We start from the raw sequence: 54,304 nt of genomic DNA, 5'->3' as shown, positions 1-54,304 counted from the left end.
TACCGCCCCGGCACCAGGGCGCGGCACTCGATCAGGGTGTGTTGCGGGTTCATCAGGGTGTAGCGGAAATCGTGTTCGACCATGGGTCCTCCAAGTAGGCGGCTATGCTAGCACGCGACTTTGCAGCGAGCCGACCTTCACGCCACCGTCGGTCCGTCGATTCAGTTCTGTACCAGGTTCTGCGGGGTGCCGGCGGCCCAGGCGGCGATGTTGTGCAGGGTGGTGGCGGCAATCGCGCCCAATGCCTCGCGGGTCAGAAACGCCTGGTGGGCGGTGATGATCACGTTGGGAAAGGTCAGCAGCCGTGCCAGCACATCATCCTGCAGCGGCAGGTCGGAACGGTCCTCGAAAAACAGCTGGGCCTCCTCTTCATAGACATCCAGCCCCAGGTAGCCCAACTGGCCGTTTTTCAGGGCGTCGATCAGCGCCGGGGTATCCACCAGGCCACCACGGCCGGTGTTGATCAGCATGGCGCCGGGTTGCATGTGCGCCAGGCTGCGGCTGTTGATCAGGTACTTGCTGTCGGCCGTGAGCGGGCAGTGCAGGCTGATGATCTGCGATTCGGCCAGCAACTGCGGCAGCTCCATATAGCGGGCGCCGAGGGCTTCGACCTGCGGGTTGGGGTAGGGATCATAGGCCAGCAGTTGGCACCCGAACCCGGCCATGATCCTGGCGAACGTCGCGCCGATCTGCCCGGTGCCGACCACGCCGACAGTCTTGCCCACCAGGTCGAACCCGGTCAGGCCGTGCAGGCTGAAGTCGCCCTCGCGGGTGCGGTTGTAGGCGCGGTGCAGGCGCCGGTTCAGGGCCAGGATCAGCGCCACCGCGTGTTCGGCCACGGCATGGGGCGAGTAGGCCGGTACCCGCACCACCGCCAGCCCCAGGCGCTTGGCTGCCACCAGGTCGACGTGGTTGTAACCGGCCGAGCGCAGGGCGATCAGGCGTGTGCCGCCAGCCGCCAGTTGTTCCAGCACCGGTGCGCTCAGGTCATCGTTGATAAAGGGACAGACCACTTCATGCTGTTCGGCCAGGGCCACGGTATCCAGACTTAGCCTGGCGGGCTGGAATTGCAGCTCGATGCCCGGTGGCAGGTCGGCGCCCAGGAAGCTGTCGCGATCGTAGGTCTGGCTGCTGAAGAGAATCGTGCGCATGGAGTGATCCTGATTAAAGGGGTGGCACAGCATGGCGGCTCGGGGCGAGCCGGGCATTGCCTTGGGTCAGGTGTTGAAACGCGCCTCGCTGGCCAGACGGGTTATCGCCCGATCCAGTTCGTCGAGTGCGGCGAAGGCCTTGACATCTTCCTGCTTGAGCAAGGTTTCGCTGCGTTGGCAGGTGGCGCGCAATTGCGGCACGCCGCAGTAACGGGTGGCGCCGTGCAGGCGGTGGACCCGCTCGATCAGCGCGTTGCGGTCATTGGCTTCGCGCGCGGCACGGATCGCTTCGCGGTCGGCCTCCAGGGATGCGAGCAGCATGGCCAGCATGTCGGCTGCCAGATCAGCTTTGCCAGCGGCCAGGCGCAGGCCTTCATCGTGGTCCAGCACCTGCAGTTCGATGCTCTTGCCATGAAACTCGCTGGAGCGTTCGGGACCCTGGTTACGCAGGGCCAGGCCGGTCCACTTCAACACCACCTGGGCCAATTGGCGTTCGCTGATGGGTTTGGTCAGGTAATCATCCATGCCGCTTTGCAGCAGCGCGCGTTTTTCGTTGGCCATGGCGTGGGCGGTGAGGGCGACGATGGGCAGCGGCGAACCATGACGCTCGCTTTCCCACAGGCGGATCGCCTCGGTGCTTTGTCGCCCGTCCATGCCGGGCATCTGCACGTCCATCATCACCAGGTCGAACGATTCGTTCTGGATCGCCTTGAGCGCGGCATAACCACTTTCGACCGCCAGCACCTTGGCACCCATGTCTTCGAGCAGGGTCTGCACCAGCAGCAGGTTGGCCGGGTTGTCATCGACACACAGCACCCGCGGTGCGCGACTCGACAAGGGTTCGCCGGGCTCGTTGCGCACCTGGCGCGGGTTGACCAGGTCGGACAGGGCGCGGCGCAGTTTGCGGGTACAGGCCGGCTTGGCCTGCAACTGGCTGTGGGGATTGGGCACCGATAGCTGGAACAGCGTCTGCTCGGTGGTCGGGCACAGCACCAGGACCTTGCAGCCGAGGTGCTCCAGGTCCCAGATATATTGGTTGAGCCGCTCGGGCGGCATGTCGTTGCTGGTGATGCCCAGCACCGCGAGGTCGATCGCCTGATCGGTCTGGTGCACTCCGGTAATGCCGTTGGTCAGGGCTTCCAGGGTGTTGAACGGGGTCACCTCCAGGCCGCAGTCTTCCAGTTGGTGCTGCAACGCCTGGCGCGCCAGTTCGTGATTTTCCACGATCGCCACCCGGCGCCCGAGCAAAGGCGGGCCCGGCAGGTCCTCGGCGTCGTCGCGGGTCTTGGGCAGGCTGAGGCTGATCCAGAACTCCGAGCCTTCGCCCGGCGTGCTGTCGACCCCGATCTCGCCGCCCATCTGCTCGATCAGGCGCTTGGAAATCACCAGCCCCAGGCCAGTGCCGCCGGGTTGCCGCGACAGCGAGTTGTCGGCCTGGCTGAAGGCCTGGAACAACGCCCGCACGTCCTGGTTCGACAAACCAATGCCGGTGTCCTGGATGCTGATCCGCAACTGCACGCTGTCTTCGTGTTCCTCTTCAAGCATGGCGCGGGCGACGATGGTGCCTTCGCGGGTGAACTTGATCGCGTTGCTCACCAGGTTGGTGAGGATCTGCTTGAGCCGCAGCGGGTCGCCGAGCAGCGCCAGTGGGGTATCGCGATAGACCAGGCTGACCAGCTCCAGCTGTTTGGCGTGGGCCGCCGGGGCGAGGATGGTCAGGGTGTCTTGCAGCAAGTCCCGCAGGTTGAATGGAATGCTGTCGAGCACCAGCTTGCCGGCCTCGATTTTCGAGAAATCGAGAATTTCGTTGATGATGCCCAGCAGGCTGTCGGCGGACTTTTCGATGGTCCCCAGGTAATCCAGCTGACGTGGGGTCAGCTCGCTTTTCTGCAGCAAATGGGTGAAGCCGAGAATGCCGTTGAGCGGGGTACGGATCTCGTGACTCATGTTGGCCAGGAACTCGGACTTGATCCGGCTGGCCTCCAGGGCCTCCTTGCGGGCCAGGTCCAGCTCGATGTTCTGGATCTCGATGGTTTCCAGGTTCTGGCGCACGTCTTCGGTGGCCTGGTCGATGCTGTGCTGCAATTCTTCCTGGGCGTTCTGCAGGGTGCCGGCCATGCGGTTGATGCCCGAGGCCAGTTCGTCCAGTTCCTGGCTGCCCAGTGGTGGTAGGCGGGTTTCCAGGTTGCCGTCCTTGAGCTGGGCCACGGCCTGCTTGATCTGGCTCAGCGGGGTGTTGATGGTGCGGCTCATGCGCAGGGCCAGCAACGTGGTGCCGGCCAGGCCTGCGGCGATCAACAGCAGGCTGGCGAACAGGCTGCGGTAACCGCGCAGCAGCATGCCGCTGTGGGACAGCTCCAGTTCGACCCAGCCCAGCAGGCGGTCGGCTTCATCGGGTATCAGGTCGCCGGCCAGGTTGCGGTGGCGCCCGAAGACGGGCAGCAGGTAGCGGGTCGCATCGTTGCCGGTGCGTTGCAGCATATGGTTGCTGTTACCGATCGGCGGCTGGTTGAGCATGCTCGGGCCGGCGTGGGCCAGGAGGGTACGATCCGGGGCGAGAAACGACACTGCGCGTACATCCGACTGCTCCAGGGACTGGGTGGCGATGCGCTCCAGCAGGTCGTTGTCCTTGTGTCCCATGGCCGGGGCCACCAGGGGTGCCAATTGCTCGGCGATCATTTCGCCACGTTGCAGAAGTTGGGTTTGCAGGTCCGCTTGCTGCATCCAGGTGAAATACCCACCCAGCACCAGGGCCATCAGGCTCGTCGGTAACAAGGTCAGCAGCAGTACGCGACCTTTGATTCCCAGTTTCTTAAGCACCTGACTCTCCTGCCAACCTGTTGTTTTGAATGAACGACGCGCACTTCCGTGAGGCGCCACTCGCGCAGTGTAGCGATTTGCGAGTCAGCGATCTTGGCAAATTGCGCAGGGCCCGAAACAACCGTTGGGCGTTTATCGGGCCCGAATCCAGGCATTGGTTGCTCGTGGTCGGGCAATCTTGAATAATTGCATGATTGAGAATTACTTGCAGAAGCTAATGACTCCCGTATCTGTTGGCCATCCGCGCATCCTGGCGATTGAAGATGATCTTGTGCTCGGCGCTTATGTGCACGAGCAATTGGGCCGTTCCGGTTTCGAGGTGACCTGGTGCCAGAATGGCTGGGAAGGTCTGGAGATGGCGCGCGAGCGTTCATTTGACGTGGTGTTGATGGATATTCTGCTGCCCGGCATGGACGGCTTGTCGGTGCTGACCCATCTGCGCCAGAGCCACTCGACACCCGTGGTGCTGATGTCGGCCCTGGGCGCCGAGGCCGATCGCATCAGTGGCTTTCGCCTGGGGGCTGACGACTACCTGCCCAAGCCGTTCAGCATGGCCGAGTTGCGGGTGCGCATCGAAGCCATCCTGCGACGCGTGGCCCTCGACCGGCGTCCGGTGGCTATTCCTTTGCACCGCGACAGTCACAGCCTGCGTTTCGACGATGAACTGTGCGATGTGTATTTTGGCCAGCAATGGGCCGGGTTTACCCGCAGCGAGTACCGGCTGCTGGAGACCTTGAACCGCAGCGCCGATGAAGTTCTCAGCAAAGCCTTCCTTTATCAGCATGTCCTGCAGCGCGGCTATGCCCCCCATGACCGCAGCCTGGACATGCATGTCAGCCAGATCCGCCGCAAGCTCAAGGCCATCAGCTACGCCGAGCGCGAGGTGCGCACGGTCTGGGGCAAGGGCTATGTACTGAGTGCCGTCGATGAGGTGGTCTGACGTGCCGGGTCGGCACTCACTGTTCTGGAAATTGGCGTTGTTGTTGGTTGCCTTCTGCCTGCTGATGATCTGGCTCAGTTGGTCCTGGGGCCGCTACATGGAACAGAAGAACCTGTTCCTCTCCCATGAGGCGCGCAGCACCTTGCTAGAGTACGCCGCCCAGGCCGAACAGGCCTGGGCCCAGGGGCAGAACGAAGGGGTCGATGCCTGGCTGCAGGACATGGGCACGCGTGAATCGACCTGGATCGGGGTCATAGGCGAGGACTTGCAGTCACTGAGCAGCAAGCCCCTGAGCACCCGGGAAAACCAGCGCCTGACCTTTCTGCGCGGCCTTGATTGGCCGGTGAGCCTGCACACCCGTGGCTTGCCCTGGTTGCGGATTCCCTTTCCTGGCGACACGGATGCCGGCAGCCTGGTGATCGAGTTGCCGCAGCGTTTCATGCCCGGGCAGTACCGGTTGCTGTGGCGGGTGCTGACCAATGGCGTGATCCCCGGTTTGTTCACCCTGTTGCTGTGCGTCGGTCTGTACCGGTTGCTGGTGGTGCCCCTGAACCAGTTGCGGGAACAGGCCAACGCCTGGAGCGCCGATCAATTGAATGCACGTGTCTCCAGCCAGACCACCAGCCGCCAGGATGAATTGGGCGAACTGGGCCGGGCCTTCGATCAAATGTCCGAGCGCCTGCAAGGCACCGTGTCCCTCCAGCAACAACTGCTGCGCGACCTTTCCCATGAACTGCGCACGCCGCTGAGTCGCCTGCGCGTGGCGTGCGACAGCGAACACAGCCTGGCCGCTCTGCGCGAACGTTTGTCTCGGGAAGTCGACGGCATGCAGCGCTTGGTGGAAGACAGCCTGCAACTGGCCTGGCTCGACACCGAGCGCGCGCCCCTGGCGGCGGAGGAAATCCAGGTGCAGGCGCTGTGGGAAATGCTCACGGAAAATGCCTGCTTTGAAAGTGGCTGGTCGGCGCAGCAGTTGCAATGCGAGCTGACGGCGGCGTGCTGGGTGCGCGGTAACCTCAATACCCTGGCCCAGGCCCTGGAAAATGTCCTGCGCAATGCCATCCGCCATTCGCCGTTCGGTGCGGTGGTCAGCCTTGATGGCTGCCGCGAGGGGGAGTACTGGCACTTGTGGCTGGAAGATCAGGGAGGTGGGGTGGACGAAGCGGACCTGGAGCGGATTTTCGCGCCCTTTACCCGCCTCGACGGTTCGCGGCCTGGCAACGGTGGCTTCGGCCTGGGCCTGAGCATCGCGCGCAATGCGGTGCAGCGCCAGGGCGGCCAGATCTGGGCGGAAAACACCGAGCGCGGCTTGCGCCTGCACATGCGCCTGCTAGCTGCCAGCGTATAAGCCCTAAGGTCGCGATGGGTCTGAGTGGGGCTTATGCCTTTAAGCCATAAGCCCCGCACTTTGCGTGATATGGCCCGCGCACGTTTGCCGGTATGATAGGCGCCCCCGCAGTCTGGATTGCGAATACGTCATGACCTTGCAGTACCCAACCATCGCCGATTGCGTCGGCAACACCCCGCTGGTGCGCCTGCAGCGCCTGCCCGGAGCCACCAGCAACACCCTGCTGCTCAAGCTTGAGGGTAATAACCCGGCCGGCTCGGTCAAGGACCGGCCGGCGCTGTCGATGATCACTCGCGCCGAGTTGCGCGGGCAGATCCATTCGGGCGACACCCTGATCGAGGCGACCTCCGGCAACACCGGGATTGCCCTGGCCATGGCAGCGGCGATCAAGGGTTACAAAATGATCCTGATCATGCCCGACAACTCCAGTGCCGAGCGCAAGGCCGCGATGACAGCCTACGGTGCCGAGTTGATCCTGGTCAGCCAGGAAGAGGGCATGGAAGGCGCGCGCGATCTCGCTGAGCGGATGCAGGCCGAAGGCCGTGGCAAGGTGCTCGACCAGTTCGCCAACGGCGACAACCCCGAGGCGCATTACACCGGCACCGGCCCGGAAATCTGGCGTCAGACCGAGGGCGGGATCACCCACTTCATCAGCTCCATGGGGACCACCGGTACCATCATGGGCACCTCGCGCTACCTGAAAGAACAGAACCCCAATGTGCAGATCATCGGCCTGCAGCCGATGGAAGGCTCGGCCATCCCCGGCATTCGCCGCTGGCCCGAGGAATACCTGCCTAAGATCTACCAGGCCAGCCGCGTCGACCGCATCGTCGACATGGCCCAGAGCGAAGCCGAAGACGTAACCCGGCGCCTGGCCCGTGAAGAGGGCATTTTCTGTGGCGTCTCTTCAGGCGGTGCGGTGGCGGCGATGCTGCGCCTGTCCCGGGAAGTGGAAAACGCGGTGATGGTCGCGATCATTTGTGACCGTGGCGATCGTTACCTGTCGACCGGCATCTTCGATGCGCCCAACTGATGGCCAAGCACGAGAGAGGCCTGCGCTTCCAGCCCACGGGCGGTAGCCGGGCCCCACAGATACCGACCGGTAAAAAGCAGCGCCTGAGCATCGAGCGCCTGGCCAATGACGGCCGGGGGATTGCCTTTCTCGACGGACGCACCTGGTTTGTCACCGGGGCGCTGGCGGGGGAGGAGGTCGAGGCGCGGGTACTGGGTGCCCACGGCAAGGTCGTAGAAGCGCGCACCGAGCGTGTGTTCCAGGCCAGCGAGCTGCGTCGGCCGATGCCGTGCGCCCATGCCGGCCGCTGCGGCGGTTGCAGTGTCCAGCATCTGCCCCACGACGAACAACTGGCCCTGAAACAGCGCATGCTCGCCGAACAATTGTCGCGGGTTGCCAGCGTGCAGCCCGATGAATGGGCGGCGCCGCTGAGCGGTCCCGAGTTTGGCTATCGGCGTCGCGCGCGGATCGCCGTGCGCTGGGATGCCAAGGCGAAAAAGCTTGAAGTGGGTTTCCGCGCCGCCGGCAGCCAGGACATCGTTGCCATCAGCGAGTGCCCAGTGCTGGTACAGCCCTTGCAGCCGATCATGAGCCGCTTGCCGGCCATGTTGCAGCGCTTGAGCAAGCCTCAGGCCCTGGGGCACGTGGAGCTGTTCAGCGGCTCGGCGATTGCCGTGCTGCTGCGGCACATGGCGCCGTTGTCCGAGGCTGACCTGAGCATTCTCAAGGAATTCTGCACCTTCCATGACGCCCAGTTGTGGCTGCATGGCGAAGGCGATCCACAGCCCCTGGAGCCGAACCAGGTCCTGGGCTTTCGCCTGGAATCCTGGAATTTGCATCTGGCGTATCGACCAGGGGACTTCGTCCAGGTCAATGCCGGCGTCAACGAGGCGATGGTGGCCCAGGCTCTGGAGTGGCTGGCACCGAAGGCTGATGAGCGGGTCCTGGACCTGTTCTGCGGCCTGGGCAATTTTGCCTTGCCCCTGGCGCAGCAGGTTCGCCAGGTGGTGGCGGTTGAAGGCGTGGCGAGCATGGTGGCTCGCGCGGCTGAAAACGCAGCCAGCAACAATTTGCATAACACGCAGTTTTTTCAGGCCGATTTATCGCAGCCTCTGGGTGCTGTCGAGTGGGCGGAAGAGGGCTTTTCTGCGGTACTCTTGGACCCACCCCGTGACGGTGCTTTCGAGGTGGTCCGCAAGCTTGCGAGCCTCGGCGCCCAACGGTTGGTCTATGTGTCATGCAACCCTGCAACTTTGGCGCGTGACACGGTCGAATTGGTCAAACAGGGCTATCGGTTAAAACGTGCCGGGATCCTCGATATGTTTCCTCAGACGGCGCATGTCGAAGCCATGGCGTTATTTGAAGCGAGCTAGGATGGCTCGTCTAATCCGACTGGCCGCCAGGCACCGCTCGCTGGCCCTGCGAGCAGGCCCTGGCACCTAAGGTCAGCGATTTGACGCATTGAATGTGCGTCGTAGGGAAGGTAAAGCAAGATGGTACAGGTGAGAGCGCACCAGCCGATCAACACCGACGGCAGTATCAATCTCGAGGCATGGCTCGATCATGCGGTCAGCGTCGATCTGGCACTTGACCGTGAAGCCTTGAAAGAAGCCTGCGAGTACGCTCGCGAGGCCGAGCAACAACACAATGCGGCGAAGAACCTGTGGGCCGAAGGCACCTCGAGTTTTCGCACCGGCCTTGAGATCGCCGAGATCCTCGCCGACCTCAAGCTGGACCAGGATTCGCTGGTGGCGGCGATACTTTATCGTGGCGTCCGCGAAGGCCAGATCCAGTTGCCTGCGGTCAGCCAGCGCTTCGGCACGGTCGTGGCCAAGCTGATTGACGGCGTGCTGCGCATGGCGGCGATCAGCGCCAGCCTGAGCCCGCGCCAGTCCCTGGTGCTGGGCACCCAGGCGCAGGTCGAGAACCTGCGCAAGATGCTGGTGGCCATGGTCGACGACGTGCGCGTGGCCCTGATCAAGCTGGCCGAACGCACCTGCGCGATTCGTGCGGTAAAAACCGCCGACGATGAAAAACGCAACCGGGTTGCCCGCGAAGTCTTCGATATCTACGCCCCCCTGGCTCACCGACTCGGTATTGGCCATATCAAGTGGGAGCTCGAAGACCTGTCGTTCCGTTACCTGGAGCCCGAGCAATACAAGCAGATCGCGACCCTGCTCCACGAGCGGCGCCTGGATCGCGAGCGGTTTATCTCTGATGTGATGAATCAGTTGCAGATTGAGTTGCAGGCCACCGGCGTCGATGCCGACATCAGCGGCCGGGCCAAGCACATCTATTCGATCTGGCGGAAAATGCAGCGCAAGGGTCTGGAGTTCAGCCAGATCTACGACGTGCGTGCGGTGCGGGTGCTGGTCCCGGAAATGCGCGACTGCTACACCGCGCTGGGGATCGTCCACACCCTGTGGCGGCACATTCCCAAAGAGTTCGACGACTACATCGCCAACCCCAAGGAAAACGGCTACCGCTCCCTGCACACCGCAGTGATCGGGCCCGAGGGCAAGGTGCTGGAAGTGCAGATCCGCACCCACTCGATGCATGAGGAGGCGGAACTGGGCGTCTGCGCCCACTGGCGCTACAAGGGCACTGACGTCAAATCCGGCTCGAACCATTACGAAGAGAAGATTTCCTGGCTGCGCCAGGTGCTCGAATGGCATGAAGAACTGGGTGATATCGGCGGCCTGGCCGAGCAGCTGCGGGTCGATATCGAGCCGGACCGGGTGTACATCTTCACCCCGGACGGTCACGCCATCGACCTGCCCAAAGGCGCGACGCCACTGGACTTCGCCTACCGGGTGCACACCGAAATCGGCCATAACTGCCGCGGTGCGAAGATCAACGGGCGTATCGTTCCGCTCAACTACAGCCTGCAGACCGGCGAGCAGGTGGAGATCATCACCAGCAAGCACGGTACGCCGAGCCGCGACTGGCTGAACCCGAACCTGGGCTACGTGACCACGTCCCGGGCGCGGGCGAAGATCGTGCACTGGTTCAAGTTGCAGGCTCGCGATCAGAACGTCGCCGCCGGCAAGACCTTGCTCGAGCGTGAGCTCAATCGCCTCGACCTGCCCCAGGTGGATTTCGACAAGCTGGCCGAAAAGGCCAACATGAAAATCGCCGAGGACATGTTTGCTGCTCTCGGGGCTGGCGACCTGCGCCTGGCGCAACTGGTCAACCTGGCCCAGCAGCTGGTGGAGCCGGAGCGCGGCAACGAGCAACTGGAGCTGATTCCACGCAAGGCCACTGGCTACAAGCCGGGCAAGCGCGGCGATATCCAGATCCAGGGCGTGGGCAACCTGATGACCCAGATGGCCGGCTGCTGCCAGCCGCTGCCCGGGGATGCGATCGTCGGTTACATCACCCAGGGCCGGGGGGTGAGCATTCACCGCCAGGATTGCGCCTCGGTGCTGCAACTGTCCGGGCGCGAGCCGGAGCGGATCATCCAGGTCAGCTGGGGCCCGGTACCGGTGTTGACCTACCCGGTCGACATCATCATCCGCGCCTACGACCGCTCCGGTTTGCTGCGCGATGTTTCCCAGGTGCTGCTCAACGAGCGGATCAACGTGCTGGCGGTCAACACCCGCTCGAACAAAGAGGACAACACGGCGTTGATGTCCCTGACCATCGAGATCCCGGGGTTGGACGCGCTGGGGCGGTTGCTGGGGCGGATTTCCCAGTTGCCGAACATCATCGAAACCCGCCGCAACCGGACCCCATGACCTGTCGTCGCCGCCGGTTTCGACCGGCGGCGGCCATGGCCTGTGTGAAATGGATGAATTGATGTACAGCCTTGAAGATTTGTTGCACCTGATGGCCCGGCTGCGTGACCCGCAATACGGTTGCCCCTGGGATATCAAGCAGACCTACGCCAGCATCGTCCCGCATACCCTCGAAGAAGCCTATGAAGTGGCCGACGCCATCGAGCGCGGCGACTTCGATCACTTGCAGGGTGAATTGGGCGACCTGTTGTTCCAGGTGGTGTATTACAGCCAGCTGGCGCGGGAGGAGGGTCGTTTTGAATTCGACGGGGTGGTCGACAGCATCACCCGCAAGTTGATCCGGCGTCATCCCCACGTATTCCCTACCGGTGACCTGTACGCACCGCTGGACACGCCACGGCTCGATGAAGAGCAGGTCAAACGCCGCTGGGAAGAGATCAAGGCCCAGGAGCGCGCCGAGCAGTCGGCGACCCCGTTGCAGTTGTCCCTGCTCGATGATGTACCGGCAGTCCTGCCGGCGTTGTCGCGCTCCGCCAAGTTGCAAAAACGCGCAGCCCAGGTTGGGTTCGATTGGCCGGACGCGCTGCCGGTGGTGGACAAGGTCCGTGAAGAGCTCGATGAGGTGCTCGAAGCCATGGTCGACAACGACCCGGCGGCGATCACCGATGAAATCGGCGACCTGCTATTTGCCGCGGTCAACCTGGCCCGGCATCTGAAGGTCGACCCCGAAACCGCCTTGCGCGGGGCCAATGCCAAGTTCGAGCGACGCTTCCGATTTATCGAGCAGGCATTGCGCGAGACCCACCGTCCCATGGAAGATTGCACCCTCGAAGAGTTGGACGCCTTGTGGGGCGAAGCCAAACGTCAGGAAAAGAATTTGCCCAGCTGTGGCTGAGGCTGTTGCCTAAGTGAGTAAGCACCATGAGCCTTTCCCTTCGCGACCAGTTGCTCAAAGCAGGGCTGGTCAACCAAAAGCAGGCCAAACAGGTCGGCAAAGACAAGCAGAAGCAGCAACGCCTGGCCCATAAAGGCCAGATTGAACTGGACGATTCGCAGCAACGTGCGGCTCAGGAAGCGATGGCCGAAAAGGTCAAGCGTGACCAGGAGCTGAACCGTCAGCAGCAGGAGAAGGCCGAGCAGAAGGCCCGTGCGGCTCAGGTCAAGCAGTTGATCGAGGTGTCACGCCTGCCCAAGCTGACCACCGAGGACTACTACAACTTCGTCGACGACAAGAAGGTCAAGCGCTTGTCGGTGAACGCGCTGATGCGCAACAAGTTGAGCAGTGGTTCGTTGGCCATCGTGCACCACGGCGGCGGCTACGAGGTGATCCCTCGTGAGGCGGCGCTGAAGATCCAGGAACGCGATCCGCAGCGCATCGTCCAGCTCAATACGCCGACCGAGGCGCCGGATGAGGATGATCCGTACGCCGCCTACCAGATCCCTGACGATCTGATGTGGTAAGGCCGCAGTAAACGACAAGCCCCGCTCATGGCGGGGTTTGTCGTTTTTCAAGTCGGTCAGGAGGCCTGAGTCGTTCGGCCCTGCTCTTGCTTTTCAAGTTCAGCTTTATAGCTGTGGGCGTCGGTTTCGGAATGAAACATCCCCACCAGCATGTCTTGTTGATGCACGTCCCAGATCCGTATACCTGCGGCTACGCCTTCATGGGACATATGTGAATCGTCGCGTTCAGTTACTTTTACAGTCATCTGCTAGCTCCAATCTCTGTTGATCTGCAGCAAGGCGTGTGCAGGCCTTCGTTATATATTTTGTTAGCTTGCTAAGTAAACGCTCTTGAGCTGCAACAGATATTTGCAGAATCGGCAAAAGTCCTGCAGGCCGCGGAAACCGTGACATTTCGCCGCAGGCCGCTGAGTTTTATGACAAAAGTTTCATCTTCGCCGGCTTGCGGGTTAGGCCTGTCGAAGGCAGATCTTCGGAAAGGCAGGCGAAAAAAAGCCCCGCATGAGCGAGGCTTTTTATCGGGTGAAGCCGGATCAGCTGCCTTTGACAGCCTTGCCGTTGACGGTGCCGTTGAGGAGCATGATGTTGTACTCCTTGCCGTCGGTTTCAACCTGTTGCAAGCGGACCAGCAGGTAGTCCCAGTCCTTGGCGAACCACATCACCGTGGTGCGCTTGCTTTGCGTCGGATCACGCACGCGCTCGACCTTGATCGCTTCGATCTGGCCGGCCTTGGTATCGACCTTCTCGGCACCCAGGACACGGAAGTCATAGGTGTCGACTTCGCCACCGTCGACGACCTGGTAGCTCATGCTCTTCTTGCCGGCGGCTACATCGTGCTGCAGGGCCAGTTGATAGGTGGACTTGTCGACCATGCCGCGATTGAGCGACAGCTTCACCGGATCGCCACGGTCGGTGCCGGTGACCATCTTGGCGGTCCAGTCGAAGTCCAGGTCAGCTTTTTTGGCTTTGCCCAGGCCGCCACGTTCGAAGTGGTAGGACTGAGGCAGCAAGGTGTCCTTGTCCAGAGTCAGGGTGCTTTCTTCGGTGAGACTGGCAATCATCATGGAGGCCTTGAAGCTCAGCTTCCAGGCGCCATTGCTGGTTTTTTCAAGGCTGCGTTCAGCGGTACCGCTCATTGGAAGCTGTTTCCAGTCGGCGGTATAGCTGGCGGAGAAAGGTTGAAGGTCAGCCGCCTGCACAACGGGCAGGGCGAGCAGAGCGCAAGCGAAGAGCAGGGCACGACGCATAAAATCTCCTAGGTTCGAATCAAATAGCCGCTGGCGGCAAGTAGCTGACCATCCAGTAAAGCACCCTGTTCGCCGAGCGTCAGCCGACCTTCGGCAAACCAGCGCACGGCCAGCGGGTAGATCTGGTGTTCCTGGGCATGTACTCGCTGCGCCAGGCTGTGCGGCGAGTCGTCCAACTCTACCGGGATCACTGCCTGTACGACCAGAGGTCCGCCATCGAGTTCCTCGGTGACAAAGTGCACGCTGCAGCCGTGCTCAGTGTCTGCGGCCTCCAGCGCGCGCTGGTGAGTATGTAACCCTTTGTATTTGGGTAGCAGCGAGGGATGGATATTGAGCAGGCGGCCCTGGTAGTGGCGCACGAAGTCCGCGCTGAGAATGCGCATGAAGCCGGCCAGTACCACCAGTTTGGGGTGGAAGGCGTCGATCAGTTCGATCAGCGCGGCATCGAAGGCTTCGCGGCCTTCGAAGGCCTTGTGATCCAGGGCGCGGGTCGCGATCCCCGCATCCTTGGCGCGTTGCAGGCCGTAGGCGTCGGCGCGGTTGGAGATCACCGCAGCGATGCGCACCGGGCTGTCGCCGGTGCGCGTGCTGTCGATCAGGGCCTGCAAGTTACTGCCGGTGCCGGAGAGCAGCACCACGACATCACAGGTTGCAGGCATCAGTGCGCCTTAAGGTTCTTCAGTTCAACCTGAGCCGCGCCTTCAGGGGCGGTGGCGATCTGGCCGATGACCCAAGGCTGCTCGCCGGCTTCACGCAGTACGTTCAGCGCGGTTTCAACGTGCTCTTGAGCCACGCAGATGACCATGCCCACGCCGCAGTTCAGCACGCGGTGCATTTCGGTTTCATTGACGTTGCCTTTCTCTTGCAGCCAGTCGAATACCGCAGGACGCTGCCAGCTGGCCACGTCGACAATCGCCTGGGCGCCTTTTGGCAGGACGCGCGGAATGTTGTCCAGCAGGCCGCCGCCAGTGATGTGGGCCATGGCCTTGACTGCGCCGGTGTCCTTGATCAGCTTGAGCAGCGGTTTGACGTAGATGCGGGTCGGAGCCATCAGCAGGTCGGTCAGCGGTTTGCCGTCGAGCTGGATGTTTTCGATGTCGGCACCCGACACTTCGATGATCTTGCGGATCAGCGAGTAGCCGTTGGAGTGCGGGCCGGACGATGGCAGGGCCAGCAGGGCGTCGCCGGCAGCGACTTTCGAGCCGTCGATGATTTCGGATTTTTCCACGACGCCGACGCAGAAGCCGGCCAGGTCATAGTCTTCGCCTTCGTACATGCCAGGCATTTCAGCGGTTTCGCCGCCGACCAGGGAGCAGCCGGACAGTTCGCAGCCAGCGCCGATACCGGTGACCACTTGGGTGGCGGTTTCAACGTTGAGCTTGCCGGTGGCGTAGTAGTCGAGGAAAAACAGCGGCTCGGCGCCACAGACCACCAGGTCGTTGACGCACATGGCTACCAGGTCGATGCCGATGCTGTCGTGCTTGTTCAGGTTCAGCGCCAGGCGCAATTTGGTGCCCACGCCGTCGGTGCCGGAGACCAGCACAGGCTGTTTGTAGCCGGCCGGGATTTCGCAGAGGGCGCCGAAACCGCCCAGGCCGCCCATGACTTCCGGGCGCGCAGTGCGCTTGGCGACGCTCTTGATGCGTTCGACCAATGCTTCACCGGCGTCGATGTCTACACCGGCGTCCTTGTAGCTCAGGGAGGGTTGCTTGCTCATGATCCAGGCCTTTAGGGGGGATTCAGGGGTATCGACCGAGTCCAGTGAGACCGCCAAGACACTGCGAGCGGGTTTGCCGTCGGAGTATTTCAGGGTGCCCAGCTATAGCCGGTCTGCGAAGGCGCGCGATTTTATCAGGCTTGAGAGGCAGCGGCCATCCTCGGGCCGACGGGCAGGGGTATATCGCGTTAAAAAAACCATTACGGCGCATGTTGGTGGCCGTGTACATGGCTGTATAAGGTATAGCCTCTAAGCGGCTATCGTTATGGCAGTACGAAAACTTACCCGGGACCTGTGAATGTTTTGCCGGAGTCAGTGGTCACAGCCTTGCGCGATCTGCTTCACAGGTTCTGTTTCAACCGTTTTTTGTCGTCGGGAATCTTCCATGCGTCTGTGTAAATTTCTTTTTGTGGGCTGTTTGTCGTTGGTCAGCCTGGCGAGTCATGCCGAAACCCTCAATGGCCTTTATCAAGTTCGCGAACCGGTCAGCAGCCAAACTCCGGAAGAGCGTGAGCAGGCCACCCAGCGTGCGCTGGAGACCCTGGTATTGCGCTTGACCGGTGACGCCAAGGCGGCCCAGGGCCCCGGGCTGGCGGCGGTGCGCAAGGACCCGCAGCAGATCATCAGCCAATACGGTTATGACGCCGGGCCGCCGGAGAGCCTGCAGGTCGATTTCGACCCGGTGAGCACTGATCGCGCGCTGCGCCAGGCGGGTTTGTCGTTGTGGGGCACTAATCGCCCCTCCATCCTTGGCTGGTGGTTGAGCGACTCGGTCGAGGGCTCGAGCCTGGTGGGGGATGGCCAGGCCAGCGCCTTGCCGCTGCGGCGCGCGGCGCAGCATCGCGGTTTGCCACTGCGTCTGCCGCTGGGCGACCTGGAAGAGCAACTGGTGGCCACTGCTCCGAACCTGGAGGGGGTGGACCCGGCGCCGTTACGCGCGGCATCCGAACGTTATGGGGCCGATGCCTTGCTGGCCGTGCATGCCCGGGAAGAGGGCGGTCAGTGGCAGGCCAAATGGCGCCTGTGGCTCGGGGATCAAAAAGAGCAGGGCAGCGTCCAGGGGGCCGATACCGCGGCGCTGGCCGATGCCGTGTTGCTGGCGGTCAGCCAGCGTCTGGCGCCGCGTTTTGTCAGCAAGCCGGGAACGGCCAGCGAACAGTTGCTCGAAGTGCAGGGCATGAACCTGGAACGCTACGCGGCGCTGGAGCATTTGTTGGAGCCTTTTGGTGCGCAGTTGCAGAGCGTCGAGGGTGATCGCGTGGTGTACCGGGTCAATGGCAGCCCGGAGCAGGTGCGGGCGCAGTTGTCCCTGGCCAAGCTGGCGGAGGTAGCGCCTGGCGAGGCCCCGGCCCCGGCTCAGCCGGCGGTCGAAGGCGCTGTGGCGTCACCGACTCCGCAGTTGCGCTTTCGTTGGTAAGCAGTTCTTTCCTTATATAGAAGATGGAGTGGTTCATGGCCGATTCGCGTCGTTGGGTCTGGTTGGGCGGGTTGGCCCTGTTGTGTGCGTTTGTGTACCTGTTGCATCCGATCCTGACGCCGTTCCTGGTGGCCCTGCTGCTGGCGTATCTGTTCGACCCGCTGGTGGATCGCCTGGAAAAACATGGCCTTTCGCGCACCTGGGGCGTGGTGGCGGTGTTCGCGCTGTTTACGCTGATCGTCATGGCGCTGTTGCTGATCCTGGTGCCGATGCTGGCCAAGCAACTGTTCCGCCTGTACGAGCTGGCGCCGCAGATGCTCGATTGGTTGCAGCACACGGCCATGCCGTGGGTGCAGTCCAAGCTCGGGCTGGCCGATGGCTTCTGGAAGTTCGACAAGGTCAAGGCCGCGATCAGCGAGCATATGGGGCAGACCACCGACATTGTCAGCGTGGTACTGAGCCAGGCGACTGCGTCGAGCCTGGCGCTGATCGGCTGGCTGGCCAACCTGGTCCTGATCCCGGTTGTCAGCTTCTATCTGTTGCGTGACTGGGACCTGATGATGGCCAAGATCCGCAGCCTGCTGCCCCGCGATCGCGAAGAGCGCGTGGTGGCCCTGGCCGGCGAGTGCCATGAGGTGCTGGGGGCGTTTGTCCGCGGACAGTTGTTGGTGATGCTGGCGCTGGGGGTGATCTACGCTGCCGGCCTGATGCTGGTAGGGCTGGAGCTGGGGCTGTTGATCGGCCTGATCGCCGGCCTGGCGGCCATCGTGCCTTATATGGGGTTCGTCATCGGTATTGGTGCGGCGTTGATTGCCGGGTTGTTCCAGTTCGGCGGCGACCTGTATCCCATGATCGGCATCGTCGCGGTGTTTATGGTCGGCCAGGCGCTTGAGGGCATGGTCCTGACGCCGCTGCTGGTGGGTGATCGCATTGGCCTGCATCCGGTGGCGGTAATCTTCGCGATCCTGGCGGGCGGCGAACTGTTCGGCTTTACCGGGGTGCTGCTGGCCTTACCGGTGGCGGCGGTGATCATGGTGCTGGTGCGCCATATGCACGACTTGTACAAGGACTCTGACATCTACAGTGGTGTCGAAGACCCGGATTTGTAGCCGCTCATGGGACAGCGCCAGAGCGGCCCCGGCAGGATCGGGGTCGCCCTGGCGCTTGTTCTGGCTGTCACATTTGCCGTCAAAGCCGCGCCCCTGATTCCCTCCGGTTAACGCAAACCTTTGATTTTGCTTGTGGTCTGCTGCATTGTGCGGCCGGCGTCACGGGTATAAACTTTGCAAACTTTACACAGAGGCCACTAACGGTTCATTTCGAACTGTTCAGTCAGCATGAAACCGATTCAGCTGCCCCTAGGTGTGCGTCTGCGTGATGACGCCACCTTCATCAATTACTACCCAGGCGCCAATGCCGCTGCACTCGGCTATGTCGAGCGGCTTTGCGAAGCCGACGCCGGCTGGACCGAAAGTCTGATCTACCTGTGGGGCAAGGATGGGGTAGGGCGTACCCATCTGCTGCAGGCGGCCTGCCTGCGTTTCGAGCAAATGGGTGAGCCGGCGGTCTACCTGCCATTGGCGGAGCTGCTCGATCGCGGTATCGAAATCCTCGACAACCTTGAGCAATACGAACTGGTGTGCCTGGATGACCTGCAGGCGGTTGCAGGCAAGGCGGATTGGGAAGAGGCGCTGTTCCACCTGTTCAATCGCTTGCGTGACAGTGGTCGGCGGTTGCTGATCGCCGCCTCGACCTCGCCTCGGGAGTTGCCGGTCAAGCTGGCGGACTTGAAGTCGCGCCTGACCCTGGCGCTGATTTTTCAGATGCGGCCCTTGTCCGATGAGGACAAATTGCGTGCCTTGCAGTTGCGCGCTTCCCGTCGCGGACTGCACCTGACCGACGAAGTCGGGCATTTTATTTTGACCCGCGGCACCCGCAGCATGAGCGCGTTGTTCGAGCTGCTTGAGCGTCTCGATCAGGCCTCTTTGCAGGCCCAGCGCAAGCTCACAATCCCCTTCCTCAAAGAAACCCTGGGCTGGTAAAACTGCGGCCTGCAGCGGGTTTTGGCATATTCCAGGCGCCAAAAAAATCGCTTCCTGAAACGCTTCAGGACGCGCGCAGCTTTTAAATTGGGCTTAAGGCCTTAGATGTAAAGGAGAAACCCATAAGTCACATTTGGATCGATTGAATTTGCAAATGAGGACGATAGAGGGCATAGTCTCGGCTTCTTTACAACTTCAGCCACGGTCGTGCCCATGCTAAATCGCTTCGCACCCCTCGTGCCTCTCGCACTCGTCACCCTGTTGTTTGGTTGCGCCGCTCACTCTCCAGTGACCCAGCAGCAACAAGTGCAGCAGGTTCAACACTCTGTTAAGGCTCAGTCTTCCGTTGTTTACCAGGAAGAGCTGGCCACCGAAAAAGAACTGGCCGAGTTCGCTGATAGCAAGCCTTATCAGCTGCCTGTTCTGGCCGATAGCATCCTTGAACGCGGCATGTCCCTGATCGGTACCCGTTACCGTTTCGGCGGCACCTCTGAAGCCGGTTTCGATTGCAGCGGTTTTATCGGTTATCTGTTTCGTGAAGAGGCCGGCATGAACCTGCCCCGCTCCACCCGCGAAATGATCAACGTGAATGCCCCTCTGGTCGCTCGCAACAACCTCAAGCCTGGTGATCTGCTGTTCTTCAGCACCAATGGTCGTGGCCGTGTCAGCCATGCCGGGATCTACCTGGGCGATGACCAGTTCATCCACTCCAGCAGCCGCCGCAGCGGTGGTGTTCGAGTCGATAGCCTGGGCGATCGCTACTGGAGCAAAACCTTTATCGAAGCCAAGCGTGCACTCGCCATGGCGCCGACCACGGTCACTGCTCGCAAGTAAGCGTACTTTTTGTAAGGCGAACTTAAAGTCTTACTTGAAGTTTGGCGCGTAGCCGCTAGAATCCTGATCTATTGTTGATGACTAACCGCGTAAGCCTTGCTTACGCGGTTTTGTTTTCAGCCTCACGGCAGAGAAAGCCGCATCCGGATCAGGGTTGTTCTGCTTATGTCGACGTCGGCCCGCCTCACCCTCATTGTTCTCGCAGCGCTGCTCAGCGCCTGCGCCAGCCGTACTCCACCGCCTGCGCCGGTAGTACGCGCCCCTGTCTTCAATACCACTCAGACCTTTTCCCCTGCTGCCGAAGATGTGCTGTTTCGTGCCTTGGGCCTGGTGGGTACGCCGTATCGCTGGGGTGGCAATACCCCGGATGCCGGTTTCGATTGCAGTGGCCTGATCGGCTACGTCTATCGCGACGCCGCGGGCATTTCCCTGCCGCGCTCGACCCGCGAGATGATCGGCATGCGCGCCCCGGATATCAGCAAGGATTCGCTGCAAACCGGTGACCTGATCTTTTTCGCCACCAATGGCGGTTCCCAGGTCAGTCATGCCGGGATCTATGTCGGTGAGGGGCGTTTCGTCCATGCCCCGGCCACCGGCGGTACGGTCAAGCTGGACAGCCTGTCCAAGGCCTATTGGCAAAAGGCCTACCTCAGCGCCAAGCGCGTCCTGCAACCCGGGCAGTTGGCCCACAACCCTTAGTTTCCCGCCTGCGTCGAGGTGTTGATGACTGCCCGTAGCCTCAATCTCGACGACGCCCTCTACCACTATCTGCTGGACGTCTCCTTGCGCGAGACGCCCCTGCTGCGCCGTTTGCGCGAAGAAACCCAAGCCCTGCCCATGGCGCGCTGGCAGGTGGCGCCAGAGCAGGGTCAGTTCCTGGCGTTATTGGTGCGCCTCATGGGCGCACGCCGTCTGCTGGAGGTTGGCACCTTCACTGGCTATAGCGCGTTATGCATGGCGGCGGCGCTGCCGGATGATGGGTCACTGATCTGTTGCGATATCCCGGGTGATTACAACGCCACCGCGATCCGCTACTGGCAGGAAGCCGGCTTGGCGGGACGCATCGAGCTGCGGCTGGCGCCGGCCCTGGAAACCCTCGTGCAACTCCAAGGGGCGGGGCATCAGGGCAGTTTTGATCTGATCTTTATCGATGCCGACAAGGCCAATTATCCGGCTTACCTGGAAAGTGCGCTGAGCCTGCTGCGAGTGGGCGGGCTGGCGGTATTTGATAACACCTTGTGGAGCGGCAGGGTGCTGCAGGTCGAGGCAGACAGCGCCGACACCCGGGCCATCCAGGCGCTCAATCGCGCCTTGAAGGATGACCCGCGTGTCGATCTGTCGCTGTTACCCCTGGGGGACGGTCTGACCTTGTGCCGCAAGCGCTGAGGTTATTGCGCCTTGGCGGGTGATACGCGCCAGATCTTGTTGCCGACATCGTCGGCCACCAGCAGGCTGCCCTGCTGATCGATCACTACGCCGACCGGGCGGCCCATGGCTTTTTCGTCGTCGCTGAGAAAGCCCGTGAGTACATCCACCGGTTGTCCCTGAGGCCTGCCGTCGCTGAAAGGGACGAAAATCACTTTGTAGCCACTGTGGGGCTTGCGGTTCCATGAGCCGTGCTGGCCGATAAACGCGCCCTGGGTGAAGGCCGGCAACTTGCTGCCTTCGGCAAAGGTCAGGCCCAGTGAGGCGGTGTGCGGCCCGACTGCATAATCCGGCGCGATGGCTTTGGCCACCAGGTCGAGATTCTGTGGCGAGACCCGCACGTCCACGTGCTGCCCGTAGTAGCTGAATGGCCAGCCGTAGAAGGCGCCGTCCTTGACAGAGGTGATGTAGTCCGGCACCAGGTCGCTGCCGATTTCATCGCGCTCATTGACCGCGGTCCAGAGTTTTCCGCTGTGTGGTTCCCAGGCCAGGCCGTTTGGGTTGCGCAGGCCCGAGGCGAAGATCCGGTGGTTGCCCGTAGCGCGATCCACCTCCCATATCGCTGCCCGTCCCTGCTCCTGGTCCAGGCCGTTTTCGCCGACGTTGCTGTTGGAGCCGACCGTGACGTAAAGCTTGCTGCCGTCCTTGCTGGCAATCACGTTCTTGGTCCAGTGGTGGTTGAGGGTGCCGCCCGGCAGGTCGACGACTTTGGTCGGCGGCGCGCTGATGGAGGTTTCACCGTCTTTATAGGGGAAGCGCAGCAACTGATCGGTATCGGCCACATATAGATCGTTGCCGACCAGGGTCATGCCGAACGGCGAGTTCAGGTTCTCGAGGAATACGGTGCGGGTTTCCGCCACCCCGTCGTGGTCCTGATCGCGCAGCAAGGTGATGCGGTTGGCGCTCGGCACGCCGGCACCGGCCCGACCCATGACCTTCTCCATGACCCAGCCACGGATGCCTTTACTGTCATCGGGCTTGGGCGGGGCGTTGGTCTCGGCCACCAGCACGTCGCCATTGGGCAGCACATAGAGCCAGCGTGGATGATCGAGCTTTTCGGCGAAGGCCGCGACCTGGGTGCCTGGCGCGGCGATGGGCGTAGCGCCCTCGGGCCAGCCGATGGCCGGCGCGATATTCACCGTAGGGATCAGGGTTTTATTTGGCTCCGGCAATTGCGGTGACGGGCCGGTGCCGTCCGACACTTGCAGGGTGGAGGTTTCGCCGCAGGCTGCAAGGCCCGCGGCGACGGCGATCAGAAGAGCGAATTGGGGCTTGATGAGCATGCCGATGTCCCTGTGAATGCACTGGAGTCGTTGTATTCATAGAGGAGCATAGCCAGCCGATGGTTCAACCTGATCAGCGGGCCTCTTTGAACAGCACGGCGACCCCGGGGTGGTAGTTGCCGCTGTCGTTGTGCAACTTGCGGTAGGCGTAGGGGAAGTACCAGGCAACGGCGCAGGTGTGTTCCTTCTGCAAGTCGTCGAGCATGTCCTGGAGTTCTTCCGGTGTGGCGCTGTGCTGGGCCTTGAGCGGGGCGATAAACAGACAGCCCAGCCGCAGCTCATTGGGGTAGGCGATGCTTCTGGCATCACTGCTGGCGTCCTGCAGGGCCTGGGTCAGTTGCAGGTTGTTGACCCGTGGCCAGCGCTGGCTGACCTGGAGGAAGGCGCGTTCCTCCCGGGTGGCCACGTATAGGTCGGCGCGGCCATTGCGATTGCCTTCTTCGAGCTGCTTTTTGCTCGGGCTGTGCTGCAAGGTGACCATTTCTGCCATCCAGGCGGCGGCCGACAGCAGGCCGAGGTTGGCCTGCTCATCAAACCAGTACGGGCATTCGTTGTCGCCGCGTACCTCGTTGTAGCGGTCAATGCAATCAAACCAGCGCTCCAGCATCGGGCGCAGAAACTCCAGTTTCGGATTGCTGATGATCATGCCTTGCATTGAACTCACCCTTGTTTTTGTCAGATAGATTTGGGTAGCCGAATTGTGGCTATTTGATATCACTGCTTGCAGTGTGGCACAAGATTGGCGTCATTTTATTGATCTGGTGCAGTTCTTCGCGCTCACGCAGGGCCGGCTTTAATTGACGCTCCACCCCCAACCCTCTAACCTTCGCGACTTGTTTCAGGTGCTCTGTGGCCATGGGTCGACAGGGTGAAACAGGGAAGCCGGTGAGTGCGTGTTCCGAACAGGAACGGGCGACGATTCCGGCGCTGCCCCCGCAACGGTAAGTGAGTCAAGACTGCGTTTGGTGCCACTGTGTCGAACCGACATGGGAAGGCGCGCGGTTCGGCATTAGTGCTGCTCACAAGCCCGGAGACCGGCCTGATCCATCCAACGGCATCACGGTGGGCGATGCCAGGCTTGCGCCGTCTATTTCTATTCCTGCCCCCCGTTATCCAGCCCCAACGGAGAGCTGCCCCATGACCCAATCCCCCGATCGTGACGAGCGCCATCTGGCGCGCATGTTGCGCAAAAAAGCCGTGATCGATGAACGCATCGCCAACTCGCCGAACGAGTGCGGGCTGCTGCTGGTGTTGACCGGCAATGGCAAAGGCAAGAGCAGCTCGGCCTTTGGCATGCTCGCTCGCTCCATGGGCCACGGCATGCAATGCGGCGTGGTGCAATTCATCAAGGGTCGCAACAGCACCGGGGAAGAATTGTTTTTCCGGCGCTTCCCGGAACAGGTGCGTTTTCATGTGATGGGCGAGGGCTTCACCTGGGAGACCCAGGATCGCCAGCGCGATATCGCCGCCGCCGAGGCTGCCTGGGAAGTGTCCCGTCAGTTACTGCGCGACCCGGCCATCGGCCTGGTGGTGCTCGATGAGCTGAATATCGCCCTCAAGCACGGTTACCTCGACCTGGACCAGGTGCTCAGCGACCTGCAGGCCCGTCCACCCATGCAGCACGTGGTGGTCACCGGTCGCGGCGCCAAGCCGGAAATGATCGAACTGGCGGACACCGTCACCGAAATGGGCGTGGTCAAACATGCGTTCCAGGCCGGGATCAAGGCGCAGAAAGGGGTGGAACTGTGAGTGCCCGAGCATGAGTGATGCTCGTCATTGCCCGGCGGTATTGATCGCCGCCCCGGCTTCCGGCCAGGGCAAGACCACCGTGACCGCCGCCCTGGCGCGCTTGCACCGCAACCAGGGGCGCAAGGTCAGGGTGTTCAAGTGCGGCCCGGACTTTCTCGACCCGATGATCCTCGAACGTGCCAGCGGCGCGCCGGTGTATCAGCTGGATATGTGGATGGTCGGCGAGCAAGAGAGCCGGCGCCTGTTGTGGGAGGCCGCCGCCGAGGCGGATCTGATTCTGATCGAAGGGGTCATGGGCCTGTTCGACGGCACGCCGTCCAGCGCCGACCTGGCGCGGCATTTCGGCGTGCCGGTGCTGGCGGTGATCGACGGCACGGCCATGGCCCAGACCTTCGGCGCCCTGGCTCTGGGGCTGGCACGCTACCAGCCGGACTTGCCATTCGCCGGCGTGCTGGCCAATCGGGTCGGCACCCTGCGCCACGCCCAGTTGCTCGAAGGCAGCCTGACCGAAGGCTTGCGCTGGTATGGCGCCTTGTCTCGGGAGACCGGCATCGAACTGCCGAGCCGCCACCTGGGGCTGGTGCAGGCCAGCGAACTCAACGACCTCGACCTGCGCCTGGACGCGGCGGCGCAGGCCCTGGCCGGCAGTTGCGAAGTGGCGCTGCCACCAGCGGTCACCTTCGCCGCCCCCGAGGTAGTGAGCGCCGAGCCGTTGCTGGCCGGGGTGCGCATCGCCGTGGCCCGGGACGAGGCCTTTGCCTTCACCTATGGCGCGAGCCTGGACCTGCTGCGGGCCATGGGCGCCGAGTTGTCGTTCTTTTCGCCGATTCACGACCGCGAGCTGCCACCTGCCGACAGCCTGTACCTGCCCGGTGGCTACCCGGAACTGCATCACCAGGCCCTGGCCGAAAACAGTGCGATGCTCGCAGCGATCCGCGCCCACCACGGCGCCGGCAAACCCTTGCTCGCCGAATGTGGCGGCATGCTCTACCTGCTGGATTCCCTGACCGATGTCGAGGGGCACAGTGCCCGTCTGCTGGGGCTGCTGCCCGGTGATGCGGTGATGCAAAAGCGCCTGGCGGCCCTGGCCCTGCAAGATGTGCAGTTGCCGGAAGGAACCTTGCGCGGCCACACCTACCACCATTCGCTGACCAGTACCGAACTGACGCCGATTGCCCGTGGCGTGAGCCCCAATGGCGGGCGCGGTGCCGAAGCGGTGTATCGCGATGGGCGGATGACCGCCTCGTATGTGCACTTCTATTTCCCGTCCAACCCGGTGGCGGTGGCGGCGCTGTTCGCCCCGGAGCCGTCGCTGGCGACTGTCGGCAAGCCGGCACCAGCGGTAGCTGAACCTTCATGACCGACAATGCTTTTTCGGCTGCCGAACGGGCCGCGGTCTATCGGGCCATTGCCGAGCGGCGTGATATGCGCCACTTCGCCGGTGGCAGCGTCGAGCCGGTGCTGTTGCAGCGTCTGCTCGAGGCCGCGCACCAGGCGCCCAGTGTCGGCTTGATGCAGCCGTGGCGTTTTATCCGCATCAGCAACCCTGAGCTGCGCGGCAAGATCCAGCAGTTGGTGGAAGAAGAGCGGGTGCGCACGGCCGAGGCCCTGGGCGAGCGCTCCGATGAGTTCATGAAACTCAAGGTCGAAGGCATCAACGATTGTGCCGAGGTGCTGGTGGCGGCCTTGATGGATGGGCGTGAGCGGCACATCTTCGGCCGCCGTACGCTGCCGGAAATGGACATGGCCTCGCTGTCCTGCGCGATCCAGAACCTGTGGCTGGCGGCGCGGGCCGAGGGCCTGGGCATGGGCTGGGTGTCGCTGTTCGAACCCCAGGCCCTGGCTGATTTGCTGGGATTGCCGCCAGGGGCCAAACCGCTGGCGGTGCTGTGTCTGGGGCCGGTCACCGAGTTTTACCCGGCGCCGATGCTGGCGCTGGAAGGCTGGGCGCAACCGCGTCCGCTGAGTGAATTGCTGTATGAAAATTTCTGGGGAGTGAGTCAATGAGTGTGGCGTTGCTGAGTGTCGCCGGGGTTGCGCTGGATGCGCTGCTGGGCGAGCCCAAGCGCTGGCATCCGCTGGTGGCGTTCGGCCGTTTTGCCGATCGCATCGAGCAACGTTTCAATTCTGCCGGACGCGGCTGGCGCAGCCATGGGGTGACGGCCTGGGTACTGGCGGTGCTGCCGCTGACCCTGTTGGCCACGGCGCTCTCATGGCTGCCTTATATCGGCTGGCTGGTGGAGATTCTGGCGTTGTATTGCGCCCTGGGCCTGCGCAGCCTGGGTGAGCATGTCGAGCCGGTGGCTCAGGCGCTGCGCAGCGATAACCTGGAGCAGGCGCGGCAGCGGGTCGGCTACCTGGTCAGTCGTGAGACCAGCGAGCTGGACGCCACCGCCGTCGCTCGCGCCGCCACCGAATCGGTGCTGGAGAACGGCAGCGATGCGGTGTTCGCGGCGTTGTTCTGGTTTGCCGTGGCAGGCGCGCCGGGGGTGGTGCTCTATCGCCTGAGCAACACCCTGGACGCGATGTGGGGCTATCGTAATGAACGCTTCGAACGCTTCGGTTGGGCGGCGGCAAAAATCGACGATGTGCTCAATTACATTCCGGCGCGGCTGGTGGCTCTGACCTACGCGCTGCTGGGCAAGACCCGCCTGGCGCTCAAGTGCTGGCGGCGCCAGGGTCCGACCTGGGACAGCCCGAACGCCGGCCCGGTCATGGCGGCAGGCGCCGGAGCCCTGGGGGTGGAACTGGGCGGCGCGGCGATCTATCACGGTGAGCTGCACCAGCGCCCGCTGTTGGGTGAGGGCGTGCCGGCGGATGCCGCGTCCATCGATCGCGGCTGGCAATTGGTGCAGCGCGGGGTGTGGTTATGGCTATTGATCCTGTGTGTGGGGGCTGAGTTTTATGCTTGAGCACGGCGGACGGCTGCGCAAGGCCGCGGCGCAATACGGCATCGCGGAGAACGCCTGGCTGGACCTGTCCAGTGGCCTGGCCCCCTGGCCATTTCCGATTCCGGAGATCCCCGAGCGCGCCTGGGCACGCCTGCCGGAAACCGATGACGGCCTGGAGCGCGCGGCGTGTGACTACTACGGCGCCTGCGAGGTATTGCCGGTCGCCGGGTCGCAGGCGGCGATCCAGTTGCTGCCGCGTTTGCGCCGCGCCGGCAAGGTCGGGGTGTTGTCGCCCTGTTACGCCGAACACGCCGAGGCCTGGCGCCGCAGTGGCTATATCGTGCGCGAGGTGCTGGAGCAGGAGGTCGACTTCTTCCTCGACAGCCTCGATGTGCTGGTGGTGGTCAACCCGAACAACCCCACCGGCCTGAGCCTGACTCCGGAGCGCCTGCTCGACTGGCATGGGCGCCTGGCCCAGCGCGGTGGCTGGTTGGTGGTGGATGAAGCCTTCATGGACACCACCCCGCAACTGAGCCTGGCGTCCCACGCGCATCAGGTGGGGCTGATTGTGCTGCGTTCGTTTGGCAAGTTCTTCGGCCTGGCCGGTGTGCGCCTGGGTTTTGTCCTGGCTGAACGCAAGCTGCTCAAACTGCTGGCCGAGCAGGTGGGCCCGTGGGCAGTGAGCGGCCCGACCCGGGTGGTGGGCCAGGCCTGCCTGCAGGATGCCCCGGGGCATGCCCGCCAGCGTTTGCGCTGCGACGCGGCCAGCCTGCGCCTGGCGGCCATTCTTGAGCACCACGGCCTCAAGCCGCAGGGCGGCTGCGCGCTGTTTCAATGGTTGATCGTGGCCGATGCCGAGAACCTCTACGAGTTCATGGCGCGGCGCGGCATCCTCCTGCGGCTGTTCGTGCACAACAGCAGCCTGCGTTTTGGCCTGCCGGCCGATGAAGCCGACTGGTCGCGCCTGGAGCAAGCGCTGCAGGCCTATTCCAAGGACACCCCATGACCACCCTGATGGTGCAAGGCACCACATCGGATGCCGGTAAAAGTACCCTGGTCACCGCCCTGTGCCGCTGGCTGATCCGCCAGGGTGTCAGCGTGGTGCCGTTCAAGCCGCAGAACATGGCGCTCAACAGCGCGGTCACCGCCGATGGCGGCGAAATCGGTCGGGCCCAGGCGGTCCAGGCCCAGGCTGCCAACCTCGAACCGCACACTGACATGAACCCGGTGCTGCTCAAGCCCAACAGCGATACAGGGGCCCAGGTCATCATTCATGGGCGTGCCGTCACCAGCATGAATGCGGTGGCCTATCACGATTACAAGGCCATCGCCATGCAGGCGGTGCTGGCGTCCCACCAACGGCTGAGCGCGGCTTATCCGGTGGTGATGGTGGAGGGCGCCGGGTCGCCGGCGGAGATCAATCTGCGGGCCGGCGACATCGCCAATATGGGGTTTGCCGAAGCGGTGGACTGTCCGGTGCTGTTGATTGCCGACATCAACCGCGGCGGGGTCTTCGCCCATCTGGTGGGCACTCTGGAGCTGCTGTCGGCCACTGAGCAGGCACGGGTCAAAGGTTTCATCATCAATCGTTTTCGCGGCGATATCGCCTTGCTGCAACCGGGCCTGGACTGGCTCGAGGCGCGCACCGGCAAACCGGTGGTCGGGGTCCTGCCGTATGTGATGGACCTGCACCTGGAGGCCGAGGACGGCATCGACCAGCGCCAGGCCGTCAAGGCCGAACACGTATTGAAGGTGGTGGTGCCGGTGTTGCCGCGGATCAGCAATCACACCGATTTCGATCCCCTGCGCCTGCACCCCCAGGTCGATCTGCAGTTCGTCGGGCCGGGCCAGGCGATTCCGGCGGCCGACCTGATCATCCTCCCCGGCTCGAAAAGCGTGCGCAGCGACCTGGCCTACCTGCGGGCCAATGGTTGGGAGGAGGCCATCGCCCGGCACCTGCGTTACGGCGGCAAGCTGCTGGGCATTTGCGGTGGCTTGCAGATGCTCGGCGAGCAGGTCCATGACCCGCTGGGGCTCGAAGGACCGCCGGGTTCAAGCCCGGGCCTGGGTTTGCTGGCGTTCGCTACCGAGCTTGAGGCGCACAAGCAACTGCGCAATGTGCGTGGTCGTCTGACCCTGGAGAACGCCGCCGTCAGTGGCTATGAAATCCATGCCGGAGTCACCACCGGGCCGGCCCTGGAGCGGGCGGCGGTGCTGCTGGACGACGGCCGCAGCGATGGCGCCTGCAGCGCCGATGGGCAGATTCTCGGCAGCTACCTGCACGGCCTGTTCGAGGCCCCGGCGGCTTGTACGGCGCTGTTGCGCTGGGCGGGCCTGGCGGATGTGCAGGAAGTCGATTACCACGCCCTGCGTGAGCGCGATATCGAGCGCCTGGCCGACCTGGTGGAGCAACACCTGGACACCGCCTACCTGCGTGAACTCTGTGGGCTTTAACTGGCGATCCGGTTCGCCCTTCAACCTCTAAGGTGTCCAAGCATGCTGCAACTGATACTCGGCGGTGCCCGTTCCGGGAAAAGTCGCCTGGCTGAGAAGCTCGCTGCCGACAGCGCCCTGGCCGTGACTTATATCGCCACCAGCCAGCCGCTGGATGGCGAGATGAACCAGCGCATCCTGCATCACCGCGAGCGACGTCCGGCGCACTGGGCATTGATCGAAGAACCCCTGGCCCTGGCCCGGGTGTTGCGGGAAAACGCCGCGCCCGAGCGTTGCCTGTTGGTGGATTGCCTGACCCTGTGGCTGACCAACCTGCTGATGCTCGATGACGCCGAACGCCTGGCGGCCGAGCGCGAAGCGCTGTTGCAGTGCCTGGAGGCATTGCCTGGGCAGATTATTTTTGTCAGCAACGAGACCGGTATGGGTGTCGTGCCGCTGGGCGAATTGACTCGCCGCTATGTCGATGAAGCCGGTTGGTTGCATCAAGCCCTGGCCGAGCGTTGTCAGCGAGTGATCCTGACGGTCGCCGGCCTGCCCCTGACTTTGAAAGGAACTGCGTTATGAATGACTCCTGGTGGCTGCAACCGTGCAAAGCGCTGGACGCCCAGGCCCTGGAACAGGCGCAAGCCCGTCAGCAGCAGTTGACCAAGCCGGCCGGGTCTCTGGGTCGCCTGGAGCTGGCAGCGGTGCAACTGGCCGGGCTGCAAGGGCGGGTCAAGCCCGAGCTGAGCCAGCTGTGGATCGCCATTTTTGCTGGTGATCACGGGGTGGTGGCCGAAGGTGTTTCGGCTTATCCGCAGGCCGTCACCGGGCAGATGTTGCTCAACTTTGTCAGCGGCGGCGCGGCGATCAGCGTGCTGGCGCGGCAACTGGGTGCGCAGCTGGAAGTGGTCGATCTGGGCACCATCAACCCGGGCCTGGATCTGCCAGGCGTGCGCCACCTCAACCTCGGCCCCGGCACCCATAACTTTGTGAATGGCCCCGCCATGACCCGGGCCCAGGGTGAGCAAGCCTTGCAGGCCGGTCGCGATAGTGCGCGACGGGCCCTGGCCGCAGGCAGCCAGTTGTTTATCGGTGGCGAAATGGGCATCGGCAACACCACCTCGGCCAGTGCCATTGCCTGTGCGCTGCTGGAGATTCCGGTGGCGGATCTCGCCGGGCCCGGCACCGGGCTCGATGCGGCGGGTGTCAGCCACAAGGCGCAGGTGATCGAGCGCGCCTTGCAGCTCCACGGCGCCCAGCGTGAAGACGTTCTGCAGACCCTGTTCAACCTGGGCGGGTTTGAAGTGGCGGCCCTGGTCGGGGCCTACTTGGCGTGCGCCCAGGAAGGGATCGCGGTCCTGGTGGATGGTTTTATCTGCACTGTGGCCGCCCTGGTGGCGGTACGCCTCAACCCGGGTTGCCGGCCGTGGCTATTGTTCGGTCATCGCGGTGCTGAGCCGGGTCATCGGCATGTCCTCGACATCCTTGGCGCCGAGCCGCTGCTTGAACTTGGCCTGCGCCTGGGTGAAGGCAGTGGTGCCGCGCTGGCGGTGCCGCTGTTGCGCCTGGCCTGCGACCTGCACGGGCAGATGGCGACCTTTGCCGAAGCCGCCGTGGCGGATCGTCCGGCATGACCTTGCACCTTGACCTGCTGCGCCATGGCGAAACCGAACTCGGTGGCGGCTTGCGCGGCAGCCTGGATGATGCCCTGACTGCCAAGGGCTGGCAGCAGATGCGCCTGGCGGTCGAGGCCCAGGGGCCCTGGGATCGGCTGGTCAGTTCGCCGTTGCAGCGCTGCGCGCGCTTTGCCGAGGAGCTGGGGGCTCGCCTGGGGTTGCCGGTGACCCTGGAGAAAGACTTGCAGGAGCTGCATTTCGGCGCCTGGGAAGGTCAGAGTGCCGCCGCGCTGATGGAGACCGACGCCGAGGCCCTGGGGCGGTTCTGGGCTGACCCTTACAGCTTCACGCCGCCTGCGGGCGAGCCGGTGCTGGCATTTTCCGAGCGTGTATTGGCGGCTGTCGAGCGTCTGCACGGGGCGTACGCCGGGCAGCGTGTGTTGTTGATCAGCCATGGTGGAGTGATGCGCCTGTTGCTGGCCCGGGCACGGGGTTTGCCCCGCGAGCAGTTGCTGAATGTCGAGGTGGCTCACGGCGCCTTGTTTGCGTTGCGGGTCGAGGCGGATCGGCGCCTGAGCGAGGGTTGCTGAATATGCTGCCGTTCTGGATCGCCTTGCAGTTTCTCAGCAGCTTGCCGATTCGCCTGCCCGGCATGCCGCAACCCCAGGAACTGGGACGTTCGCTGCTGTTCTATCCCCTGGTGGGGGGGCTGTTTGGCGTTGTGTTGTGGGGGCTCAACGGGCTGCTCGACGGTACGCCGTTGCTGCTGCATGGGGCCTTGCTGCTCAGTGCCTGGGTGCTGCTCAGCGGCGGCCTGCACCTGGACGGATTGGCGGACAGCGCCGATGCCTGGCTCGGCGGTTTTGGTGATCGTGAACGGACGCTGACCATCATGAAGGACCCGCGCAGCGGGCCGATCGCGGTGGTGACCCTGGTGTTGGTGCTGTTGCTCAAGTTCGTCGCGCTGGTGGCGTTGATCGAGCAGCATCACGGTGTGGCTCTGTTGCTGGCGCCGCTGATCGGACGTGCTTCGCTGCTGGGACTGTTCCTGTGCACGCCTTATGTGCGTCCCGGGGGGCTGGGGCAGGCGCTGGCCGATCATCTGCCACGGCGTGCCGGGCGTCAGGTGCTGGCGGTGGTGGCGCTGGGGTGCGTGCTGCTTGCCGGTTACCTCGGCGTGTTCACACTGCTGTTGTCGGCCGTGGTGTTCTTCTGGCTGCGCCAACTGATGCTGCGCCGTCTGGGCGGCACTACGGGCGACACCGCGGGGGCCTTGCTGGAATTGTTGGAAGTGGCGGTGCTGGTGGGCCTGGCGTTGTTCTGAGCCGGGCCTTGAATGCAAAATTCTTGCTTTACATGAATCGCGGGTATATACACGCACCATGCTTCCTTCTCAATGTTTGTGCACCAACCTGCGTCGTGCCGCCCGTGGCGTCAGCAGGTACTACGACGGCGCCCTCGACGGCTTCGGGATCAACGTTGCCCAGTATTCCTTGCTGTGCAATCTGCAACGCCTGGATCAGCCGAGTATTTCCAGCCTGGCCGAAGCCATGGGCCTGGATCGCAGCACCCTGGGGCGCAATTTGCGGGTTCTGGAAGGCGAGGGCCTGGTGACGCTGGTGGAGGGTGAAGATCAGCGCAATCGCCTGGTGTTGCTGACCGAAGCCGGCTGTGAGCGCCTGGTGGCGGCGCTGCCGGCCTGGGAAGCCGCGCAGCAGCGTTTGATCGATCGCCTGGGTGCAGAGAAGCGCGAAACCTTGTTGGCCTTGCTCAACGAATTGGCTTGAACGCCATTCGTTCGCTTATAAGCGGGTAGATACCCGCAATTTGGAGAATAAAAATGTCATCGATGTGGCGTACCAGCGGTTGGGTGCTTCTGGGCAGTGCGTTGATTCTGGCGCTGTCCCTCGGGGTGCGTCACGGCTTTGGCCTGTTCTTGCCGCCCATGAGCGCGCAGTTTGGCTGGGGGCGTGAGGTGTTTGCCTTTGCCATCGCCTTGCAGAACCTGATCTGGGGTCTGGCGCAACCCTTTACCGGCGCCTTGGCTGACCGCTTTGGCGCGGCCAAGGTGGTGCTGATCGGCGGCGTGCTCTATGCGATCGGCCTGGTGTTCATGGGGCTCTCGGATTCGCCGTTGTCGCTGTCCCTGAGCGCCGGCCTGCTGATCGGCATCGGCCTGTCGGGGACCTCGTTTTCGGTGATTCTCGGCGTCGTCGGCCGTGCCTTGCCAGCGGAAAAACGCAGCATGGGCATGGGCGTCGCCAGTGCCGCCGGTTCGTTCGGCCAATTCGCCATGTTGCCGGGCACCCTGGGGCTGATCGGCTGGCTGGGCTGGTCCTCGGCCCTGCTGGTACTGGGCCTGCTGGTGGCGCTGATCGTGCCGCTGGTGAGCATGCTCAAGGACAAGCCATTGCCGGTGCTCGGTCATGAGCAGAGCCTGGGCCAGGCGCTGCGCGAGGCGTGCGGGCATTCCGGGTTCTGGCTGCTGGCCTTCGGCTTTTTCGTCTGTGGCTTTCAGGTGGTGTTTATCGGCGTGCACTTGCCGGCCTACCTGGTGGATCAGCACCTGCCGGCCACGGTGGGCACCACGGTGCTGGCGCTGATCGGGCTGTTCAATATCTTCGGTACCTATACCGCCGGCTGGCTCGGCGGGCGGATGTCCAAGCCGCGCTTGCTGACCGGCCTCTATCTGCTGCGGGCGGTGGTCATCGGGTTGTTCCTGTGGCTGCCGGTGACCCAGACCAGCGCCTACCTGTTCGGCATGGCGATGGGCTTTCTCTGGCTGTCGACCGTGCCCTTGACCAACGGCACGGTGGCGACCTTGTTCGGCGTGCGCAACTTGTCCATGCTCGGCGGCATTGTGTTTCTCTTCCACCAGTTGGGTTCGTTCCTGGGTGGCTGGCTGGGAGGCGTGGTGTATGACCGAACCGGGAGTTATGACTTGATCTGGCAGGTGGCGATTCTCTTGAGTCTGTTGGCGGCCGCTCTCAATTGGCCAGTGCGGGAGCGCCCGGTGGCGCGCCTGCAAGCCCAGGCAGGCGCGGTGTGAGACGTATAGGCTGGCTTGGCTTGGGCCTGGTGCTCGGAACTGGTCTGGTGCTGCTGGCCTGGTGGGGCTGGCAGCGCGGTGGGCTGGCGCTGATGGAGTTGGGCATGGGCGCTTGCTAGGGGCGACGGCAGACGAGTAACGTCGCAGTCTGACGATTTGATCAAGGACGCAGAATATGTTGATGCGCTGGCTTGCGGTTCCAGCTCTATTCGTTGCCCTGGGGAGTTCGGCCTGGGCCGCAGACTGCCCATCCCTGTTGCAAGGCTCGTTGCCCAAGCTCCACGCCAAGGAGTCCATCGACCTGTGCCAGCGCTTTGCTGGCAAGCCGTTGATCGTGGTCAACACCGCGAGCTTCTGCGGTTTTGCCCCGCAGTTCAAAGGTCTGGAAGCCTTGTATCAGCGCTATAAGGAGCAAGGGTTGGAGGTGCTGGGCGTGCCCTCCAATGACTTCAAACAGGAGGCCAAGGACGGCGCGGAAACCGCCAAGGTCTGTTACGTCAACTACGGCGTGACCTTCACCATGAGCGAGCCGCAGAAAGTCCAGGGCCCGGACGCCGTGCACCTTTTCAAGGTCCTGGCCGAACAGAGCAGCGCGCCGAAATGGAATTTCTACAAGTACGTGGTCGACCGCCAGGGGCGGGTGATTGCCAACTTTTCCAGCTTGACCAAGCCTGACAGCCCGGAGTTGATCGAGGCGGTGGAAAAAGCCCTGGCTTCCCAACCCTGAGTTCAATGCACTGAATAAAAAAGCCCCGGATCCTGTTGGATGCGGGGCTTTTTCGTTTCTCAGCGCGGGAGTTGGCCCGGCGATGATGCTTAGAAGCGGTAGGTAGCACCTACACCGAAACCGTGGGCGCTGTTTTCGTATTCGGCGTTGTAGCTACGTGCCAATGGCGAAGCGGTCGGGCTGGTGTTGCTGCGGTTGATGTTGACCTTTTCTTCCTTGAGGTAGGAGTAGGCCACATCGATGGTCAGGTCTTCAGTTGGCGACCAGCCAGCACCGAGGCTGAAAATCGTCCGGTCGCCGGTAGGAATGCGTGGCGAGCGATCGGTGTTGTTGGTTGGCGACTGGTCAAAGGTCAGACCGGTACGCAGGACCCATTGCTTGTTCAACTGGTACGAAGTACCGATCGCATAGGCCCAGGTGTCATGCCAGTTCTGGTCTTCCTTGATGGTGGTGAAGGCGCCTGGGGCTGCGCCGCCGCCAGCAGCTACGGTTACACCTTCGTTATCCACGGTGATGTCTTTCAGGCGGCTCCAGCGAGTCCAGGTGGTACCTGCGTACAGGGTCCAGGCGTCGTTGAGCTCCTGGGTCACGGACAGGTCGAGGGATTCCGGCGTCTGGATTTTCAGCGACGCGTCGTAGCGTGCGCCCTTCATGATCAGCGGGTTTGTGCCTGCGCCTGGAGAGACCGTAGTGTGGCCTTCAAGCTTGTAATCAACCTTGGAGTGGTAGGTCAGGCCGACACGGGTGGTGTCAGTGGCTTGAACCAGAACGCCAATGTTGTACCCGTAGCCGATATCGTCGCCTTTGATCTGCACTTGGCCATCGGTCGCGGTGAACGGCGTGTTAAGCGTGGATTCCAGCACACCGGAAATGCGGTTGATGGTTGGACCGAAACCGATCGAAACCTTGTCGTTGAAGGCGTAGCTGACGGTTGGCTGGAAGGTCACCACCTTGACTTCACTTTTGCTGCCGAAGTTACGGCCCTGGAAGGAGCTTTCGTAGTCGGTGATCAGACCGAAAGGAGCGTATACGCCCAGACCGAAGGCCCACTGGTCATCGATTGGCTTGACATAGAAACCCATTGGTACGGCGGTGAAAGGCACCATGTCGCCTTTGTTGGTCCCGCTGCGGCTACCGCTGGTGTCCTTGATGTCGGTCGAGGCATCAATCGCGGCCATCCCGCCGGTGACTTGCTGGCGCTTGAGGCGCGACATGCCGGCAGGGTTACCAAATACAGTGCTTGCATCATCGGCAGAAGAAGAGCGACCTGCGAAACCAGTACCCATCCCGCTGATGCTCTGTTCGTTGAGGGCAAAGCCACTCGCGAAAAGTTGGCTGGATGCCATGGCAACGGCGAGGCTGATGGTTGTTTTGAGCATTACTTTTTTCATTATTAGAACTCCTGGTGATCACCGGGGCGAAAATTACCAACATTTTCGTCCTAGCGCTATAGGCTGTATGCCTTGATTTAGAGCGGTTTTGTAGGACAATCCGACCAAAAATGGCGTTTCTTCGCCGATCGTGCAAAAAGCGCGATCAGCAGGGGAGGAGGTTCAGCGGGGAGACATGGGTTTTCCAGGCGCAGGTGAAATCCCGCAACCGTCCTTGGGGTTGGAAAGTCTGTCTCCAGAGGCGAGCCATGCCGAGCAGGTCGTCGGCAGCCGGCAGTGCGGTTTGTTGTTCTTCGATCAGCAGCCAGGCTATGGCCGTGGCATAGCGCAGATTTACCGTGAGTTCCAGGTGAGGGCTGCTCAGGAAAGCATGCTGGCTGGCCAGGCCCCGGACCCGGCTGGCGAGTTCGGGGTCGAGGGCCAGGTACAGGTCCCAGAGTGCCGCGTGGCGGCGTTCGGCAATGCAGTAGAGGCCATGGCCGCGGCGGTCGTGCAGGGCTGAGCCCAGGTCCGATTGGCTGGCGGCGATGCCCAGCAACAACGATTCTGCGCATGGACTGTGGCGACCCAGATACTGCAGGGTGGGACGAATCACATACAGACGCAGTTCCCTGGCCGCAATCCCCATAACACCCTCGACACTCCGGTTTGTTATTGGTCGGCGATGCCTGACATCGGGCTTGGCAGCAGTGGATCGGGTCAGGTTCGCCGGAAGCGGATCATGCCGCTTGAGTTGAAGTGTAGTGTTATATGTTTGATGTAAAGGACTGTTTTTAAAATATTTTCGGCTTCCCGTTATAACCGTTATATCTATTCGTACTTTATTCGGCCGGGGATAAACAGAAACAACAGGCAATAAAAAGCCCCGCGTTCAGGCGAGGCTTTTGGGGTTGCGACGTTCTGGCGTTTCAGGCAACCAGTGCCTGACGGGTACGCTCGATCACTGCCTGCAGCGGTTCTGCGCTGGAGTATTGATCGGGGTACAGGCGTTCGCTGTGACGAGCGATGCCGTGTTCGTTGACCAGGGTGAAGCTGAAGCAGCCTTTGCGAGCGGCCATGATCAGGCAGTTCATTGGTGCAAAGGCGTTGGTTAGGGTGCGAATGGCATCCTGAGTCTGGATTTGAGTAGACATAGTTATTAGGTGTTCCTACAAATGACACGGTTAAGAACCGTGCAACGTTAAAACGTTCCAGTAACGTCGACCACCATTGGTCGAACGACGAACCCGACTGGAACAAAGCAGCCAGTTGCAAGCGCTTTTGATATGAATGCGCTAAGGCTGGCAGGTAGGTACTTAGGAGGGCAGGCAACACAACAAGGGCAAAGGTTCTGGGCCCGGGGTGAAGATCCTGATCAATTTGCAGGTTGGTTCGGTCAGAGTAAATGTGCTTCGCGACACCCTTTGCTTTCGATTCAAAGGCCGTGTCGTCGTAAGTTTTACCTGGAAACCATCGAGGTGGTCGATCCCATGTTGTCGGTGGCAGCTGCGCTTGAGGGCAGTGTTACCGGGGGACTTGTTCGACCAGAATTGACTTTCAGCTTGGTACTAACGCCGCGGATAGTATCGTGTTGAATGCGAGGATGCAAGTGTGTTAGGAAAAAATATCTATCATGGCCAGCAATGGGGCTCAGGCCAGGGGATGCAGGGCCGTCACCCAGGTGCCGGTGCGTCGTAGCCACTTTTCTCCACAGGTGCGCCCGGGTCTGGTGCGGCGATATAACCCCGAACAAGGTACTTGTGCACATTAGTTGCGCGGCATGTCACCGCGCTGTCACTTGGGTCGTTGGGCCGGCCATTGCCTGTGATGAAAATTTAAGTCAATGAAAAACATCGGTTTTTTTTACTGGTGAAAAAATCGTCAGTTTGAGCGTGAGCCCCGTCCCATGGGGCTTTCGGCGAGTTGTGGAGGGGTTGTCCACTGACTTATCCACAGCTTCTGTGGATTGTCCCAAGCGCTTGCTCTAGCACGGGCATGCAGGCTTTTTTAAGCTTTACCCCTGCGAAAAAAGGAGTAGAGTGGCGCGCCTTCTGATCTGCCCCACAGTGTTTTATGAAGTTTCGCTCAGTATCACCTGCTGTTACCGCCGCACCTGCGAGTGTTACCGCCCCCAAGCGCTTTTCCATGCGCGTGGCCATGTGGCTGCTCGACAGCCCACGCCTGGGCGACAACCCCAACGTCAAGCATTTCGCCGGACGCCTGCTCAAGCAGCCGGCCCGTGAAGGGGTCGTGGCTGCGCAAAGCCGCCTGGGCCAATTGATGTGCCGCGAGTGCGGCAATGCCCGAGATCGTCGGATCGGCCAGGACCTGCTGCGCCAGGCGGCGCGCGCGGGTGATCGGCGTGCACAGCGCGAGCTGGGTCAGATCGACGACTGAGCTGTCCAAGGACCTGCGCCTTGGTTAACCTTCAGGCTTTATTTCAAGGGCGGGAGCCGCTATGGCGATGGACTTGACCAGCCTGTTGCTCGGCCTGGCAGCGGCGGCGGTACCGCTGCTGGCGCTGGCCTGGCAACTGCAACGACGTGCCAGCAGCCGTCAGACTGAACTGTCGTTGCTCGAAGAGCGCCTGGCCACTGCGCAACTGGCCCAGGAGGGCCTGGCGGCGCAACTGGATGCCTGTCGCGACGAAATCAGTGACCTGAGCCAGGCCAACGGCGCCAAGCAGGCCGATCTGGCGGCGGTGCGCCGTGAGGTCGAGCTGCTGCAGATCGAGCGCGACAATGCCCGCGACGCGGCCCACGCCTGGAACCTCGAACGTGCCGGCAAAGAAGCCGAACTGCGCCGGCTGGATGCCCAGGCTGCCTCGCTGCATGCCGAACTGCGGGAACAACAGGAAAGCCATCAACAGCGCCTGAGCGATTTGCAGGGCTCGCGAGATGAACTGCGGGCGCAATTTGCCGAGCTGGCCGGAAAAATCTTCGATGAGCGCGAGCAGCGCTTTGCCGAGAACAGCCAGCAGCGCCTCGGGCAATTGCTCGACCCATTGAAGGAACGCATCCAGTCGTTCGAGAAGCGGGTCGAGGAAAGTTACCAGGCCGAGGCCCGCGAGCGTTTCTCCCTGGCCAAGGAGCTGGAGCGCCTGCAGCAGTTGAACCTGCGCCTGAGCGACGAGGCGACCAACCTGACCCGCGCCCTCAAGGGCCAGAAAACCCAGGGCAACTGGGGCGAGCTGATTCTGGAGCGAGTGCTGGAGCACGCCGGGCTGGAGAAGGGCCGCGAGTATCAGACCCAGGTCAGCCTCAAGGGCCCGGACGGCGAGCGCTTCCAGCCCGATGTGCTGATCATGTTGCCGGGCGACAAGCAGGTGGTGGTGGATTCCAAGGTCAGCCTGACCGCCTATCAGCAGTACGTCGCCGCCGATGATGAGGTGATTGGCCAGGCGGCGCTCAAGCAGCACGTACTGTCCTTGCGCAATCACGTCAAAGGCTTGGCCGGCAAGGATTACAAGCGCCTTGAAGGGCTGCACAGCCTGGATTTCGTGCTGCTGTTCGTGCCGATCGAAGCGGCTTTTTCCGCAGCCTTGCAGGCCGAGCCGAACCTGTTCCAGGAAGCCTTTGACCGCAATATCGTGATTGTCAGCCCGACCACTCTGCTGGCCACCCTACGGGTAATCGACAGCCTGTGGAAACAGGAGCGGCAAAGCCAGAACGCCCGGGAAATTGCCGAGCGGGCCGGGTGGCTGTACGACAAGTTCGTGCTGTTTATTCAGGACCTGGATGAAGTCGGCAATCGACTGCAGCAACTGGACAAGGCCTACAGTGCGGCGCGAAACAAACTTACAGAAGGGCGCGGCAACCTCGTCAGCCGCAGCGAACAACTCAAGCTGCTCGGCGCCCGTGCCAGCAAGAGCCTGCCGGCAGACCTGCTGGAGCGGGCGATGACCGACGCCAATGGCGAGTTGCTCGAACTGCCCGAGTAACCGCACACGCCTCGTCCCGGGCCGGGTCTGGCCCCAAGACGGTCTGGCTCAGAGCGGCAGGTGGCGGCTGAGCAGGGCCCTCAAGGCGGCCGGCTTCACCGGTTTGGCCAGGTAGTCGAGGCCCGCGGCATGCACCTCGGCCACCATTTCCGGGCGGCCGTCCGCGCTGATCACCACCCCGGGTACCGGCTCGCCAAGCTGGGTGCGCAGCCACGCCATGAGTTCGGTTCCGGTTTCGCCGTCGTCCAGGTGATAGTCGACCAGGGCCAGTTGCGGGCGAATGCCATCGCTGAGCAGCGCGGCGCATTCTTCGCGGTTGCGCGCGGTCCACACCTGACAGCCCCAGCGGCTGAGCAGGCTGTTCATGCCAATCAGGATGCTGTCTTCGTTGTCGATGCACAGCACCTGGGCGCCGCTGGGCAGCGTGCCGTTGAGCTCGGCGGTCTTGCCGGGTGCAGCGGCAGGAGTACGCGCCAGGGGCACGCTGACGCTGAACACGCTGCCCTGGCCCGGCCAGGATCTGACTTGCAGGCCATGGTTGAGCACCCGGCACAGGCCATCGGCGATCGCCAGCCCCAGCCCCAGGCCTTTTTCGGCGCGGGTCTGGTGGCTGTCGAGGCGTTTGAACTCTTCGAAAATCACTTGCTGCTTGTCCTGTGGAATCCCCGGGCCGCGGTCCCAGACTTCCAGGCACAGTTGATCGCCGCGACGGCGCACGCCCAGTAGCACCGGGCCCTTGGCATAGCGGAAAGCGTTGGTCAGGAAGTTCTGCAGGATGCGCCGCAAGAGCTTGATATCGCTGTCGACCCGCAGGCGGCTGCCGCGCAGGCGGAATTTCAGGCCTTGTTCCTGAGCCAGGGCCTTGAATTCGGCGCCGAGGGTGTCGAACAGTTCGTTGAGTACGAACGGCTTGCGGTCGGGATTGATCTTGCCGTTTTCCAGGCGCGAGATGTCCAGCAGGTCACTGATCAGGTCTTCGGCGGAGCGCAGCGAGCTGTCCAGGTGTTGCACCAGTTGCTGGGCTTCGGTGGACAGGCCGTCGTCCTGGTGAGACAGAGCGGCGGAGAACAGGCGAGCGGCGTTCAGCGGCTGCATCAGGTCGTGACTGACGGCCGCCAGGAAGCGTGTCTTGGATTGGTTGGCCGACTCGGCGGTGCCTTTGGCTTCCGTCAGCGCGGCGTTGAGTTGCGACAGTTCGTGGGTGCGTTCGGCAACCCGCTGCTCCAGGCCTTCGTTGGCCTCGGTCAGCGCCTGCTCGGCTTCGCGGAACGGGGTGATGTCGGTGAAGCTCATGACGAAACCGCCACCGGGCATCGGGTTGCCGATCAGCTCGATGACCCTGCCATTGGGGAACAGCCGTTCGGACGTGTGGGCGCGGCCCTGGCGCATCCAGTGCAGGCGCCGCGCCACGTGGACCTCGGCCTCGCCCGCGCCGCACAAGCCGCGCTCGGCGTTGTAGCGAATGATGTCGGCGATCGGCCGGCCGACGCTGATCAACCCTTCCGGGTAGTTGAACAGCTCCAGATAGCGTCGGTTCCAGGCCACCAGTTTCAGCGACTGGTCGACCACGCTGATGCCCTGGGTGATGTTCTCGATGGCGCCCTGCAGCAGCGCGCGGTTGAACTGCAAGACCTCAGAGGCTTCATCGGCGATGCGCACCACGTCTTCAAGCTGCATCTCCCGGCCCTCGATGGCGGCCTTGACCACCGCGCGAGTCGAGGAGGCGCCGAGCACACCCGCCAGCAGGCGCTCGGTGTGGGCGATCCATTCGCCATCGGCATTCTGGTTGGGGTTGAACCCTTTGCCCTGGCGGTAGGCGAAGCGGATAAAGCTCTGGCGCGCGCGTTCTTCACCGACAAAACGTGCCGCGAGTTTCAGCAGGTCATCGATCTGCACCGAGAGCATCGAACGTGAACTGGGGCGGCCGCTGATTTCCTGGCCAATAAAGCGTCCGGCCTGCCAGTGCTCGGAAACCCGGGTGCGCGACAGCACCGAGACCCAGGCAAACAGAGTGAAGTTGCCCGCCAGCGACAGCACCACGCCCTGGGTCAGCGGGGTGATCGGCAGCCCCAGCGGGTTGCTGTGCAGCCAGGCCAGGCCTGGAAAGCTGCTCAGGGACCAGCCCAGGCTGTGGGCCGCAATCGGCAGGATCAGGGTGTAGAACCACAGGAAAGTACCGGCGGCCAGGCCGGCGAACACGCCACGGCGGTTGGCCTGTTTCCAGTACAGCGCGCCGAGCATGGCCGGCGCCAGTTGGGTCACGGCGGCAAAGGCGATCTGGCCGATGGTCGCCAGGCTCGCGGTGGAGCCCAGCAGGCGATAGCTGACGTAGGCCAACAGCAAAATCACGACGATGCTGACCCGGCGCACCGAGAGCATCCAATGGCGAAACACTTCGAACGGCCGCTCGGCGTTTTTGCGCCGCAGCAGCCAGGGCAGCAGCATGTCGTTGGAGACCATGGTCGACAGCGCGACGCTGGCCACGATCACCATGCCGGTGGCCGCCGAAGCGCCACCGATAAACGCCAGCAGGGCCAGGGCAGGGTGGGCCTGGGCCAGGGGCAGGCTGATCACGAAGGAGTCGGGCAGCACCGAGCTGGGCAGGAGCATCTGCCCGGCGAGGGCAATCGGCACTACAAACAGCGCGGCCAGGGCCAGGTAGGCCGGGAACACCCACTTGGCCAGGCGCAGGTCCTGGGGTTCGATGTTCTCCACCACGGTGACGTGGAACTGCCGGGGCAGGCAGATGATGGCCATCATCGCGACACCGGTCTGGACCACCATCGACGGCCAATTGATGGTTTCTTTCCAGTATTGCTCCAGGCGCGGGGCGAGCATGGCCTGGTTGAACAGGTCGTCGAAGCCGTCATAGAGGCCGAACGTGACGAAGGCACCGACGGCGAGGAAGGCAAATAGCTTGACCAGGGATTCGAAGGCAATCGCCAGCACCATGCCCCGGTGGTGCTCGGTGGCATCGAGGTTGCGGGTGCCGAAGACAATGGTGAACAAGGCCAGGATCAGCGACACGATCAGCGCTGTGTCTTGCGCGCGGGTGCCCATGGCATCGGCCCCGGCGCCGATCAGCAGGTTGACCCCGAGCACGATGCCCTTGAGCTGCAAGGCGATGTAAGGCAGGACGCCGACCAGGCAGATCAGCGCCACCACCACCGCCAGGGACTGGGATTTGCCATAACGTGCGGCAATGAAGTCGGCGATTGAGGTGATGTTTTCCTGCTTGCTGATCAGCACCATCTTTTGCAGGACCCAGGGCGCCAGCACCAGGAGCAGGATCGGCCCCAGGTAGATCGGCAGGAATGACCAGAGCTGTTCCGCCGCCTGGCCCACGGCGCCGAAGAAGGTCCAGCTCGTGCAGTACACCGCCAGGGACAGGCTGTACACCCAGGCACGCACCCGCGGCGGCAACGGCGCGCTGCGGCGGTCGCCGTAGAAGGCGATGGCGAACATGATGGCCATATAGGCCAGGGCGACGGCGGCGATCAGCCCGCTGGACAGCGACATGGGAACTCCGGACAAAAAGGCATCCGGGCACTCCAGCCCGGCCCGACAGTCTCGCACGATGTCCGGGGTTAGTCAGTGTCGACCATGGTATTGGCGTGGCCTGGTGTCGCAGGGCTTGCAAGCCGTTTTCGGCATGGGCTGGCAGGCTGGGGAGGTGGCGTTTAGTGGCGCTTCTAGCGGGCGTCGAGCTTATTGCCCAAGCGCCAGTTCGATCAGTTCATGCAGCTCTGGAACCGTCAGCGGCGTGGCTGAAAACAGGATGCGGAATACGGTCGGCGCCACCACCAGGTTAAGCAGGCGGTCGACGCTGGGCGGCGTGTCGGCAGACGGGTAGCGAGCGAGGATGATCCGCAACTGGCCGCCGAGGATGGTCACGCAATAGCCGGGAGTGGCGCTGCACTGCACGTCACGCATCATGTTGCGCCCGGGCTCCGAGCTCATTTCATCCAGGTACTGTTCGGCCCAGGCGCGCAGGTCGCCGCGCAGGCTGCCGGTGTTGGCGGGCTCGCTGTCTGGCTGCATGCGCGCCAGGGCGACATCCGCCAGCAGCGCCGACAAATCGCCCCAGCGCCGGTAAATGGTCGACGGCGTGACCCCGGCGCGTACAGCGATCTGCGGCACGGTCAGGGTCGCGCGCTCCTGTTGTTCCAGGAGTTCGCGGACTGCCGAGTGGATGGATTCCTGAACCCGGGCGCTGCGGCCGCCTGGGCGTAAACCTTCTTTAATAGCCATGGGCGGCACCTTAACACAAAGAATTTGCTTTAAGCTCGAGCCAGTAGCACACTGCGCAAAAGCAAAATATTAGCTTTAGCGGAGCGTGCCCATGTCCAGCCTTGCCGACACCCCGGTGTCAAACCGTCCCAGCCTGGTGTTTTTGGCTATCACCTTGCTCAGTTTCCTAGCTGCCTCCAGCGCGCCGACCCCGCTGTATCACCTGTACCAGGAGGCCATGGGGTTTTCCCCCGCCACCCTGACCCTGATTTTCGGCGTCTATGCCCTGAGCCTGCTGGCCGCCTTGCTGACGGTGGGTTCGTTATCGGATTACCTGGGGCGCAAGCCGGTGATCTTTATTGCCTTGCTCCTGGACATTCTGGCGATGCTGCTGTTTATCAATGGCCACAGCGTGGCGTGGCTGGTGGCTGCGCGGGTGATGCAGGGCTTTGCCACCGGCATGGCCACCAGCGTGCTGGGCGCGGCCCTGCTCGATACGGATCGCCAGCAGGGGCCGTTGGTCAATAGCGTGGCGCCCTTGCTGGGCATGGCCTGCGGCGCCATGGGCACGGGGTTGCTGGTGGAGTTCGCGCCGCTGCCGCTGCAGTTGGCCTACTGGATTCTGTTGCTGTTGTTCGTGGCGCAGGCGTTGTACGTCTGGCGCTTGCCGGAAAGTGTCAGCCCCCAGCCAGGCGCCTGGGCCTCGCTGCGTCCGACTCTGCATGTGCCGCCCCAGGCGCGACGGGCTTTGTGGCTGGCGCTGCCGGTGGATATAGCGGTCTGGGCCATGGGCGGTTTTTACCTGTCATTGGCGCCTTCCCTGGTGCGGGCGGCCACCGGGTCCACTTCGAACCTGATCGGAGGCGGCCTGGTTGCTGTCTTGACCCTGAGCGGTGCGCTGATGATTTTCACCCTGCGCAATCGCCCGGCCGACAAGGTGTTGCGCCTGGGCGCCGGGCTGCTGGCCGCCGGGGTCATGTTGATTCTGTGTGCGGTGCACAGCGCCAGCCTGGCGCTGTTTTTCTTCGGCACCCTGGTGGCCGGCAGCGGCTTTGGCGCCGGCTTTCTCGGGGCGCTGCGCAGTGTGGTGCCCCTGGCCTTGCCCCATGAGCGGGCGGGGTTGATGTCGGCGTTTTATGTCCTGAGTTACCTGGCGTTCTGCCTGCCGTCGCTGTTGGCCGGCAACCTGACCCGGACCTTCGGCCTGATCGCCACCACCGACGGCTATGGCGCGGTCTTGATCGTGCTGGCCGTCGGTGCCTTGTTGGCCCTGGTGCGTCAAGGTTCGGCCAACGCCTGCACCGCTAATGGCCGGTGATAAAACAGCCGCCGATTTCCTGTCGCCTTGGGTTAGCCTTGCGTTCCTGAAGCGCCAGGGCGCATGGACCCCGTTATGGAGCAGCACGCCGTGACCAAGATTACTCGCAGCAAATCCTTCACCGGTGATCGCGCCTGGGCGGCGCTGGATATCGCCTCCATGAACGGCATCACCACCCGCCTGCACTGGACCGACCAGCCCTATAAATGGCACATCAACGATGGCCAGGAAGTGTTTGTGGTGCTCGATGGCTGCGTGCAGATGCGTTACCGGGAGGCGGGCGTTGAAAAGGCGGTGCAGTTGGAGGTGGGCGATATCTTTTATGCGGATGTCGGTACCGAGCATGTGGCCCATCCACAAGGCGTGGCGCGAATCCTGGTGATCGAAAGCGAAGGCAGCGTCTGATCTATATCTGCAAAGTAGATAACAGATAGAGAAATTACCCGTTATATAGATATTCGATTCGCTTCTATCATGGGCTCCACCTCATCAGAGGACAGGAGGCACGCCATGCAATGCTCTAAAACTCCCGCCAGCCAGCGCCGTCCGCTGAGCCAGTTGCAGCACCCACGGGAAGCCATTCGGCAATTCACCCCCAACTGGTTCGCCGCCACCATGGGCACCGGTGTCCTGGCGTTGGCCCTGGCCCAGTTGCCGCTGCAAGTCCCGGGTTTGCACCTGCTGGCCGAAGGCTTGTGGTGGTTCACCATTTTTCTGTTTCTGTTATTCAGCGCGGCCTATGCCGCGCGCTGGATTCTGTTTTTCGATGAAGCGCGGCGGATCTTCGGCCATTCCACGGTCTCGATGTTTTTCGGCACCATTCCCATGGGGCTGGCGACCATCATCAATGGCTTCCTGCTATTTGGCGTACCGCGCTGGGGCCAGGGCGTGGTGTCGCTGGCCGAGGTCTTGTGGTGGCTGGATGTGGCCTTGTCGCTGGCCTGCGGGGTGTTGATCCCCTACATGATGTTCACCCGCCAGGAGCACAGCATCGACCAGATGACTGCCGTCTGGCTGCTGCCGGTGGTGGCTGCGGAAGTAGCGGCGGCCAGTGGCGGCCTGCTTGCACCCCATCTGCTGGAGGCGCACTCGCAGTGGGTAGTGCTGGTGACCAGTTACGTGCTGTGGGCGTTTTCGTTGCCCGTGGCCTTCAGCATCCTGACCATCCTCATGCTGCGCATGGCCTTGCACAAATTGCCTCACGAGAGCATGGCCGCCTCGAGCTGGCTGGCCCTCGGACCGATCGGCACCGGGGCCCTGGGCATGTTGCTGCTGGGGAGCGACGCGCCAGCGATCTTCGCCGCCAATGGCTTGCCAGGCATCGGCGAAATCGCAGCCGGGCTGGGGCTGGTCGCCGGGGTCACGCTGTGGGGCTTCGGCTTGTGGTGGATGTTGATGGCGGTCTTGATCACTCGGCGCTACCTGCGTGCCGGCATCCCGTTCAACCTCGGGTGGTGGGGCTTTACCTTTCCTTTGGGGGTGTACGCGCTGGCCACCCTGAAATTGGCGAGCACCTTGAACCTGAGCTTCTTCAGTATCTTTGGCAGCGTGCTGGTGCTGGCACTGGCGATCATGTGGCTGATCGTGGCCAAGCGCACCGTGCAAGGCGCCTATAAAGGCGAGCTGTTTGTTTCGCCCTGCATCGCAGGATTAGCGAAATAATTGCTCAGGATTAGGTAAGGTTGTGGCCTGGATCAAAGATCGACATTCCAATAACCAGCATCCACGCCACTCAGGGACATGGAAGATGAGTCACCCTTCGCAGTTCACCTTGCTCCGCAAGCGGCGCTTCTTGCCGTTTTTCATCACGCAGTCCCTTGGTGCATTCAACGACAACATCTTCAAGCAGTCGCTGATTCTTGCCATTCTCTACAAGCTGACCATCGAGGGCGATCGCTCGGTCTGGGTCAACCTGTGTGCCTTGTTGTTCATTCTGCCGTTCTTCCTGTTTTCGGCGCTGGCCGGGCAGTTTGGCGAAAAGTTCGCCAAGGACTCGCTGATCCGTCTGATCAAACTGGGTGAAATCGCGATCATGGTGGTCGGCGCCGTGGGCTTTGCCTTCGATCATCTGTCGCTGATGCTGGTGGCGCTGTTCGCCATGGGCACTCACTCGGCGCTGTTCGGTCCGGTGAAGTATTCGATCCTGCCCCAGGCCCTGCGTGAAGAAGAGCTGGTGGGGGGCAACGGCCTGGTGGAAATGGGCACCTTCCTGGCGATCCTGGCCGGGACCATCGGCGCCGGGATCATGATGTCCTCGGCGCACTACGCACCCATCGTCTCCACGGCCATGATCGGGGTCGCGGTCCTGGGGTATCTGGCCAGTCGCAGCATTCCACGGGCCGCTGCGTCCAGCCCGGAAATGCGCCTGAACTGGAATATCTTCAGCCAGTCCTGGGCCACCCTGCGCCTAGGCCTGGGGCAGACGCCGGCAGTGTCGCGCTCGATTGTCGGCAACTCCTGGTTCTGGTTTGTCGGGGCGATCTACCTGACGCAGATTCCGGCCTACGCCAAGGAGTGGATGCACGGCGATGAGACCGTGGTCACGCTGATCCTGACCGTGTTCTCGGTGGGTATCGCGCTCGGTTCCATGCTGTGCGAGAAGCTGTCCGGGCGCAAAGTCGAGATCGGCCTGGTGCCTTTCGGCTCCCTGGGCTTGACGATTTTCGGCCTGTTGCTGTGGTGGCATTCGGGGGGCATTCCACTGAGCGCCAACCCTGAAGGGCATAGCTGGCTGGCGGTGCTCGGGTTTGGCCAGAGCTGGTGGGTGTTGCTCGATATCCTCGGGCTCGGTGTGTTCGGTGGCTTCTATATCGTGCCGCTGTACGCCTTGATCCAGTCGCGCACGCCGGAGAAGGAACGGGCGCGGGTGATTGCCGCCAACAATATTCTCAATGCCTTGTTCATGGTGGTCTCGGCGCTGGTCTCCATCGTATTGCTGAGTGTGGCCAAGCTGTCGATCCCGCATTTGTTCCTGGTGGTGTCGCTGCTGAACATTCTGGTCAACGGCTACATCTTCAAGATCGTGCCCGAGTTCAGCATGCGCTTCATGATCTGGCTGCTGAGCCACTCGATGTACCGCGTCGAACATCGCAACCTGGACTTGATCCCCGACGAGGGCGCCGCCCTGCTGGTGTGCAACCACGTCTCGTTCGTCGATGCCTTGTTGATCGGCGGTGCGGTGCGTCGGCCGATTCGCTTTGTGATGTATTACAAAATCTACAACCTGCCGGTGCTGAACTTTATCTTCCGCACGGCCGGGACCATTCCCATCGCCGGGCGTCACGAAGACCTGCAGATTTACGAAAAGGCCTTCAAAAGGATTGCCCAGTACCTGAAGGACGGTGAGTTGGTGTGCATCTTCCCGGAAGGCAAACTGACCGCCGATGGCGAGCTCAATGAGTTCAAGGGTGGCTTGACGCGGATTCTGCAGGAGACTCCGGTGCCCGTGATTCCGTTGGCGCTGCAAGGATTATGGGGCAGCTTCTTCAGCCGCGATCCGGGCAAGGGGCTGTTTCGCCGGCTCTGGTCGCACGTGACCCTGGTGGCCGGTCCGCCGGTGGCCGTGGAGGCCGCCGAGCCGGCCCACTTGCAGACGCTGGTGGGGCAGTTGCGCGGCAGCGTGCGCTAGTTTCAGCCAGGCAAAAAAACGCCCGCATGATTGCGGGCGTTTTTATTGGCATCGGATTTCTTGCCGTCAGCTGGCGCTGACCTTCAGACCGACCAGCCCGGCGATGATCAGGCCGACACTCAGCAGTCGGACCAGGGCCATGGATTCACCAAACAGAATGATCCCGGCGATCACCGTGCCGACTGCGCCGACCCCGGTCCAGATCGCATAGGCGGTGCCCAGGGGCAACTCCTTCATGGCCAGGCCCAGCAGGCCCAGGCTGATGGCCATGGCGATCACGGTCAGGGCGGTGGGCAGCGGGCGGCTGAAGCCGTCGGTGTATTTCAGGCCGACGGCCCAGCCAACTTCAAACAGGCCGGCAAAAAACAGAATGATCCAGGGCATGAACACCTCCATCGATTGATGGGGCCGTCCCCAGATTGATAACTCGATCGAGCCGCGAGGTCGTCCCCGCGATGCGCAGTATAGTGCCCACTAATAAACCCTCGATCAAGCCCGCGCTTACTCGGCTGTGGGTTGCGCGGCCTGCTTGCGGTCTTCCTTTTCACTCATGCGGCGGAAATAGGTCGAGAGCAGCGCTCCGGAAATATTGTGCCAGACACTGAACAGCGCACTGGGCACTGCCGCCAGGGGTGAAAAGTGCGCGCTGGCAAGCGCCGCGCCCAGGCCGGAGTTCTGCATGCCGACTTCCAGTGCCAGGGATTTACGCTGGGCCAGCGGCAGTTTGAACAGCTTGCCGGTGAAGTAGCCCAGCAGGTAGCCGAAGCTGTTGTGCAGCATGACCACGGCCATGATCAGCAGGCCCGATTCGGCGATCTTCGCCTGACTGGCGGCGACCACGGCGGTCACGATGATCACGATGCTGACCACTGATACCAGGGGCAATACCTCCACCGCGTGCCGCACCCGATCACCCAGCAGGCGCTGGGCCGCCACGCCCAGCACGATTGGCAGCAACACCACCTGCAGGATCGACCAGAACAGCTCCATGAACGAAACCGGCAGCCAGGCTGAAGCCAGCAGCCAGATCAGCGCCGGGGTCAGCACCGGGGCGAGGAGGGTGGTGACGGCGGCGATGGCCACGGACAACGCCAGGTCGCCCCGTGCCAGCCAGGTCATTACGTTGGATGAGGTGCCGCTCGGGCAGCAGCCCACCAGGATCACCCCGACCGCGATTTCCGCGGGCAGATGGAACACCTGGCACAGCAGCCAGGCCACCCCCGGCATGATCACGAAATGCGCGACCACCCCCAGCGCCACCCGCCATGGATGGCGCGCGACCTCAGCGAAGTCATCGAGCTTCAGGGTCAAGCCCATGCCGAACATCACCAGGCCCAGCAGCGGCACGATGGCGCCCTTGAGGCCGATGAACCAGCCGGGTTGCAGGAACGCCACCACGGCGAAAATCAGCACCCAGTAAGCGAAGGTATTGCCGACAAAACGACTCAATGCAGCCAGTGCACGCATGGCCTGTTCCTTATTATGTGAAAACGCCACCCGGGCGGTGGCGTCTATAAACAGTGGCTGGCTTGGCTGCGGCGTTGCGGCTGCGGCCAGGCCGGGTCCCGCAAGGGTCAGATGCCTTGTGGTATTTCTTCGCCACCCAATGCTTCGACCAGTGCCGGCAGGAATTCGCCGAAGGTCAGCATCATCAGGGTGAAGCTGGCGTCCAGCTGGCCGAGGGCTTCTTCGCCGCCGTCCTGTTCTGCCTGGTCTTGCAGCAGGTCTTCGAACTTCAGGCGCTTGACGGTCATTTTGTCGTCGAGCATGAAGGACAGCTTGTCCTGCCAGGCCAGGGATAGCTGGGTGACCACTTTGCCAGTGCTCAGGTGCAGCTGGATCTCTTCGCTGGTCAAGTCCTGGCGTTTGCAGCGCACGATGCCGCCATCTTCATGGGTGTCGCGCAGCTCGCACTCGTCGAGCACGAAGAAGTCGGCCGCGGTTTCCTGGGTCTTGACCCAGTCGGTCATGATCGCGGTCGGTGCAGTCTTGACGGTCAGCGGACGTACCGGCAGGGTGCCGAGTACTTCGCGCAGGGTGGAGAGCAGGTCTTCAGCGCGTTTCGGGCTGGCCGAGTTGACCAGGATCAGGCCCTGTTTCGGCGCGATGGCGGCAAAGGTCGAGGAACGACGAATAAAGGCGCGGGGCAGGAAGGCCTGGATGATTTCATCCTTGATCTGGTCGCGCTCCTTTTTATAGACCTTGCGCATTTGTTCGGCTTCGATCTCTTCGACCTTTTCCTTCAGGGCGTCGCGTACGACGCTGCCAGGCAGGATGCGTTCTTCCTTGCGCGCGGCAACCAGCAGGAAATCCTGGCTGACGTGGACCAGGGGCGCATCTTCGCCTTTGCCGAACGGCGCGACGAAACCGTAGGTGGTCAACTCCTGGCTTGCACATGGACGCGCCAGTTTGGTGGCCAGTGCGGTTTCCAGCGCCTCAGCATCAAAGGGCAGATCTTGGGTCAGGCGATAGATAAGCAGGTTTTTGAACCACATGGGGTGAATCTCTCCTTTATACAAAGGAGGGCATTATTCTCTTCGCGGCTGCTCAGGCCAACCCTTCGCTAAGCCTTTGGAAGGCATGAAAAAATTATTATAAAAAGTGCTTGCCAGAGTTCGGGTCGCTCCGTAGAATGCGCGCCACACCGAAAGTGAAGGGTGATTAGCTCAGCTGGGAGAGCATCTGCCTTACAAGCAGAGGGTCGGCGGTTCGATCCCGTCATCACCCACCATTCGCTTCAAGTGTTACGCGCAGCGGTAGTTCAGTCGGTTAGAATACCGGCCTGTCACGCCGGGGGTCGCGGGTTCGAGTCCCGTCCGCTGCGCCATATTCGGTTACCTGGAACGCTGAACGCCAGGTCACCACGGAAAGCCCGCTAACGCGGGTTTTTTTGTGCCTGTATTTTGCGGGTGCCCGTTGTCTTGCAATTATTTCTGCTTTTTTTAATAAATTGTTTATTTAAATCAGCACGTTATGAATTTTTGTGAGAGAATGCGCCCCGCAACGAAGGTAAAGGGTGATTAGCTCAGCTGGGAGAGCATCTGCCTTACAAGCAGAGGGTCGGCGGTTCGATCCCGTCATCACCCACCACTTACTTTCAACGCTACGCGCAGCGGTAGTTCAGTCGGTTAGAATACCGGCCTGTCACGCCGGGGGTCGCGGGTTCGAGTCCCGTCCGCTGCGCCATTATTCAGTTTCCAAGCCCCTTGAACGCTTGGAAGCACCAAAGAAAGCGACCTTAGGGTCGCTTTTTTTGTGCCCGGATTTTGCCCTGCTCAACCTACTGCGTGAGATGACGACTCGTCGGTGCGCGGCTTGCTCACCGAGCGGCTGGCCAGCAGGCCAACCTCGAACAGCATCCACATCGGCACCGCCAGCATGGTTTGCGAAAACACGTCTGGCGGGGTCAGCAGCATGCCGACCACAAAGCAGCCGACGATCACGTACGGCCGACTTTTTTGCAGGGTCTGCACGTCGGTGATGCCGGCCCAGATCACCAGGAAGGTCGCCACCGGAATTTCAAAGGCCAGGCCGAACGCCAGCAGCAGCGCGAGAATGAAATCCAGGTACAGCGCGATGTCGGTCATCATTGCCACGCCGTCCGGCGTGACGCTGGTAAAGAAGCCGAACATCATCGGGAACACCAGGAAAAACGCAAACGCCATGCCGCCGTAAAACAGCAGCACGCTGACGGCCAGCAACCACGCGGCAATCCGCCGTTCCTGGCGATACACCGCCGGTGCGATCAACCCCCAAACCTGATGCAGCAGCAGCGGCATGCTGATGAACAGGGCAATCATCATCGTCAGCTTGAGCGGTGCCAGGAACGGTGAGGTCACGCCGGTGGCGATCATGCTGGCGCCGGCGGGCAGGAATTCGCGCAGCGGCTGCGAGACGAAGCTGTACAGGGTCTGGGCGAAGGGAAACAAGGCGCAGAACACCAGGGTGATGGCCAGGGCGCAACGCAGCAGGCGCGAGCGCAATTGAGTCAGGTGCCCGGTCACCGACAGGCGTCGAGCAGGCAAGGGCAAGTCGTTCATGGGGTGGGGTGTCCTGATGGGGTGCCGCTCTCGGGTTGCGGCGCCCCCGGGGGCGGGGCCTCCAGGCGGATGCCGTCGCGCAGTTGCTGTTCCAGTTGCCGCAGAGGCGCCTGGTCGAGGCCCTGGAGCAGGTGCTCGTTATCCAGCTCCTGGGTCACCTGGGCCTTGAGCGTATTCATCGCGCGTTTGGCCCGGCCCAGCCACAAGCCGGCGTTGCGCGCGGCAACCGGCAAGCGTTCCGGGCCCAGCACCAAGAGAGCCACCAGGCCGACCAGCAACAGTTCGCTGAAGCCGATATCGAACATCAGTGTTTGCTGTCTGCGGATCGATTGTGCGCGGCGTCCACCTCAAGCCCGGTTTTTGCCGGGTCCTGCTGGGCACCGGGCTCGTTGCCCATCGATGAGCGGAACCCCTTGATCGCCTCGCCCACATCGCTGCCCAGCCCTTTCAAGCGTTTGGTGCCGAACAGCATCATCACGATCAGCAGCACGATGACCAGTTGCCAAATCCCTATACCACCCATATCGACGCTCCAAGCCATTGATTTGAAATATAAAGGCGCAGTTTGCCGAGGCTTTGTGACGCTGCGGTGACGTTTTCGGGGGATTTGTGTGAGCCTGCCACCTGGCTGAAACATCCACTGTGTTGACTGTCGCCTGTTGTTCAACAAAGGCGGCGTGGCGATGTTCGGAAAACGGCAGCAAGGGGCAGCGTTGTTGATGGTCCTGGTGGCCCTGGCAATGCTGGCGGGGGGCATGGCGTGGATGGTCGAGCAGGGGCGGCAGGAGGTCGACAGCGTGCGGCTGATCCAGCAACGGGTGCAGGCGCGGGCTATCGAGCGGGCGGCGCTGGCCTTCACCGAGCAGGCGCTGCAGG

Annotated in this window: 54 protein-coding genes, 4 tRNA genes and 1 riboswitch (2 of these 59 running past the window's edge); of the genes, 38 read left to right on the top strand and 20 right to left on the bottom strand. The window is 62.5% G+C overall.

All coding sequences use genetic code 11. The features are described 5' to 3' along the window. From AC19YX_RS25250 to AC19YX_RS25240, 3 genes are all read right to left on the bottom strand, one after another. Positions 1-83 carry the beginning of a hypothetical protein gene (locus AC19YX_RS25250; protein ID WP_078470815.1) on the bottom strand. Its footprint begins 355 nt before the window's first position, so 83 of the gene's 438 nt are visible here — the first part of the coding sequence; it begins with the start codon at positions 81-83; the stop codon falls past the left edge of the window. Between the two features lie 78 nt (positions 84-161). Then, on the bottom strand, positions 162-1,151 hold the full coding sequence (locus tag AC19YX_RS25245) for a 2-hydroxyacid dehydrogenase (protein WP_201131986.1): 990 nt from the start codon (positions 1,149-1,151) through the stop codon (positions 162-164). A 66-nt stretch (positions 1,152-1,217) separates the two neighbouring features. After that, positions 1,218-3,971, bottom strand: a complete 2,754-nt coding sequence (locus tag AC19YX_RS25240; protein ID WP_078470813.1) for a response regulator — start codon at positions 3,969-3,971, stop codon at positions 1,218-1,220. A gap of 217 nt (positions 3,972-4,188) precedes the next feature. Between AC19YX_RS25240 and AC19YX_RS25235 the strand changes: the two genes are divergently transcribed. From AC19YX_RS25235 to AC19YX_RS25205, 7 genes are all read left to right on the top strand, one after another. Beyond that, on the top strand, positions 4,189-4,911 hold the full coding sequence (locus AC19YX_RS25235) for a response regulator transcription factor (protein ID WP_500607274.1): 723 nt from the start codon (positions 4,189-4,191) through the stop codon (positions 4,909-4,911). Further along, complete coding sequence (locus AC19YX_RS25230; protein WP_500607273.1) at positions 4,898-6,259, top strand: HAMP domain-containing sensor histidine kinase; 1,362 nt, start codon at positions 4,898-4,900, stop codon at positions 6,257-6,259. The genes AC19YX_RS25235 and AC19YX_RS25230 overlap by 14 nt, the downstream gene beginning before the upstream one ends. Positions 6,260-6,389: 130 nt before the next feature. Further along, positions 6,390-7,292: a cysteine synthase CysM gene (cysM, locus tag AC19YX_RS25225; protein ID WP_078470811.1), complete on the top strand. Its 903-nt coding sequence runs from the start codon at positions 6,390-6,392 to the stop codon at positions 7,290-7,292. Further along, positions 7,292-8,644 carry a 23S rRNA (uracil(1939)-C(5))-methyltransferase RlmD gene (gene rlmD / locus AC19YX_RS25220; protein ID WP_500607272.1) on the top strand — a complete coding sequence of 451 codons (1,353 nt, stop codon included), beginning with the start codon at positions 7,292-7,294 and terminating at the stop codon, positions 8,642-8,644. The genes cysM and rlmD overlap by 1 nt, the downstream gene beginning before the upstream one ends. 120 nt (positions 8,645-8,764) lie before the next feature. Then, entirely contained in the window at positions 8,765-11,008 is a 2,244-nt protein-coding gene (relA, locus tag AC19YX_RS25215; protein ID WP_078470809.1) for a GTP diphosphokinase, read from the top strand. A gap of 61 nt (positions 11,009-11,069) precedes the next feature. Next, on the top strand, positions 11,070-11,903 hold the full coding sequence (mazG, locus tag AC19YX_RS25210; RefSeq protein ID WP_500607271.1) for a nucleoside triphosphate pyrophosphohydrolase: 834 nt from the start codon (positions 11,070-11,072) through the stop codon (positions 11,901-11,903). A 26-nt stretch (positions 11,904-11,929) separates the two neighbouring features. Next, a complete protein-coding gene (locus tag AC19YX_RS25205) occupies positions 11,930-12,469 on the top strand; it encodes a DUF2058 domain-containing protein (protein ID WP_020295617.1) in 540 nt (179 codons plus the stop codon). A 56-nt stretch (positions 12,470-12,525) separates the two neighbouring features. Here AC19YX_RS25205 and AC19YX_RS25200 read toward each other — a convergent pair whose 3' ends face one another. From AC19YX_RS25200 to purM, 4 genes are all read right to left on the bottom strand, one after another. Continuing rightward, on the bottom strand, positions 12,526-12,714 hold the full coding sequence (locus AC19YX_RS25200) for a hypothetical protein (RefSeq protein WP_020295616.1): 189 nt from the start codon (positions 12,712-12,714) through the stop codon (positions 12,526-12,528). Between the two features lie 288 nt (positions 12,715-13,002). Continuing rightward, positions 13,003-13,716: a DUF3108 domain-containing protein gene (locus AC19YX_RS25195; protein ID WP_020295615.1), complete on the bottom strand. Its 714-nt coding sequence runs from the start codon at positions 13,714-13,716 to the stop codon at positions 13,003-13,005. An 8-nt stretch (positions 13,717-13,724) separates the two neighbouring features. After that, on the bottom strand, positions 13,725-14,375 hold the full coding sequence (gene purN / locus AC19YX_RS25190; protein ID WP_020295614.1) for a phosphoribosylglycinamide formyltransferase: 651 nt from the start codon (positions 14,373-14,375) through the stop codon (positions 13,725-13,727). Then, entirely contained in the window at positions 14,375-15,433 is a 1,059-nt protein-coding gene (gene purM / locus AC19YX_RS25185; protein WP_020295613.1) for a phosphoribosylformylglycinamidine cyclo-ligase, read from the bottom strand. The genes purN and purM overlap by 1 nt, the downstream gene beginning before the upstream one ends. 385 nt (positions 15,434-15,818) lie before the next feature. On the opposite strand from purM, the gene AC19YX_RS25180 reads away from it, so the two are divergent. The 6 genes from AC19YX_RS25180 to AC19YX_RS25155 all read left to right on the top strand — a co-directional run bounded on the left by AC19YX_RS25180 (position 15,819) and on the right by AC19YX_RS25155 (position 21,112). Further along, on the top strand, positions 15,819-16,850 hold the full coding sequence (locus AC19YX_RS25180) for a DUF2066 domain-containing protein (protein ID WP_500607270.1): 1,032 nt from the start codon (positions 15,819-15,821) through the stop codon (positions 16,848-16,850). A 35-nt stretch (positions 16,851-16,885) separates the two neighbouring features. Continuing rightward, entirely contained in the window at positions 16,886-17,959 is a 1,074-nt protein-coding gene (locus AC19YX_RS25175) for an AI-2E family transporter (RefSeq protein ID WP_078470805.1), read from the top strand. A 228-nt stretch (positions 17,960-18,187) separates the two neighbouring features. Continuing rightward, positions 18,188-18,892, top strand: a complete 705-nt coding sequence (gene hda / locus AC19YX_RS25170) for a DnaA regulatory inactivator Hda (RefSeq protein ID WP_078470804.1) — start codon at positions 18,188-18,190, stop codon at positions 18,890-18,892. Between the two features lie 213 nt (positions 18,893-19,105). Further along, entirely contained in the window at positions 19,106-19,726 is a 621-nt protein-coding gene (locus AC19YX_RS25165) for a C40 family peptidase (protein ID WP_043228701.1), read from the top strand. A gap of 165 nt (positions 19,727-19,891) precedes the next feature. Beyond that, the gene (locus AC19YX_RS25160; RefSeq protein WP_020295608.1) at positions 19,892-20,425 is read left to right on the top strand and encodes a C40 family peptidase; all 534 of its coding nucleotides are present in this window, start codon (positions 19,892-19,894) and stop codon (positions 20,423-20,425) included. Positions 20,426-20,449: 24 nt separating this feature from the next. Next, complete coding sequence (locus AC19YX_RS25155) at positions 20,450-21,112, top strand: class I SAM-dependent methyltransferase (protein ID WP_500607269.1); 663 nt, start codon at positions 20,450-20,452, stop codon at positions 21,110-21,112. 2 nt (positions 21,113-21,114) lie between these two features. On the opposite strand, the gene AC19YX_RS25150 is transcribed toward AC19YX_RS25155, so the two are convergent. Then, entirely contained in the window at positions 21,115-22,434 is a 1,320-nt protein-coding gene (locus AC19YX_RS25150; protein ID WP_500607268.1) for a PQQ-dependent sugar dehydrogenase, read from the bottom strand. Between the two features lie 73 nt (positions 22,435-22,507). Then, positions 22,508-23,089: a hypothetical protein gene (locus AC19YX_RS25145; RefSeq protein WP_500607267.1), complete on the bottom strand. Its 582-nt coding sequence runs from the start codon at positions 23,087-23,089 to the stop codon at positions 22,508-22,510. A 168-nt stretch (positions 23,090-23,257) separates the two neighbouring features. Continuing rightward, a riboswitch (cobalamin riboswitch) is annotated at positions 23,258-23,491 on the top strand. A gap of 80 nt (positions 23,492-23,571) precedes the next feature. Between AC19YX_RS25145 and cobO the strand changes: the two genes are divergently transcribed. From cobO to AC19YX_RS25075, 14 genes are read left to right on the top strand one after another with little or no spacing between them, the layout of a single operon-like run. Further along, complete coding sequence (gene cobO, locus AC19YX_RS25140; RefSeq protein WP_020295604.1) at positions 23,572-24,183, top strand: cob(I)yrinic acid a,c-diamide adenosyltransferase; 612 nt, start codon at positions 23,572-23,574, stop codon at positions 24,181-24,183. 10 nt (positions 24,184-24,193) lie between these two features. Beyond that, positions 24,194-25,543, top strand: a complete 1,350-nt coding sequence (locus tag AC19YX_RS25135; protein WP_078470800.1) for a cobyrinic acid a,c-diamide synthase CobB — start codon at positions 24,194-24,196, stop codon at positions 25,541-25,543. Beyond that, a complete protein-coding gene (gene bluB / locus AC19YX_RS25130) occupies positions 25,540-26,190 on the top strand; it encodes a 5,6-dimethylbenzimidazole synthase (protein WP_078470799.1) in 651 nt (216 codons plus the stop codon). The genes AC19YX_RS25135 and bluB overlap by 4 nt, the downstream gene beginning before the upstream one ends. Continuing rightward, positions 26,187-27,095 (top strand): adenosylcobinamide-phosphate synthase CbiB, encoded by a 909-nt coding sequence (gene cbiB / locus AC19YX_RS25125; protein WP_500607266.1) that lies wholly within the window; start codon positions 26,187-26,189, stop codon positions 27,093-27,095. Before bluB ends, cbiB begins: the two co-directional genes overlap by 4 nt. Next, positions 27,088-28,080, top strand: a complete 993-nt coding sequence (gene cobD, locus AC19YX_RS25120) for a threonine-phosphate decarboxylase CobD (protein WP_500607265.1) — start codon at positions 27,088-27,090, stop codon at positions 28,078-28,080. The genes cbiB and cobD overlap by 8 nt, the downstream gene beginning before the upstream one ends. Then, positions 28,077-29,528 (top strand): cobyric acid synthase, encoded by a 1,452-nt coding sequence (locus AC19YX_RS25115; protein WP_500607264.1) that lies wholly within the window; start codon positions 28,077-28,079, stop codon positions 29,526-29,528. Before cobD ends, AC19YX_RS25115 begins: the two co-directional genes overlap by 4 nt. A 42-nt stretch (positions 29,529-29,570) precedes the next feature. After that, positions 29,571-30,092, top strand: a complete 522-nt coding sequence (gene cobU / locus AC19YX_RS25110) for a bifunctional adenosylcobinamide kinase/adenosylcobinamide-phosphate guanylyltransferase (RefSeq protein WP_078470795.1) — start codon at positions 29,571-29,573, stop codon at positions 30,090-30,092. Further along, on the top strand, positions 30,089-31,144 hold the full coding sequence (cobT, locus tag AC19YX_RS25105; protein ID WP_078470794.1) for a nicotinate-nucleotide--dimethylbenzimidazole phosphoribosyltransferase: 1,056 nt from the start codon (positions 30,089-30,091) through the stop codon (positions 31,142-31,144). Before cobU ends, cobT begins: the two co-directional genes overlap by 4 nt. After that, entirely contained in the window at positions 31,141-31,716 is a 576-nt protein-coding gene (gene cobC / locus AC19YX_RS25100; RefSeq protein ID WP_500607263.1) for an alpha-ribazole phosphatase family protein, read from the top strand. The genes cobT and cobC overlap by 4 nt, the downstream gene beginning before the upstream one ends. Positions 31,717-31,718: 2 nt before the next feature. Beyond that, positions 31,719-32,450: an adenosylcobinamide-GDP ribazoletransferase gene (locus tag AC19YX_RS25095; protein WP_500607262.1), complete on the top strand. Its 732-nt coding sequence runs from the start codon at positions 31,719-31,721 to the stop codon at positions 32,448-32,450. A 58-nt stretch (positions 32,451-32,508) separates the two neighbouring features. Next, complete coding sequence (locus AC19YX_RS25090; RefSeq protein WP_078470791.1) at positions 32,509-32,913, top strand: MarR family winged helix-turn-helix transcriptional regulator; 405 nt, start codon at positions 32,509-32,511, stop codon at positions 32,911-32,913. Positions 32,914-32,966: 53 nt separating this feature from the next. After that, positions 32,967-34,175, top strand: a complete 1,209-nt coding sequence (locus AC19YX_RS25085; RefSeq protein ID WP_078470790.1) for an MFS transporter — start codon at positions 32,967-32,969, stop codon at positions 34,173-34,175. Beyond that, complete coding sequence (locus AC19YX_RS25080) at positions 34,172-34,294, top strand: hypothetical protein (RefSeq protein WP_274609809.1); 123 nt, start codon at positions 34,172-34,174, stop codon at positions 34,292-34,294. The genes AC19YX_RS25085 and AC19YX_RS25080 overlap by 4 nt, the downstream gene beginning before the upstream one ends. Positions 34,295-34,350: 56 nt before the next feature. Next, positions 34,351-34,902 carry a glutathione peroxidase gene (locus AC19YX_RS25075; RefSeq protein ID WP_500607261.1) on the top strand — a complete coding sequence of 184 codons (552 nt, stop codon included), beginning with the start codon at positions 34,351-34,353 and terminating at the stop codon, positions 34,900-34,902. A gap of 89 nt (positions 34,903-34,991) precedes the next feature. Here the strand turns inward: AC19YX_RS25075 and AC19YX_RS25070 are convergent, their stop codons facing one another. From AC19YX_RS25070 to AC19YX_RS25060, 3 genes are all read right to left on the bottom strand, one after another. After that, complete coding sequence (locus AC19YX_RS25070) at positions 34,992-36,293, bottom strand: OmpP1/FadL family transporter (protein ID WP_500607260.1); 1,302 nt, start codon at positions 36,291-36,293, stop codon at positions 34,992-34,994. A gap of 145 nt (positions 36,294-36,438) precedes the next feature. Next, positions 36,439-36,921 carry a hypothetical protein gene (locus tag AC19YX_RS25065; protein WP_078470787.1) on the bottom strand — a complete coding sequence of 161 codons (483 nt, stop codon included), beginning with the start codon at positions 36,919-36,921 and terminating at the stop codon, positions 36,439-36,441. A gap of 280 nt (positions 36,922-37,201) precedes the next feature. Next, the gene (locus tag AC19YX_RS25060) at positions 37,202-37,426 is read right to left on the bottom strand and encodes a hypothetical protein (protein WP_008051046.1); all 225 of its coding nucleotides are present in this window, start codon (positions 37,424-37,426) and stop codon (positions 37,202-37,204) included. Positions 37,427-38,345: 919 nt separating this feature from the next. Here AC19YX_RS25060 and AC19YX_RS25055 point away from each other — a divergent pair. Both AC19YX_RS25055 and AC19YX_RS25050 read left to right on the top strand, forming a co-directional pair. Next, positions 38,346-38,669 carry a sel1 repeat family protein gene (locus AC19YX_RS25055; RefSeq protein ID WP_500607259.1) on the top strand — a complete coding sequence of 108 codons (324 nt, stop codon included), beginning with the start codon at positions 38,346-38,348 and terminating at the stop codon, positions 38,667-38,669. Between the two features lie 175 nt (positions 38,670-38,844). Then, entirely contained in the window at positions 38,845-40,212 is a 1,368-nt protein-coding gene (locus AC19YX_RS25050; RefSeq protein WP_500607319.1) for a DNA recombination protein RmuC, read from the top strand. A gap of 48 nt (positions 40,213-40,260) precedes the next feature. On the opposite strand, the gene AC19YX_RS25045 is transcribed toward AC19YX_RS25050, so the two are convergent. Then, positions 40,261-43,731 (bottom strand): hybrid sensor histidine kinase/response regulator, encoded by a 3,471-nt coding sequence (locus AC19YX_RS25045; RefSeq protein WP_500607258.1) that lies wholly within the window; start codon positions 43,729-43,731, stop codon positions 40,261-40,263. A 189-nt stretch (positions 43,732-43,920) separates the two neighbouring features. Then, positions 43,921-44,463, bottom strand: a complete 543-nt coding sequence (locus tag AC19YX_RS25040) for a TetR/AcrR family transcriptional regulator (protein ID WP_500607257.1) — start codon at positions 44,461-44,463, stop codon at positions 43,921-43,923. A gap of 91 nt (positions 44,464-44,554) precedes the next feature. Between AC19YX_RS25040 and AC19YX_RS25035 the strand changes: the two genes are divergently transcribed. The 4 genes from AC19YX_RS25035 to AC19YX_RS25020 all read left to right on the top strand — a co-directional run bounded on the left by AC19YX_RS25035 (position 44,555) and on the right by AC19YX_RS25020 (position 49,388). After that, the gene (locus tag AC19YX_RS25035) at positions 44,555-45,760 is read left to right on the top strand and encodes an MFS transporter (protein WP_500607256.1); all 1,206 of its coding nucleotides are present in this window, start codon (positions 44,555-44,557) and stop codon (positions 45,758-45,760) included. Between the two features lie 75 nt (positions 45,761-45,835). Then, positions 45,836-46,165 carry a cupin domain-containing protein gene (locus tag AC19YX_RS25030; RefSeq protein WP_500607255.1) on the top strand — a complete coding sequence of 110 codons (330 nt, stop codon included), beginning with the start codon at positions 45,836-45,838 and terminating at the stop codon, positions 46,163-46,165. 105 nt (positions 46,166-46,270) lie between these two features. Next, positions 46,271-47,422 (top strand): TDT family transporter, encoded by a 1,152-nt coding sequence (locus AC19YX_RS25025; protein ID WP_500607254.1) that lies wholly within the window; start codon positions 46,271-46,273, stop codon positions 47,420-47,422. An 85-nt stretch (positions 47,423-47,507) separates the two neighbouring features. Continuing rightward, positions 47,508-49,388, top strand: coding sequence for an MFS transporter (locus AC19YX_RS25020; protein ID WP_078470780.1), 1,881 nt, complete (start codon positions 47,508-47,510; stop codon positions 49,386-49,388). Positions 49,389-49,454: 66 nt separating this feature from the next. Here the strand turns inward: AC19YX_RS25020 and sugE are convergent, their stop codons facing one another. The 3 genes from sugE to rdgC form a co-directional block, all read right to left on the bottom strand. Next, complete coding sequence (gene sugE / locus AC19YX_RS25015; RefSeq protein WP_500607253.1) at positions 49,455-49,772, bottom strand: quaternary ammonium compound efflux SMR transporter SugE; 318 nt, start codon at positions 49,770-49,772, stop codon at positions 49,455-49,457. A 117-nt stretch (positions 49,773-49,889) separates the two neighbouring features. Next, entirely contained in the window at positions 49,890-50,855 is a 966-nt protein-coding gene (locus AC19YX_RS25010) for a bile acid:sodium symporter family protein (RefSeq protein WP_201131964.1), read from the bottom strand. 107 nt (positions 50,856-50,962) lie between these two features. Beyond that, positions 50,963-51,883 carry a recombination-associated protein RdgC gene (rdgC, locus tag AC19YX_RS25005; RefSeq protein ID WP_020295578.1) on the bottom strand — a complete coding sequence of 307 codons (921 nt, stop codon included), beginning with the start codon at positions 51,881-51,883 and terminating at the stop codon, positions 50,963-50,965. A 160-nt stretch (positions 51,884-52,043) separates the two neighbouring features. Between rdgC and AC19YX_RS25000 the strand changes: the two genes are divergently transcribed. The 4 genes from AC19YX_RS25000 (at position 52,044) to AC19YX_RS24985 (ending at position 52,574) form a co-directional block, all read left to right on the top strand. Beyond that, a tRNA-Val gene (locus tag AC19YX_RS25000) sits at positions 52,044-52,119 on the top strand. Positions 52,120-52,138: 19 nt separating this feature from the next. After that, positions 52,139-52,215: transfer RNA gene (locus AC19YX_RS24995), tRNA-Asp, on the top strand. Positions 52,216-52,402: 187 nt separating this feature from the next. Beyond that, a tRNA-Val gene (locus tag AC19YX_RS24990) sits at positions 52,403-52,478 on the top strand. A 19-nt stretch (positions 52,479-52,497) separates the two neighbouring features. After that, positions 52,498-52,574: transfer RNA gene (locus tag AC19YX_RS24985), tRNA-Asp, on the top strand. An 89-nt stretch (positions 52,575-52,663) separates the two neighbouring features. On the opposite strand, the gene tatC is transcribed toward AC19YX_RS24985, so the two are convergent. From tatC to tatA, 3 genes are read right to left on the bottom strand one after another with little or no spacing between them, the layout of a single operon-like run. Then, positions 52,664-53,428 carry a twin-arginine translocase subunit TatC gene (tatC, locus tag AC19YX_RS24980; RefSeq protein ID WP_078470778.1) on the bottom strand — a complete coding sequence of 255 codons (765 nt, stop codon included), beginning with the start codon at positions 53,426-53,428 and terminating at the stop codon, positions 52,664-52,666. Beyond that, positions 53,425-53,733 (bottom strand): Sec-independent protein translocase protein TatB, encoded by a 309-nt coding sequence (gene tatB / locus AC19YX_RS24975; RefSeq protein WP_078470777.1) that lies wholly within the window; start codon positions 53,731-53,733, stop codon positions 53,425-53,427. Before tatB ends, tatC begins: the two co-directional genes overlap by 4 nt. Beyond that, positions 53,733-53,951 carry a twin-arginine translocase TatA/TatE family subunit gene (gene tatA, locus AC19YX_RS24970; protein WP_020295575.1) on the bottom strand — a complete coding sequence of 73 codons (219 nt, stop codon included), beginning with the start codon at positions 53,949-53,951 and terminating at the stop codon, positions 53,733-53,735. The genes tatB and tatA overlap by 1 nt, the downstream gene beginning before the upstream one ends. 160 nt (positions 53,952-54,111) lie before the next feature. On the opposite strand from tatA, the gene gspK reads away from it, so the two are divergent. Then, positions 54,112-54,304, top strand: the 5' end (the start) of a protein-coding gene (gene gspK / locus AC19YX_RS24965; RefSeq protein WP_421548483.1) for a type II secretion system minor pseudopilin GspK. The gene runs 773 nt beyond the window's last position; only the first 193 of its 966 coding nucleotides appear in the window; its start codon is at positions 54,112-54,114; its stop codon lies off the right edge, out of view.

The organism is Pseudomonas sp. MF09150, from assembly GCF_059862355.1.
The sequence above is the reverse complement of the archived record's forward strand: the minus strand, read 5'-3'. Positions and strand labels throughout refer to the sequence as shown.

Excerpts from the sequence above, each read along its gene's own strand:
- AC19YX_RS25075 (WP_500607261.1), top strand. The coding sequence starts at position 34,351 with ATGTTGATGCGCTGGCTTGCGGTTCCAGCTCTATTCGTTGCCCTGGGG.
- sugE (WP_500607253.1), bottom strand. The coding sequence starts at position 49,772 with ATGCCCTGGATCATTCTGTTTTTTGCCGGCCTGTTTGAAGTTGGCTGG.
- AC19YX_RS25155 (WP_500607269.1), top strand. The coding sequence starts at position 20,450 with ATGACTGCCCGTAGCCTCAATCTCGACGACGCCCTCTACCACTATCTG.
- AC19YX_RS25030 (WP_500607255.1), top strand. The coding sequence starts at position 45,836 with ATGGAGCAGCACGCCGTGACCAAGATTACTCGCAGCAAATCCTTCACC.
- AC19YX_RS25205 (WP_020295617.1), top strand. The coding sequence starts at position 11,930 with ATGAGCCTTTCCCTTCGCGACCAGTTGCTCAAAGCAGGGCTGGTCAAC.
- AC19YX_RS25085 (WP_078470790.1), top strand. The coding sequence starts at position 32,967 with ATGTCATCGATGTGGCGTACCAGCGGTTGGGTGCTTCTGGGCAGTGCG.
- tatC (WP_078470778.1), bottom strand. The coding sequence starts at position 53,428 with ATGAACGACTTGCCCTTGCCTGCTCGACGCCTGTCGGTGACCGGGCAC.
- AC19YX_RS25070 (WP_500607260.1), bottom strand. The coding sequence starts at position 36,293 with ATGAAAAAAGTAATGCTCAAAACAACCATCAGCCTCGCCGTTGCCATG.
- cobT (WP_078470794.1), top strand. The coding sequence starts at position 30,089 with ATGAATGACTCCTGGTGGCTGCAACCGTGCAAAGCGCTGGACGCCCAG.
- AC19YX_RS25150 (WP_500607268.1), bottom strand. The coding sequence starts at position 22,434 with ATGCTCATCAAGCCCCAATTCGCTCTTCTGATCGCCGTCGCCGCGGGC.
- AC19YX_RS25055 (WP_500607259.1), top strand. The coding sequence starts at position 38,346 with ATGAAGTTTCGCTCAGTATCACCTGCTGTTACCGCCGCACCTGCGAGT.
- AC19YX_RS25145 (WP_500607267.1), bottom strand. The coding sequence starts at position 23,089 with ATGCAAGGCATGATCATCAGCAATCCGAAACTGGAGTTTCTGCGCCCG.
- mazG (WP_500607271.1), top strand. The coding sequence starts at position 11,070 with ATGTACAGCCTTGAAGATTTGTTGCACCTGATGGCCCGGCTGCGTGAC.
- AC19YX_RS25035 (WP_500607256.1), top strand. The coding sequence starts at position 44,555 with ATGTCCAGCCTTGCCGACACCCCGGTGTCAAACCGTCCCAGCCTGGTG.
- bluB (WP_078470799.1), top strand. The coding sequence starts at position 25,540 with ATGACCGACAATGCTTTTTCGGCTGCCGAACGGGCCGCGGTCTATCGG.
- AC19YX_RS25090 (WP_078470791.1), top strand. The coding sequence starts at position 32,509 with ATGCTTCCTTCTCAATGTTTGTGCACCAACCTGCGTCGTGCCGCCCGT.
- AC19YX_RS25160 (WP_020295608.1), top strand. The coding sequence starts at position 19,892 with ATGTCGACGTCGGCCCGCCTCACCCTCATTGTTCTCGCAGCGCTGCTC.
- purM (WP_020295613.1), bottom strand. The coding sequence starts at position 15,433 with ATGAGCAAGCAACCCTCCCTGAGCTACAAGGACGCCGGTGTAGACATC.
- AC19YX_RS25020 (WP_078470780.1), top strand. The coding sequence starts at position 47,508 with ATGAGTCACCCTTCGCAGTTCACCTTGCTCCGCAAGCGGCGCTTCTTG.
- AC19YX_RS25135 (WP_078470800.1), top strand. The coding sequence starts at position 24,194 with ATGAGTGATGCTCGTCATTGCCCGGCGGTATTGATCGCCGCCCCGGCT.
- rdgC (WP_020295578.1), bottom strand. The coding sequence starts at position 51,883 with ATGTGGTTCAAAAACCTGCTTATCTATCGCCTGACCCAAGATCTGCCC.
- AC19YX_RS25040 (WP_500607257.1), bottom strand. The coding sequence starts at position 44,463 with ATGGCTATTAAAGAAGGTTTACGCCCAGGCGGCCGCAGCGCCCGGGTT.
- AC19YX_RS25065 (WP_078470787.1), bottom strand. The coding sequence starts at position 36,921 with ATGGGGATTGCGGCCAGGGAACTGCGTCTGTATGTGATTCGTCCCACC.
- AC19YX_RS25230 (WP_500607273.1), top strand. The coding sequence starts at position 4,898 with ATGAGGTGGTCTGACGTGCCGGGTCGGCACTCACTGTTCTGGAAATTG.
- relA (WP_078470809.1), top strand. The coding sequence starts at position 8,765 with ATGGTACAGGTGAGAGCGCACCAGCCGATCAACACCGACGGCAGTATC.
- tatA (WP_020295575.1), bottom strand. The coding sequence starts at position 53,951 with ATGGGTGGTATAGGGATTTGGCAACTGGTCATCGTGCTGCTGATCGTG.
- AC19YX_RS25175 (WP_078470805.1), top strand. The coding sequence starts at position 16,886 with ATGGCCGATTCGCGTCGTTGGGTCTGGTTGGGCGGGTTGGCCCTGTTG.
- cobC (WP_500607263.1), top strand. The coding sequence starts at position 31,141 with ATGACCTTGCACCTTGACCTGCTGCGCCATGGCGAAACCGAACTCGGT.
- AC19YX_RS25200 (WP_020295616.1), bottom strand. The coding sequence starts at position 12,714 with ATGACTGTAAAAGTAACTGAACGCGACGATTCACATATGTCCCATGAA.
- purN (WP_020295614.1), bottom strand. The coding sequence starts at position 14,375 with ATGCCTGCAACCTGTGATGTCGTGGTGCTGCTCTCCGGCACCGGCAGT.
- AC19YX_RS25025 (WP_500607254.1), top strand. The coding sequence starts at position 46,271 with ATGCAATGCTCTAAAACTCCCGCCAGCCAGCGCCGTCCGCTGAGCCAG.
- cysM (WP_078470811.1), top strand. The coding sequence starts at position 6,390 with ATGACCTTGCAGTACCCAACCATCGCCGATTGCGTCGGCAACACCCCG.
- AC19YX_RS25095 (WP_500607262.1), top strand. The coding sequence starts at position 31,719 with ATGCTGCCGTTCTGGATCGCCTTGCAGTTTCTCAGCAGCTTGCCGATT.
- AC19YX_RS25180 (WP_500607270.1), top strand. The coding sequence starts at position 15,819 with ATGCGTCTGTGTAAATTTCTTTTTGTGGGCTGTTTGTCGTTGGTCAGC.
- cobO (WP_020295604.1), top strand. The coding sequence starts at position 23,572 with ATGACCCAATCCCCCGATCGTGACGAGCGCCATCTGGCGCGCATGTTG.
- cobU (WP_078470795.1), top strand. The coding sequence starts at position 29,571 with ATGCTGCAACTGATACTCGGCGGTGCCCGTTCCGGGAAAAGTCGCCTG.
- AC19YX_RS25235 (WP_500607274.1), top strand. The coding sequence starts at position 4,189 with ATGACTCCCGTATCTGTTGGCCATCCGCGCATCCTGGCGATTGAAGAT.
- AC19YX_RS25010 (WP_201131964.1), bottom strand. The coding sequence starts at position 50,855 with ATGCGTGCACTGGCTGCATTGAGTCGTTTTGTCGGCAATACCTTCGCT.
- hda (WP_078470804.1), top strand. The coding sequence starts at position 18,188 with ATGAAACCGATTCAGCTGCCCCTAGGTGTGCGTCTGCGTGATGACGCC.
- tatB (WP_078470777.1), bottom strand. The coding sequence starts at position 53,733 with ATGTTCGATATCGGCTTCAGCGAACTGTTGCTGGTCGGCCTGGTGGCT.
- AC19YX_RS25165 (WP_043228701.1), top strand. The coding sequence starts at position 19,106 with ATGCTAAATCGCTTCGCACCCCTCGTGCCTCTCGCACTCGTCACCCTG.
- cbiB (WP_500607266.1), top strand. The coding sequence starts at position 26,187 with ATGAGTGTGGCGTTGCTGAGTGTCGCCGGGGTTGCGCTGGATGCGCTG.
- AC19YX_RS25195 (WP_020295615.1), bottom strand. The coding sequence starts at position 13,716 with ATGCGTCGTGCCCTGCTCTTCGCTTGCGCTCTGCTCGCCCTGCCCGTT.
- AC19YX_RS25060 (WP_008051046.1), bottom strand. The coding sequence starts at position 37,426 with ATGTCTACTCAAATCCAGACTCAGGATGCCATTCGCACCCTAACCAAC.
- rlmD (WP_500607272.1), top strand. The coding sequence starts at position 7,292 with ATGGCCAAGCACGAGAGAGGCCTGCGCTTCCAGCCCACGGGCGGTAGC.
- AC19YX_RS25115 (WP_500607264.1), top strand. The coding sequence starts at position 28,077 with ATGACCACCCTGATGGTGCAAGGCACCACATCGGATGCCGGTAAAAGT.
- cobD (WP_500607265.1), top strand. The coding sequence starts at position 27,088 with ATGCTTGAGCACGGCGGACGGCTGCGCAAGGCCGCGGCGCAATACGGC.
- AC19YX_RS25245 (WP_201131986.1), bottom strand. The coding sequence starts at position 1,151 with ATGCGCACGATTCTCTTCAGCAGCCAGACCTACGATCGCGACAGCTTC.
- AC19YX_RS25045 (WP_500607258.1), bottom strand. The coding sequence starts at position 43,731 with ATGTCGCTGTCCAGCGGGCTGATCGCCGCCGTCGCCCTGGCCTATATG.